This is a genomic window from Bradyrhizobium sp. 139, from assembly GCF_023074175.1.
Lineage (GTDB): Bacteria > Pseudomonadota > Alphaproteobacteria > Rhizobiales > Xanthobacteraceae > Bradyrhizobium.
Window position 1 is genome coordinate 57,672 of sequence record NZ_JADPKS010000074.1, and the last position, 55,675, is coordinate 113,346.

Annotated in this window: 44 protein-coding genes and 3 pseudogenes; 17 read left to right on the forward strand and 30 right to left on the reverse strand. The window is 64.2% G+C overall.

Annotation, left to right across the window (positions count from 1 at the left end; translation table 11 throughout):
• The first annotated feature begins 158 nt into the window (after positions 1–158).
• Positions 159–1,118 carry a lysylphosphatidylglycerol synthase transmembrane domain-containing protein gene (locus tag IVA80_RS18155; protein WP_247432998.1) on the forward strand — a complete coding sequence of 320 codons (960 nt, stop codon included), beginning with the start codon at positions 159–161 and terminating at the stop codon, positions 1,116–1,118.
• Positions 1,115–2,134 (forward strand): glycosyltransferase family 4 protein, encoded by a 1,020-nt coding sequence (locus IVA80_RS18160; RefSeq protein WP_247433001.1) that lies wholly within the window; start codon positions 1,115–1,117, stop codon positions 2,132–2,134. The genes IVA80_RS18155 and IVA80_RS18160 overlap by 4 nt, the downstream gene beginning before the upstream one ends.
• On the opposite strand, the gene IVA80_RS18165 is transcribed toward IVA80_RS18160, so the two are convergent.
• The 6 genes from IVA80_RS18165 to rfaD all read right to left on the reverse strand — a co-directional run bounded on the left by IVA80_RS18165 (position 2,122) and on the right by rfaD (position 10,132).
• Positions 2,122–3,069: an NAD-dependent epimerase/dehydratase family protein gene (locus IVA80_RS18165; RefSeq protein WP_247433004.1), complete on the reverse strand. Its 948-nt coding sequence runs from the start codon at positions 3,067–3,069 to the stop codon at positions 2,122–2,124. The two genes, IVA80_RS18160 and IVA80_RS18165, sit on opposite strands and share 13 nt — an antisense overlap.
• Positions 3,066–4,286 carry a glycosyltransferase family 4 protein gene (locus tag IVA80_RS18170; RefSeq protein ID WP_247433007.1) on the reverse strand — a complete coding sequence of 407 codons (1,221 nt, stop codon included), beginning with the start codon at positions 4,284–4,286 and terminating at the stop codon, positions 3,066–3,068. Before IVA80_RS18170 ends, IVA80_RS18165 begins: the two co-directional genes overlap by 4 nt.
• Before the next feature lie 2 nt (positions 4,287–4,288).
• Entirely contained in the window at positions 4,289–6,202 is a 1,914-nt protein-coding gene (locus IVA80_RS18175; protein WP_247433010.1) for a nucleoside-diphosphate sugar epimerase/dehydratase, read from the reverse strand.
• Between the two features lie 136 nt (positions 6,203–6,338).
• Entirely contained in the window at positions 6,339–7,622 is a 1,284-nt protein-coding gene (locus IVA80_RS18180) for an O-antigen ligase family protein (RefSeq protein ID WP_247433117.1), read from the reverse strand.
• Between the two features lie 32 nt (positions 7,623–7,654).
• Entirely contained in the window at positions 7,655–9,139 is a 1,485-nt protein-coding gene (rfaE1, locus tag IVA80_RS18185; RefSeq protein WP_247433013.1) for a D-glycero-beta-D-manno-heptose-7-phosphate kinase, read from the reverse strand.
• Positions 9,140–9,151: 12 nt separating this feature from the next.
• Positions 9,152–10,132, reverse strand: a complete 981-nt coding sequence (gene rfaD / locus IVA80_RS18190; RefSeq protein WP_247433016.1) for an ADP-glyceromanno-heptose 6-epimerase — start codon at positions 10,130–10,132, stop codon at positions 9,152–9,154.
• A 158-nt stretch (positions 10,133–10,290) separates the two neighbouring features.
• Between rfaD and waaF the strand changes: the two genes are divergently transcribed.
• On the forward strand, positions 10,291–11,349 hold the full coding sequence (gene waaF, locus IVA80_RS18195; RefSeq protein WP_247433019.1) for a lipopolysaccharide heptosyltransferase II: 1,059 nt from the start codon (positions 10,291–10,293) through the stop codon (positions 11,347–11,349).
• A gap of 62 nt (positions 11,350–11,411) precedes the next feature.
• Here waaF and IVA80_RS18200 read toward each other — a convergent pair whose 3' ends face one another.
• From IVA80_RS18200 to IVA80_RS18210, 3 genes are all read right to left on the reverse strand, one after another.
• A complete protein-coding gene (locus IVA80_RS18200; RefSeq protein ID WP_247433023.1) occupies positions 11,412–14,558 on the reverse strand; it encodes a multidrug efflux RND transporter permease subunit in 3,147 nt (1,048 codons plus the stop codon).
• The gene (locus IVA80_RS18205) at positions 14,555–15,763 is read right to left on the reverse strand and encodes an efflux RND transporter periplasmic adaptor subunit (RefSeq protein WP_247433120.1); all 1,209 of its coding nucleotides are present in this window, start codon (positions 15,761–15,763) and stop codon (positions 14,555–14,557) included. The genes IVA80_RS18200 and IVA80_RS18205 overlap by 4 nt, the downstream gene beginning before the upstream one ends.
• Positions 15,764–16,468: 705 nt before the next feature.
• On the reverse strand, positions 16,469–17,506 hold the full coding sequence (locus tag IVA80_RS18210) for a glycosyltransferase family 4 protein (protein ID WP_247433026.1): 1,038 nt from the start codon (positions 17,504–17,506) through the stop codon (positions 16,469–16,471).
• Between the two features lie 126 nt (positions 17,507–17,632).
• On the opposite strand from IVA80_RS18210, the gene galE reads away from it, so the two are divergent.
• The 3 genes from galE (at position 17,633) to IVA80_RS18225 (ending at position 21,304) form a co-directional block, all read left to right on the forward strand.
• Entirely contained in the window at positions 17,633–18,646 is a 1,014-nt protein-coding gene (gene galE, locus IVA80_RS18215; protein WP_247433030.1) for a UDP-glucose 4-epimerase GalE, read from the forward strand.
• Positions 18,647–18,764: 118 nt separating this feature from the next.
• The gene (locus IVA80_RS18220; protein ID WP_247433033.1) at positions 18,765–20,567 is read left to right on the forward strand and encodes an ABC transporter ATP-binding protein; all 1,803 of its coding nucleotides are present in this window, start codon (positions 18,765–18,767) and stop codon (positions 20,565–20,567) included.
• 35 nt (positions 20,568–20,602) lie between these two features.
• Positions 20,603–21,304: a fumarylacetoacetate hydrolase family protein gene (locus tag IVA80_RS18225; protein WP_247433035.1), complete on the forward strand. Its 702-nt coding sequence runs from the start codon at positions 20,603–20,605 to the stop codon at positions 21,302–21,304.
• 68 nt (positions 21,305–21,372) lie between these two features.
• Here the strand turns inward: IVA80_RS18225 and IVA80_RS18230 are convergent, their stop codons facing one another.
• From IVA80_RS18230 to IVA80_RS18265, 8 genes and pseudogenes are all read right to left on the reverse strand, one after another.
• Positions 21,373–21,831: a nuclear transport factor 2 family protein gene (locus IVA80_RS18230; RefSeq protein WP_247433038.1), complete on the reverse strand. Its 459-nt coding sequence runs from the start codon at positions 21,829–21,831 to the stop codon at positions 21,373–21,375.
• Between the two features lie 26 nt (positions 21,832–21,857).
• Positions 21,858–22,403: a hypothetical protein gene (locus tag IVA80_RS18235; RefSeq protein ID WP_247433041.1), complete on the reverse strand. Its 546-nt coding sequence runs from the start codon at positions 22,401–22,403 to the stop codon at positions 21,858–21,860.
• 226 nt (positions 22,404–22,629) lie between these two features.
• Positions 22,630–23,483 (reverse strand): annotated as a pseudogene (locus IVA80_RS18240) (aspartyl/asparaginyl beta-hydroxylase domain-containing protein); the annotation flags it as partial.
• A 135-nt stretch (positions 23,484–23,618) separates the two neighbouring features.
• Positions 23,619–23,774: a hypothetical protein gene (locus IVA80_RS18245; RefSeq protein ID WP_014493894.1), complete on the reverse strand. Its 156-nt coding sequence runs from the start codon at positions 23,772–23,774 to the stop codon at positions 23,619–23,621.
• A 142-nt stretch (positions 23,775–23,916) separates the two neighbouring features.
• Complete coding sequence (locus IVA80_RS18250; RefSeq protein WP_247433044.1) at positions 23,917–25,377, reverse strand: NAD(P)/FAD-dependent oxidoreductase; 1,461 nt, start codon at positions 25,375–25,377, stop codon at positions 23,917–23,919.
• Between the two features lie 163 nt (positions 25,378–25,540).
• Positions 25,541–26,962 carry an adenosylhomocysteinase gene (ahcY, locus tag IVA80_RS18255; RefSeq protein ID WP_027545108.1) on the reverse strand — a complete coding sequence of 474 codons (1,422 nt, stop codon included), beginning with the start codon at positions 26,960–26,962 and terminating at the stop codon, positions 25,541–25,543.
• Positions 26,963–27,080: 118 nt separating this feature from the next.
• On the reverse strand, positions 27,081–28,277 hold the full coding sequence (metK, locus tag IVA80_RS18260; protein ID WP_247433047.1) for a methionine adenosyltransferase: 1,197 nt from the start codon (positions 28,275–28,277) through the stop codon (positions 27,081–27,083).
• 62 nt (positions 28,278–28,339) lie between these two features.
• Positions 28,340–29,695 carry a hypothetical protein gene (locus IVA80_RS18265; protein ID WP_247433050.1) on the reverse strand — a complete coding sequence of 452 codons (1,356 nt, stop codon included), beginning with the start codon at positions 29,693–29,695 and terminating at the stop codon, positions 28,340–28,342.
• Between the two features lie 102 nt (positions 29,696–29,797).
• Between IVA80_RS18265 and IVA80_RS18270 the strand changes: the two are divergent.
• A pseudogene (locus IVA80_RS18270) lies at positions 29,798–29,988 on the forward strand (hypothetical protein); the annotation flags it as partial.
• Positions 29,989–30,140: 152 nt separating this feature from the next.
• Here IVA80_RS18270 and IVA80_RS18275 read toward each other — a convergent pair.
• From IVA80_RS18275 to IVA80_RS18300, 6 genes are all read right to left on the reverse strand, one after another.
• Complete coding sequence (locus tag IVA80_RS18275; RefSeq protein ID WP_247433053.1) at positions 30,141–31,259, reverse strand: cobalamin-independent methionine synthase II family protein; 1,119 nt, start codon at positions 31,257–31,259, stop codon at positions 30,141–30,143.
• A 19-nt stretch (positions 31,260–31,278) separates the two neighbouring features.
• Positions 31,279–31,995 (reverse strand): ABC transporter ATP-binding protein, encoded by a 717-nt coding sequence (locus IVA80_RS18280; protein WP_247433056.1) that lies wholly within the window; start codon positions 31,993–31,995, stop codon positions 31,279–31,281.
• Positions 31,988–32,743: an ABC transporter ATP-binding protein gene (locus tag IVA80_RS18285; protein WP_247433059.1), complete on the reverse strand. Its 756-nt coding sequence runs from the start codon at positions 32,741–32,743 to the stop codon at positions 31,988–31,990. Before IVA80_RS18285 ends, IVA80_RS18280 begins: the two co-directional genes overlap by 8 nt.
• Positions 32,740–33,768, reverse strand: coding sequence for a branched-chain amino acid ABC transporter permease (locus IVA80_RS18290; protein ID WP_247433062.1), 1,029 nt, complete (start codon positions 33,766–33,768; stop codon positions 32,740–32,742). Before IVA80_RS18290 ends, IVA80_RS18285 begins: the two co-directional genes overlap by 4 nt.
• An 8-nt stretch (positions 33,769–33,776) precedes the next feature.
• Entirely contained in the window at positions 33,777–34,646 is an 870-nt protein-coding gene (locus IVA80_RS18295; protein ID WP_212250637.1) for a branched-chain amino acid ABC transporter permease, read from the reverse strand.
• Positions 34,647–34,792: 146 nt separating this feature from the next.
• Complete coding sequence (locus IVA80_RS18300) at positions 34,793–35,971, reverse strand: ABC transporter substrate-binding protein (protein WP_247433065.1); 1,179 nt, start codon at positions 35,969–35,971, stop codon at positions 34,793–34,795.
• A 519-nt stretch (positions 35,972–36,490) separates the two neighbouring features.
• On the opposite strand from IVA80_RS18300, the gene IVA80_RS18305 reads away from it, so the two are divergent.
• Complete coding sequence (locus IVA80_RS18305; protein WP_247433068.1) at positions 36,491–36,772, forward strand: hypothetical protein; 282 nt, start codon at positions 36,491–36,493, stop codon at positions 36,770–36,772.
• A 72-nt stretch (positions 36,773–36,844) separates the two neighbouring features.
• Here the strand turns inward: IVA80_RS18305 and purU are convergent, their stop codons facing one another.
• Complete coding sequence (purU, locus tag IVA80_RS18310) at positions 36,845–37,708, reverse strand: formyltetrahydrofolate deformylase (protein ID WP_247433071.1); 864 nt, start codon at positions 37,706–37,708, stop codon at positions 36,845–36,847.
• 139 nt (positions 37,709–37,847) lie between these two features.
• Here purU and IVA80_RS18315 point away from each other — a divergent pair, with 139 nt between their 5' ends.
• Positions 37,848–38,687: a uroporphyrinogen-III synthase gene (locus IVA80_RS18315; protein WP_247433073.1), complete on the forward strand. Its 840-nt coding sequence runs from the start codon at positions 37,848–37,850 to the stop codon at positions 38,685–38,687.
• Between the two features lie 17 nt (positions 38,688–38,704).
• Here IVA80_RS18315 and IVA80_RS18320 read toward each other — a convergent pair whose 3' ends face one another.
• Entirely contained in the window at positions 38,705–39,385 is a 681-nt protein-coding gene (locus IVA80_RS18320; RefSeq protein WP_247433077.1) for a redoxin domain-containing protein, read from the reverse strand.
• 21 nt (positions 39,386–39,406) lie between these two features.
• Positions 39,407–42,730 carry an adenylate/guanylate cyclase domain-containing protein gene (locus tag IVA80_RS18325; RefSeq protein WP_247433080.1) on the reverse strand — a complete coding sequence of 1,108 codons (3,324 nt, stop codon included), beginning with the start codon at positions 42,728–42,730 and terminating at the stop codon, positions 39,407–39,409.
• A gap of 298 nt (positions 42,731–43,028) precedes the next feature.
• On the opposite strand from IVA80_RS18325, the gene IVA80_RS18330 reads away from it, so the two are divergent.
• Positions 43,029–44,291 carry an MFS transporter gene (locus IVA80_RS18330; protein ID WP_247433123.1) on the forward strand — a complete coding sequence of 421 codons (1,263 nt, stop codon included), beginning with the start codon at positions 43,029–43,031 and terminating at the stop codon, positions 44,289–44,291.
• Positions 44,292–44,304: 13 nt separating this feature from the next.
• On the opposite strand, the gene IVA80_RS18335 is transcribed toward IVA80_RS18330, so the two are convergent.
• A complete protein-coding gene (locus IVA80_RS18335) occupies positions 44,305–44,979 on the reverse strand; it encodes a Crp/Fnr family transcriptional regulator (protein ID WP_247433083.1) in 675 nt (224 codons plus the stop codon).
• A 337-nt stretch (positions 44,980–45,316) separates the two neighbouring features.
• On the opposite strand from IVA80_RS18335, the gene IVA80_RS18340 reads away from it, so the two are divergent.
• Both IVA80_RS18340 and IVA80_RS18345 read left to right on the forward strand, forming a co-directional pair.
• Positions 45,317–46,138 carry an ABC transporter ATP-binding protein gene (locus tag IVA80_RS18340; RefSeq protein WP_247433085.1) on the forward strand — a complete coding sequence of 274 codons (822 nt, stop codon included), beginning with the start codon at positions 45,317–45,319 and terminating at the stop codon, positions 46,136–46,138.
• Complete coding sequence (locus tag IVA80_RS18345; RefSeq protein ID WP_247433088.1) at positions 46,135–48,066, forward strand: long-chain fatty acid--CoA ligase; 1,932 nt, start codon at positions 46,135–46,137, stop codon at positions 48,064–48,066. Before IVA80_RS18340 ends, IVA80_RS18345 begins: the two co-directional genes overlap by 4 nt.
• A gap of 68 nt (positions 48,067–48,134) precedes the next feature.
• Here the strand turns inward: IVA80_RS18345 and IVA80_RS18350 are convergent, their stop codons facing one another.
• Entirely contained in the window at positions 48,135–48,500 is a 366-nt protein-coding gene (locus IVA80_RS18350) for an endonuclease domain-containing protein (RefSeq protein WP_247433092.1), read from the reverse strand.
• Positions 48,501–48,603: 103 nt separating this feature from the next.
• Here IVA80_RS18350 and IVA80_RS18355 point away from each other — a divergent pair, with 103 nt between their 5' ends.
• The 4 genes from IVA80_RS18355 to IVA80_RS18370 all read left to right on the forward strand — a co-directional run bounded on the left by IVA80_RS18355 (position 48,604) and on the right by IVA80_RS18370 (position 52,887).
• Positions 48,604–49,497: a branched-chain amino acid ABC transporter permease gene (locus IVA80_RS18355; RefSeq protein ID WP_247433095.1), complete on the forward strand. Its 894-nt coding sequence runs from the start codon at positions 48,604–48,606 to the stop codon at positions 49,495–49,497.
• Positions 49,498–49,500: 3 nt separating this feature from the next.
• Positions 49,501–50,574: a branched-chain amino acid ABC transporter permease gene (locus tag IVA80_RS18360; RefSeq protein WP_247433098.1), complete on the forward strand. Its 1,074-nt coding sequence runs from the start codon at positions 49,501–49,503 to the stop codon at positions 50,572–50,574.
• A 45-nt stretch (positions 50,575–50,619) separates the two neighbouring features.
• Positions 50,620–51,903, forward strand: coding sequence for an ABC transporter substrate-binding protein (locus IVA80_RS18365; protein WP_247433101.1), 1,284 nt, complete (start codon positions 50,620–50,622; stop codon positions 51,901–51,903).
• A gap of 144 nt (positions 51,904–52,047) precedes the next feature.
• Positions 52,048–52,887 carry an ABC transporter ATP-binding protein gene (locus IVA80_RS18370; protein ID WP_247433103.1) on the forward strand — a complete coding sequence of 280 codons (840 nt, stop codon included), beginning with the start codon at positions 52,048–52,050 and terminating at the stop codon, positions 52,885–52,887.
• 65 nt (positions 52,888–52,952) lie between these two features.
• On the opposite strand, the gene IVA80_RS18375 is transcribed toward IVA80_RS18370, so the two are convergent.
• On the reverse strand, positions 52,953–54,104 hold the full coding sequence (locus IVA80_RS18375; RefSeq protein ID WP_247433106.1) for an AGE family epimerase/isomerase: 1,152 nt from the start codon (positions 54,102–54,104) through the stop codon (positions 52,953–52,955).
• 86 nt (positions 54,105–54,190) lie between these two features.
• Between IVA80_RS18375 and IVA80_RS18380 the strand changes: the two genes are divergently transcribed.
• Positions 54,191–55,414, forward strand: a complete 1,224-nt coding sequence (locus IVA80_RS18380; protein ID WP_247433108.1) for an AMP-binding protein — start codon at positions 54,191–54,193, stop codon at positions 55,412–55,414.
• A 68-nt stretch (positions 55,415–55,482) separates the two neighbouring features.
• Here IVA80_RS18380 and IVA80_RS18385 read toward each other — a convergent pair.
• Positions 55,483–55,675, reverse strand: a pseudogene (locus IVA80_RS18385) (GDP-L-fucose synthase); the annotation flags it as partial.

Consider the following 55,675-nt stretch of genomic DNA (forward strand, 5'->3'; position numbering starts at 1 on the left):
CGGTATCGAGGGGGTCGCAATAGCCCGAGCGCCCTCTTCACGACAGCTTTCACGACAGCTATTGCAAGATCGGCGCCAAAACCATACCAAAGCGGCCGAATTCGGCGCCTCGCGTCGGGTTGCCTCAAATCTTCGCAAACCCTGTTCATGCGGGCGAGATGCGCCGAATCCTGCTTTCGACGGCCAAAATCCTGATTTCCGGAGCGCTGCTCTACCTGGCGCTGCGCAAGGTCGATCTGACCGAGCTGTTATCGCGCTTCACCGCGACCAGCCTGTTCTGGATCGGCGTGGCGATCGCGGTCACGTTCCTGCAAATCTTCGTCGGCGTGCTGCGCTGGCGCGAGATCAGCGCCGAATGCGGCGCGCCGCTCGAGCTTGCCCGCGCCATGCGCTACAACGTGATCGGCGCCTTCTTCAATCAGACGCTGCCGTCGTCGATCGGCGGCGATGCGGTCCGGCTGTGGCTGGTGGCGCGCGCCGGCGCCGGATGGCGTGCGGCCACCTACTCGATCTTCGTCGATCGCGCGATCGGCCTCGTCGCGCTCGCGATTCTCATCGTCGCGAGCCTGCCCTGGAGCTACGAGCTCATCACCGATCCGCACGGACGCTCGGCGCTGCTGCTCGTCGACCTCGCGGCGCTCGCAGGCGGGCTCGGTTTCCTGATTTTCGGCGCGCTGAAATGGTCGTGGCTGAAGACCTGGTGGGCCACCCATCACATCCACGCTTGCGCCGTGATTGCGAACCGCGTGATCTTCAACGCCAGGCGCGGACCTGTTATCGCGGTCCTGTCGCTCCTCGTGCACGTGCTTGCCGTCGTCATCGCCTGGTGCGTGGTGCAGGCGATCGCAGCGCCAGTCAGCTTCGGCCAGATCTTCCTGCTCATTCCGCCGGTGATGCTGATCACACTGATGCCGATCTCGATCGCCGGCTGGGGCGTGCGCGAGGCGACCATGGGCCTCGCCTTCGGCTTCGCCGGGCTGGCTCCCAATGAGGGCGTCAACATCTCGCTGCTGTTCGGCGCAGTCTCGTTCATCGTCGGCGCGGTCGGCGGCCTGGTCTGGATTCTCAGCGCGGAGAAAGCTGCGCAAGGCTCGGCGCCGCTCGGGGTGCCGGAGTGAACCCGGTCACCGATGCTCTCGCAGCCGCGCCGTCGCTGCTTGCCGTCGCGATCGCCGCGCTAGTTTCGGCGCTCGTCACCTGGATCAGCCGTCCCCTGCTCCAGCGCTACGCGCTGGCGCGGCCGAATGCGCGTTCCTCGCATCGCATCCCGACCCCGCAGGGCGGAGGCATCGCGGTGATCACCGCGACGCTGCTGGTTGCTTCGATCTGGGCGGCGTGGGCAAACGTCGCGATCCCTTCCGCGCTGTTGGGCGCGACGGTGCTGATCGCGCTGGTCGGATTTGCCGACGACATCATGTCGCTGCCGGTGCTGGTGCGGCTCGTGCTGCAGGCCGCCGCCGTCGGTGCGGTCGTGTTCACCACGCCCGAAACCGCGCGCATCGTGCCGGCGCTGCCGCTGGCGCTGGAGCGCGGCCTCATCCTGCTCGCCGGCGTCTGGTTCGTGAACCTCGTCAACTTCATGGACGGGCTCGACCTGATGACGGTGGCGGAAGTGGTGCCGGTCACCGCAGCGCTCCTGCTGCTCGGATGGCTCGGCGAGCTGTCCTGGCCACCCGTACTCATCGCCGCAGCGCTGTGCGGCGCCATGCTCGGCTTTGTGCCGTTCAACCGTCCGGTCGCAAAGGTTTTCCTGGGCGATGTCGGCAGCCTGCCGATCGGCCTCCTGCTCGGATGGTGCCTGCTCGAACTCGCCTGGCACGGGCAACCGGCCGCGGCGCTGTTGCTGGCGGCCTATTACCTCGCAGATTCCACCGTCACACTGTTTCGACGCGTCGCGCGGCGCGAACAATTCTGGTCGGCGCACCGCACGCATTTCTACCAGCGCGCCACCGACAACGGTTTCGAGGTCCCGCGGGTGATCGGCGAGGTCTTCGCGCTCAATCTCGTGCTCGCGGGGCTCGCTATCCTGACCATCCGCGCCGGTTCGACACCGATCACGGCGCTCGCGCTGCTCGCCGGCGCAATCGCGATCGCGTTCGTGCTGCGGCGGTTCTCCCGCCCTCAGGAATCCTGAGCCGACAGCGCGAGCCGCAAGCCCTCGTCGAGGGAAACCTGCGGCTGCCAGCCGGTCGCGATCGCCCTGGCGAGGTTGAGCTCGAGCGAGCCGATCAGGCTGTCATGCGTATCCTGCTGGCCGATCACGCCGAGAAGCGTGCTGAGCAGCTCCGGCGGCACGCGGAACAGCCGCGGGCTCTTGCCGGCCGCCATGGCCAGGCGCTCGATGAATTCGGGCGTCGAGACTTGTTCCCTGTCGGCCACCAGAAAGATTTCGAAATTGCTCGCGGGATCGGGATGGGCAAGCCGGTGCAGGATGAACGATGAGAGATTCTGCACCGCGAGGAAAGCGCGATGATTCCGGATCGCGGCAAAGGGCAACGGCAGTCCCAGATTCACCGCACGCGTCAGCAGCGCAAAATTGCCCTTGGCGCCCGCACCATAGACCAGCGGCGGCCTGATCACCGAGATCGTTATGGCGCTGTCGCGCGCCAGCGTTCTCAGCCCTGCTTCGGCGGCCGCCTTGGACATGCCATAGAGGCCGCGCGGCGTGAGGATGTCGTCCTCGCTGAACGGCGCCCGGCCCTCATTGCTGCGGCCGTGCACGAGGACCGTGCTGACGAAGATGAACTGGCGCACGCCGGCCGTCGCCGCGCTGCGCGCCAGGTGCAGCGTGCCGGCGATGTTGACGTTGCGGTAGAGCTGGACCGCATGCTCCTCGTGCTTGTGATGCACGCGGGCGGCGAGATGAACCACGGCGTCGACGCCTTCGAGCGCGGCCTGCCAGTCGGTTTCGGGACCGATCGTTTCAATGACGACCTCGTCGTCGATGCCTTCCGGACCGCGCACCGCGCGGCGGACCGACCATCCCTGGCGCGCCAGCGCGGGCACGACATGACGTCCGACGAAGCCGCTCGCTCCCGTCACCAGCACGACCGGTTTACCCTCGCTCATCGCTGTTCCGCCAATTTGGGGTTGCGCAACAATTCGTCGACCAGGGCGGCATAGGCGTTCATCGCGGCCGTCCGGTCGAATCTCGCTGCCGCCTTCACCGCGCGGTCGGCCATGGCGGCGGCGTCGGAACGGGATGCCGTACGGATTGCCTCAGCCAATTGATCGGCACGGCCCGGCGTCACGACCCAGCCGAGCCCGTTTTCCACCACTGTCAGCGCAGCTTCGGCTTCCGGCTCGGAGACCAGCACGACGGGACGCCCGACCGCCAGCAGATTGTAGAACCGGCTCGGCACCGACACCCCGGCAACATTCTTCCGGTACGGGATGATCCAGAGGTCGGCAGAGGTCAGGAACGCCTCGAGCTCCGCATCCTCGACGCGCGCCACGAAGCCGATATTGGGCAGGTTCGAGGCCGCCTGCAACTGCTTCAACCGCTCGAAGCCGATGCCCCAGCCGGAGAGCAGGAACTGAATCTCCGGCTCGTCCTTCAGCAGGCGCGCGGCCTCGAACACGATCTCCGGATCATGGGTGAAGCCGAGATTGCCAGAGAGGCCGACGACGAAGCGGGCCGACAGCGCCTTGCGAAACGGATTGTCCGGTGTCACCGGCCGTGGCGCGGGCACGAGCGTCGTCCAGTTCGGGATGAAGCGGATCTTGTTCCGCGTCATGCCCCGATAGCTCAGCAGCCGCCGTTCCGCATCGCGGCCGATCGTGATGACGGCATTGAGCGCCCGGAACATCAAGGCATTTGCGGCGCGCATCATCCTGGCCACGAGCGAACCGGGCTTCAGGAGGCCCGCCATCACCAGCACGTCGGGGAAGAGATCGTGCAGGATCAGAGCGGACCGCGCACGCCTGAGCTTCGCCGCCGCCGCAACCGCGTAGGGCAGCATGAACGGCGCGGTCACGGTCAGCACCACATCGCCCTGCCGCAGCTCCCGGATCAGCGCGACGAAGGTGCGCACCACGAACAGGATCTCGGCGGCGGCGCGCCGCACCAGCGCGGCCTTCCCCGTCATCCGGTTCTTGATGGCAACGACGCGCGGCTTGCCCGGTCCGGTTTGCAAGGCAGGCAGCACGCCGGTCGATCCCGACAACACGACCACCTCGTGATCCGCGGCGAGGCGGCAGGCAATTTCCGCCATGATCCCCGCTGTTGTGCTTGGATCCGGCGGATAATGCTGGCTCGCGACGACGATCTTGCCGGAAGGCTCCATGATCAGGCCGCGGTCGATCCGAATTCCGGAACCGCGTCCTTCAGGATGGTCCTGATCGTGGCCCGATCGTCCCGCGCGATCGCCTGCTCCAGCGCTGCGATCCATTTGCGCAGCGTCTGCATCGGCGGCTCGTTCGGCTGTGCCGCCATGATGCCGGCGACACCGATCTCGCGGGTGGGCTCCTCGGAGGCGAACAGGATTTCGTGCAGGCGCTCGCCCGGCCGCATGCCCGTGAACACGATCTCGATGTCGTAGCCGGGCTGGAGACCGGAGAGGCGGATCATGCGCTCGGCAAGATCGACGATCTTCACCGGCTGGCCCATGTTAAGCACGTAGACCGAGACATCGGGACGCGCGGTTCCGAGCGCATGCGTTGTCGCCGTGATGACGAGATCGCAGGCCTCACGGATGGTCATGAAGTAGCGGACCATGTCGGGATGGGTCACCGTCACGGGACCGCCGGCCTCGATCTGGGCCTTGAACTTCGGCACCACCGAGCCGTTCGACGCCAGCACGTTGCCGAACCGAACCGAGATCAACCGCATCGGCGGCCTGGCACCGCCGCTACCTGCGGCAAGATCGTGGTCGAGCGCCTGGCAGTACATCTCGGCGAAGCGCTTGGTGAGGCCAAGCATCGACACCGGCTCGATCGCCTTGTCGGTCGAGATCATCACCATGGCTTCGGCGCCGGCGCTGTGCGCCGCATCGGCAACGTTGATCGAGCCGAAGATGTTGGTCTTGACGCCCTCGCTCCAGTCGCGTTCCAGGATCGGCACGTGCTTGAGCGCAGCGGCATGGAACACGATGTCCGGGTTGAACTCCGCCATCAGGCGCATGATGCGCTCGCGGTCGCGGATGTCGGCGATCCGCCCTTCGATCTCGGCAGCCGTGCCATGCGCAGCGAGCGCTTCCGTGACCGCGTAGAGCGCCGGCTCGGAATGTTCCACGATCAGGAGGCGCGCGGCCCCGAAGGCGACGACGCGCTCGCAGATCTCGGAGCCGATCGAACCGCCGCCGCCGGTGACGATCACCGCCTTGCCCCTGATCAGGGCTTCGAGGCGCGCATAGTCGATTATCTCGCTCGGCCGCAGCAGAAGGTCCTCGACCGCGACGGCCGCGAGGCGCGGCGTATCGCCGCTCTCCAGCGAAGGCATCCGATTGACGATCACCCCGAGCTTGCGCGCCCGCATCAGGATCGATTCCGGATGCGCGTCCGGCTCGAACGCCGACGGCGTCATGATGAGGCGCGCGATCGGCTTGTTGCGCTTGGCGAAATCGGCGATGACGTCCTCGATGTCGTCAATGCCGCCCAGCACCGGCACGTTGCGGATGAACTGGCCGCGATCGGATCTCGACGGCGACAGCACGCCGACCGGCCAGATGCGTTTGATCGCCCCGCTCTCGATGCCGCGCAACAGCACCTCGGCATCTGCGGCGCGGCCGATCAGCAGTGTCGGCGCGGCGTCCTCGGTTCGGGCGTGACGCCGCACCCGCGTATAGCGGAAGTAGCGATAGGCCATGCGCGACGCGCTGAGGAAGGAGATCTCAAGGAACCAGTAGAGAACGATCGTCACCTTGCCGAGGAAGAAGGCGCCGCGGACATTGGGGGCGACGAAGATGTAGTCGAGCGCCAGCAGGGCAACCGTCAGCACGGTCGCGACGCGGATGATGTTCAGCGCGTCGGGCAGCGAGATGAAGCGCCATTTCGTCGTGGTCAGGTTGAAGAGGAAGAACACGACGACGCTGAAGGCGAGGAAGTAGGGCAGGATCTGGAACAGCAGCGGCAGCCGGTCGAAGAAGCCGTCGCCACCTTCGAAACGCAGGTAGAAAGCGGCGAACAGCGCCGCCGTGGTCGCCAAGAGGTCATGGAGCGCGATCAGGAAATTGCGCAAGGTGAGATGCGAAAGACGCGTCATCCGCCGACCGATGTTATCCCGTTGAGTACCACCTGATCGCGCTGATAGCCCATCCCGCCAAGAGTTGCCAGCACAAGACTTGCCAACACAAGACTTGTCAGACGTTCCAGCATAAGGCTTGCAGCCGCGCGGCCGCTCAGGAACGGGCTTCCCCGACCTTCGGCTCCGCGCGGCCCGCGCCGAGGATCATGCCGCCGGCAACGCCGACCCCGATGACGTACATCCAGCCCTCGTGGAAATCGAACAGGTGGGAGTTGAACAGCGAGGTGAAGACGTTCTGCACCACAACCAGGAGGCCAACCCAATGGGCCAGCCCGTCGCCGCGGAACAACAGCAGATGCAGGATCCACATCGCGTAGAGCACGACGACGCCGATGATGCCCCATTGCACGGCTACGGCCAGGGTCTGGTTGTGAGGATTCGGAAAGACCCTGACGCCCTGGACCCATTCGGCGCTCCTGGAGACCTTGTCGAACAGACCGAACATGGAGCCCGTCCCATTCCCCGCGAGTGGAGCCTGCCGGAAGAACTGAATTGATTTCTGCCAATATTCGAGGCGCTCGCCGATCGACGTCGGAACGTTTTCCTGCGTGTAGAGCCGATAGTCGCTGGAAAAGGTGTCTACGGTCTTGCGCAATTGCGGCGAGGCCTGCCAGGCGAGAGCGGCGCCGGCGAGCAGTGCAGCTGAGATGATCGCGGTGCTGCGCCATCTCAGATGCAGCAACCCGAACACGCCGAACATGACCGGAATGGTGACGAGCGCGGTGCGCGACACCACCACGAAGGCCATGTTGATGAAGAAGCTGAACGCCAGCACGGTGAGCAGCCCGGCGAGCCAGTAGCGCCTCTGGCGCAGCAGCATCACGATGGGATAAGCAAGCGCGACCGCGCACAGCGTGAATTCCTGGCTCTGGTCGATGTAGTTCTTGACGAAGATGCCGCGTTCGAGGTGGTCGGGCTTGAGCGTCAGGTCGGGATAGAAGGCGACCAGCCACGACATCAGCGACAGCAGCGCGCAGGACACCAGGAACGCGATGAAGATCCAGTGCCCGCGCGGCGAGCGCTCGAAATGATAGAGAAAGACCGGCAGCACGAGCAGCTTGACGGTCGGGTTGACCGCGTAGAGGCGCGCGCCCCAGGCCGCATCCGACCACAGCGTGCCCACCAGCGCGAGCAGGACCAGCGCGACCGGCGCGGCTGCGATCGGACGCTTCAGCGATTGCAGGAATGCGCGGACGTCGAGAAACGGCACCATGCAGACCAGGAACAATGCGTTGAAGATCGCAGCGAGCGAGGTCGACCAGGGCAGCGAGGCCACGGTGAGGATCGCGAACAGGTCGACCGTCTCACCCCAGGCCACCGGGCTGCGCAGGCGCCGCCACAGCATCTGGGCGGTCGTCTCCCGGGCAAGTGTCGTCACTTGTGTCGTCACTTGTGTCGTCACTTGTGTCGTCACTTGCCCCCTCTCCGCGCGCGATGCACCAGCGCGGTCGTGCTAAAGCCCTGGAGGATGTCGACCAGCACGACGGTTCCGCCGGCGGCCTCGACGACCTCGTGGCCGACCACCTGCTCGCGGGTGTAGTCGCCGCCCTTGACCAGCGCGCTCGGCTTGATCCGGGTGATCAGGTCGATCGGCGTGTCCTCCTCGAAGATGACGACGAGATCGACGGCTTCGAGCGCCGCGAGCACTTCCGCACGTGCACGTTCGTCCTGAACGGGGCGATCGGCGCCCTTCAGCCGCCGCACCGAGGCGTCGCTGTTGAGGCCTACGATCAGGCGGTCGCAGGCGGCCCGCGCCGCAGTCAGCACCTTGACGTGGCCGGGATGCAGGATGTCGAAGCAGCCATTGGTGAAGCCGACGCGCTGGCCCTGTCGCTTCCATTCGGCGAGCTGCGCGTCGAGCGTATCAGGCTCGAGCACGATCTTCTCCTCGGCGGCGAGATAAGCATGCGGCAGGATCTTTCGGCGCAGCTCGGCCGCGCTCACGCTGGCCGTGCCTTGCTTGGCGACGGTGACGGCAGCGGCGCCATTGGCCATGCGCAGGGCCGTGTCCCAGTCCGCGCCTGCGGCGAGCGAGACCGCGAGTGCCGCTGCGACCGTATCACCCGCGCCGGAGACGTCGCGCACCTTCACGGGGAAAGCCGGAACATGAACGGACTCGCCATTGCGCGGCACCAGCGTCATGCCGTGCTCGCCTTGCGTGACCAGGATGGCCTCGCAATCGGCGAGCCGCATCACGTCCTCGCTGGCGTCGACGATGCTCTGCGGCGTGTCGGCGCGGCTGCGCGTAGCCTCCGAAAATTCCTTGCGATTAGGCGTGAGCAGCGTGGCGCCGCGATAGATCGCCCAGTTCAGGCTCTTGGGATCGACGATCACGGGCTTGCCGAGTTTTCGCGCGGCGTCGATGGTGTGGCGGATCACGCGCGCGGTCAGCACGCCCTTGGCGTAATCGGAGAGCAGCACGATGTCGGCGCGTGCGATCTGCGGCAGGATCGCCTCGATCAGCCTGGTCTCGATGTCATCGGAAGCAGGCGCCGCCTGCTCCCAATCCGCGCGCAGCATGTGCGTCGAAAAATGCTCGGAGACGAAGCGGACTTTGCGCGTGGTCGGCCGCGACGGATCGCACACCAGAATGCTTTCGATGCCGTCCTGCTCATCGAGCGCGGCCTTGAGCCGTGCACCGGCATCGTCCTCGCCGACGAGGCCGACGAAGATGCAGCGCGCGCCGAGCGAGGCGACATTGCGCGCGACGTTGCCGGCGCCGCCGATATGGATCTCGCTGCGCTGGGCGGCCATGACGGGCGCCGGCGCTTCCGGCGAGATCCGCGACACCTCGCCATAGACGAACTCGTCCAGCATGATGTCGCCGATGCACAGCACCGTGCGGCCTGAGATGGCTTGCGCGAGGGCGTCGAAATCGAGAATGGGCGTCGGCATGTTCCTGGAGCCTCAGCGGAAGCGGTCGGGCCGGTCGAGATAATCCCCGACATAGGCCTTCACCGCATCCTCGAGCGTCGTGAAGCTGCCGTTATAGCCGGCGCGGTGCAGGCGATCGACCTCGCTCTGGGTGAAGTATTGATAGCTGCCGCGGATGCTCTCCGGCATGTCGACATACTGGATGTTCGGCTTGCTGCCGAGCGCGGCATAGGCCGCGAGCATCAGGTCCTTGAAGCTGCGCGCCTTGCCGGTTCCGACATTGAAGAGGCCGGACACCGACGGCGTCGCCAGCAGCCACATCACGACACGGACGACGTCGTCGACATAGATGAAATCGCGGCGCTGATCGCCGTCGGCGATGCCCTCGCGATGCGACTTGAACAGCTGCACGCCGCGGCCTGCCTTGACGTCGTCGAAGCGCCGCGCCAGCACGCTCATCATCGATCCCTTGTGGTACTCGTTCGGACCGAACACGTTGAAGAATTTCAAGCCAGCCCATTGCGGCGGCAGCTTGTCGCCGCGCGCGACGCGCTCGGCGACGGCAAGATCGAACAAATGCTTGCTCCAGCCATAGAGATTCATCGGCCGCAACTTCTTCAGCGCAAGGACCGAGGCATCGTCGTCAAAGCCCTCTGCGCCGTCGCCATAGGTCGCCGCCGACGACGCGTAGATCAACGGCACCGCATTGGCCGTGCACCAGTCCAGGAGGCGCATCGACAGGCGAAAATTGGTCTCGATCACGAGGTCGCCGTCGGTCGCGGTGGTCTCGGAAATCGCCCCGAGATGGATGATGGCATCGAGCTTGCGGCCCTTCAGCCAGTCGAGCAGCTCGGCCGGGAGGACGATATCCACAAGCTGGCGCTTGGCCAGGTTCCGCCACTTGCCGTCGTGGCCGAGCAGATCGCAAACCACGACGTCGCTGCGGCCGGCCTCGTTCAGCGCGGCGACGACATTTGATCCGATAAAACCGGCCCCGCCGGTCACCAGCAACATTCCAACTTCCCTGCCCGATTTCTTACGGCCCGGTCCTGCCCTAGCGCATGATCCCGCAAAGTGTAAGCGGTTTTGGGATCGGCGCCGTCCCGGCTTTACCTGCCGGCCCGGAGCGGGTAACCGAACCGCCACATCAGCGCCCGCGGTCCTATTGACGAATGAACCAAGATTCGCAACTTAGCCGAGATGCAGAGCGGAGCGACACCCGCCCGATCCTGATCATCCCCTATATGTGGATCGGCGATTTCGTCCGGAATCACACTGTTGTCCGGGTCCTGAACGAGCGCTGGCCCAACCGGCCGGTCGATCTCTTGACCACATCCCTGTGCGCGCCACTGGTCGATTACATGCCCGGCGTACGCCAGGGGATCGTCTGGGACCTGCCGCGCAGCCGGCTTGCCGTAGGTCGCCAGCTCGGTCTGGCCAAGCTCCTGCGCGAGCGGAACTACGGCACCGCCCTGGTGCTGCCCCGGACCTGGAAGGCAGCCATTGCGCCGGCGCTGGCCGGCATTCCCGAAAGGATCGGCTTCGTCGGCGAGTTCCGGTTCGGCCTGCTCAACCGCTGGCGCTGCGGCGAGAAGAAGCTGCCCCGCTTCATCGACAAGAACGCCGCCCTCGCCCGGCCCGACGGCGCGCCCCTGCCGGCGGAATGGCCGGTGCCGCAGTTGCGGGTCCCGGCCGAGGACATCGCCCGCTGGCGCAAGGCCAATGGCCTCAGCGCCGGTGCCACCGTGGCGCTCGCCCCCGGCTCGGTCGGCGTCTCCAAGCGCTGGACCTATTATCCGGAGGCTGCCCGCTTGCTGGCCGAGCGCGGGCTGGAGGTCTGGGTGGTCGGCGGCCCCGGGGAAAAGAGGCTGGCGCAGGAGATCGTCGCAGCCGGCGGCCCGGGCGTCCGGGACCTCACCGGCACCGATTTGCGCAACGGCGTGCTGGCCATGGCCGCGGCCGGCGTCGCGATCTCCAACGATTCCGGGCTGATGCACATCGCGGCCGCCCTGGGCACGCCCACCATGGGCATCTTCGGCCCGACCAGCCCCTATCTCTGGGCTCCCCTCAACGGCCTTGCCGCAACCGTGGTCCAGGACAAGAGCGTGCTCTCCTGCCAGCCCTGTCAGAGCACGATCTGCAAGATGAACGACCACCGCTGCATGCGGGATATTGCGGCCGCGGAGGTGGTGGGGATTGCGGCGCGGGTGCTGAGGGCGCGAGCTCAGTAGCGCCAACTGGGCCGCGAAACTTTCGCCCGCGACGGGGTGAAAGAGATGAGTTTCAGCGCTCATCAGAGCGCCGGAGGATGCGGTGTCCGTCGGGATTTGTCAAAGCGTTGCTTCGCCGTCTCCCGCCACCGCTGAAAGATCACGTACAGCAGCGGCACCAGGAAAATGCCGATCGAGCTTGCCGCAAGCATCCCGCCGAACACCGCGGTGCCGACCGCACGGCGGCTTGTTTCGGCTGCTCCCGTGGCGACAACCAGCGGCACCAGGCCGAGAATGAATGCGATCGAGGTCATCATCACGGCTCGGAACCGCATTTGTGATCCCAGCACAGCCGCATCTTCCACCGATCGACCGGCTTCGTGCTGCTCCTTTGCGAATTCCACGATCAGGATTCCGTTCTTGGCAGCGAGCGCGATCAGCACGACGAGCCCGATCTGGCCGTAGAGGTCGAGATTGAGCCCGGCGATCTTGATCGCCGCATAGGAGCCAAGAACACCCACCACGACGGCCAGCAAGACGGGGACAGGAATGGTCCAGCTCTCATAGAGCGCCACCAGGAAGAGATATGCGAACAGCACCGCCAGTCCGAGGATGATGCCAGTTTGGCCCGACGCCGCCTGCTCCTGATAAGCGGTGCCGGTCCATTCGAAGGAATAGCCCGCCGGCAGCGTGGATTTGGAGATTTCCGCCATCGCGGCAATCGCCGTGCCCGAGGACACGCCGGCCGCAGGTCCCCCATTGATGGTGACCGAGCGGTAGTTGTTGTAACGCGTGATCACCTGCGGCCCGGTCACGATCCTGATGTTCGCGATGGAGCGAATTGGCACCATTTCGCCAGTGCTGTTGCGAACGTAGATCTGCCAGATGTCTGGAATGTCACCGCGATTGGCCGCTTCGCCCTGCACATTGACTTGCCAGGTGCGGCCAAACAGGTTGAAATTGTTGACATAGAAGCCGCCGAGGGTCGCCTGCAACGCCGTGAACACGTCACTCATGTTGAGGCCGAGTGCCTGGGCTTTCGCACGGTCGATGTCGAGATAGATCGAGGGGTTGGTCGCGGTGAAGGTCGAGAACACGCGCGTCAGCCGCGGATCGCGGTTCGCCACGCTGATCAAGCCACTCACCACGCTGCCGACCGCCGCAGGATCCTGTCCCTCGAGCGCCTCGAGCTGATATTCGAACCCGCCTGAGGTCGACAGACCGATAATCGGCGGCAGATTGAATGGCAGAACGCTGGCCTGGCGGATTTGCGCGCCGGCGCTAAACGCCTGCCGGATCGTCGCCTGAACCGAATCCGAGGCTGCCGCGCGATCAGCAAATGGCTTCATTCGCGCGACGATGAACGCCGAATTCGGCTGGTTACCGCCATCGAGTAGCGAAAAGCCGACGATCGAGAGCACGTGTTCGATTGCGGGAATCTGCTTGAGCAGCGTCTCGACCTGCTTGGTCACTTCGCTGGTGCGCGCGACCGAGGCTGCGTCGGGCAGTTGTACCGAAACGAAGAACGCGCCCTGGTCCTCTTCGGGCAGGAACCCGGTCGGCGTGATGCGCGACACGCCAAAAATGCCGCCCGCGAACACCAGCACCGCGACAAGCGACAATACCGCCACGCGCAACAGGCGGCGCACGATGCCGGCATAGCCGTCGCGAACCCAGTCGATTCCGCCGAGCACGCGCGCCATGATGCCGCGCCGCGGCCCGCTATGGCGCAGGAACACCGCACAGAGCGCCGGCGACAACGTGAGCGCATTCAGCGCCGAGATCACCATCGCCGCGCTGATCGTAACCGCGAACTGGCGAAACAACGTTCCCGAGATCCCCGGGATGAACGCGATCGGCACGAACACCGACAACAGCACCAGCGAGATCGCAATGATCGGCGCGGTGATCTGCGCCATCGCTTTTTTCGTCGCCTCGGCGGGCGAAAGATCCGGCTCCTCCTCCATCACGCGTTCGACATTCTCGACAACGACGATCGCATCATCAACCACGATGCCGATAGCGAGCACCATCGCGAGCAGGGAGACCGTGTTGGCGGAGTAGCCGAGCGCCAGGAGGACCGCGAAGGCACCGATCAGGCTGACGGGAACCGCGACCGCCGGAATAACGGTCGCGCGCAAATTGCCGAGGAACAAGAAGACCACGAGCACGACGAGCAGGAAGGCCTCGCCTAGCGTCTTCAGCACTTCCTTGATGGTATCCGTGACAAAGGTCGTCGAATCGTATTGCACGAGATACGTCAACCCGGGCGGAAACCGCTCTGACAATCTGGCGAGCGTAGCCTGCACGGCTTTGGCCGTCGTCACCGCATTTGCGCCAGGGGCGAGATAGATGCCCATGGGTACGCCGGCCTGCCCGTCGATCCGAGACTCGCTGTCCATATTTTGCGCGCCGATCTCGACGCGGGCGACGTCCTTGATCCGCAATACCGAGCCGTCCGGATTGGCGCGCAGCAGGATATCGCCAAACTGCGTTGAGGTGGTCAGTCGACCTTGCGTCTGCACGTTGAACTGGAACTGCTGGTCGTCGCTGATCGGGCGGGCCCCGATGCGGCCGACCGGCGCCTGCACGCTCTGCGCGCGGATCGCCGCGATCACGTCCGACGGCGCCAGATTGAGGCTGGTGAGGCGCTGGGTATCGAACCAGATGCGCATCGAGTAGTTCAGCTTCGCGAACAGCGAAGCCTGGCCAACGCCGGGCGTGCGAGAAATCGCATCGAGGACGTTGATAATGGCGTAGTTGGTGATGAATAGCGGATCCTGCTCGCCGTTCTTGCTGTACAGCACGATGAACTGCAGCACCGCCGAGGATCGCTTCTGTACCGTCAGACCCTGCGCCTGTACTTCGGTCGGCAGTTGCGCGAGAGCGCTCTGCACGCGGTTATTGACATTCACCGTGTTGATGTCGGGATCGGTGCCAAGCGCAAACGAGACAGTCAGCGTATAGGTGCCGTCATTGCCGCTGGTCGACTTCATGTAGAGCATCTTGTCGACGCCGACGACCTGTGCCTCAAGCGGCTGGGCGACGCTTGATTCCACCACCTCGGCGGACGCGCCCGGAAAGTTGGCGCTGACCGTGACCTGCGGCGGCACGATGTCCGGGAACTGCGCCACCGGAATCTGCAAAAGCGCAAGCGCACCTGCGATTGTGATGACAATGGCGATCACAATGGCCAAACGTGGGCGATCCACGAAGACCGACGAAATCATGGAGCTGCGCCCGTCGGTTTCGGGCCGATCCCGCCGCCGCGTTTCTGGCTGCTGCCACTATCCGCGCTCGCGTTCATGCTCGACTGCAGCAGCGCGCTCGCAGTTCCCGGCGCCACCGATTGGCCGGGCCGGACCCGCTGCAGGCCCTCGACGATCACCTTTGCGCCTGGCGAAAGTCCGTTTGTCACAGATGCGACCGTCGGCGTTGATTGCCCAAGCTGAATTCGCTGCTGTTCGGCTTTGTTGTCAGCGCCGAGGACAAAAACATACTCACCTTGCTGATCCGAGAGCACGGCTGAGCGCGGGATCGCCACCACATCGACCGGCTCCACGCCTTCGAGCAGCACTGTGACGAATTCGCCGTCGGTCAGTTCGCGCACGGTCAGGCGGTCGCCCGACAGATGCGGCAAGGGCGGATTGGGAATCGTGCCCCGCAGCGTGATCGTGTCGGTGCTCTGCGCGATTGTGTTATTGACAAAGTTGAGCTTGCCTACCTGATCATACTGACGGCCGTCCGTTAGCCGAAGGCGGATAACGACTGCGTTGAAGCCGCCGCGTGGGGCGTAGCGTTCGCGCAGATCCAGCGCCTCGCGGACCGACACCGGAAAGGTGACATACATAGGGTCCTGACTCACGATGGTCGTGAGCACGCCAGAACTCGGGCTGACCACATTGCCCTCAGTGACTGCGGTGCGTCCAATCATACCGTCGATCGGCGAGCGAATTTCGGTGTAATCCAGATTGATCTGCGACAGGTCGACTTGCGCCTGCGCCGCCTGCACTTGTGCCTCCAGGCTCTGCTGGTTGGCGACTGCAGCATCATAGGTGGATTGTTGGCCGGCCGGTCCGCCCAGGAGCGTCCTTGCCCGCTCGGTTGTCAGCTTGGCGTTGACCAAAGTTGCCTGCAACTGCGCGACCTGCGCCTGCTTCGACTTGAGGTCGGCCTCAAAGGGACCGCGCTCGAGCTTGTAGAGCAGATCGCCGGTCTTGACCTCGGCACCTTCGACAAAATGGCGCTGCTCCAGAAAGGCGGTGACGCGCGCGACAACGCTGACGCGATTGGTTGCTTCGATGCGTCCCAGAAACTCGCTGGATTGAACGACGGGCCGCTTGACCGCTTCCATCACGCCGACGGCCGGAGGTCCTGCTGGCGCGACCTGGGCGTCAACGCTTGCGATCGTTCCAAAACCGATGGCCGCCAACATCACGGCGCCTATCAGCGTGCCGCTCGCTGCTTTTTCAGGCCGCATGTTCGTGTGCGCCTTCCACTTTTCGGGTCTCGATCTGCGGTCGTGGCGGTAGAATGCAATCATATCCATAGCAGGACCGTGGCAATACGTCGACGACGGGCTATTCGCTACACGCGGCGGTGATGCGCGAACGCCAGACGGTCTGCACTCGATGCAACCTCCTTAAGGGAACCAAGCCCCGGTCAGGTCCAGCCAACCGCCAACTCCACGTCTACCGTGCTACCCCGCGCCGGGGTGCGGCCCCTTTCAATTTGGGTCTTCTCATTTCTGAACAGTCGGGCGTCGCTGCCACGATGGAGCGGAACCGTTCCGGGCCCACGACAAAGAACATCCCCTGAGCTCAGTCGCCATTTTGAGCGGCGGGTCCGCTTCGGGATCACAAGCCGCCGATCAAAGGTCAAGCCCGGTGACTTCCGCTTGGCCGTGGAAAACCGACGTCTGTGGAGATGTGTCCTGATGAAGCCGGCGCGCGCCACGCCTGAGGCCGTCGAAGCTGCGCCGAGGGTGACATCATGCCGGTGTTTTGCCCGACGCGTCAAACGGATTTCGTAAAATCCGCAGATCATCGCACCGGCCGTCAAGCCATTGATTCCCTTAACGTCGGCTACTGTGCATGGGGTTGTTTTCGTGATTTTTGTTTGCTGCACTGAAAGCAGCACATCAGAGCAGCAGACGATAGACCTCACCGATCCGCGCCGCTTCAACATCAAGACTGAACTTCTCAAGCACCCGCACCCGTCCGCGCTCGCCCATTGTCGTTGCGGCGGCCACATCCCGCATCAGCGGCTCCAGCGCTGCCGCAAGCGCATCAGCATCACCCGTCGGGATCAGCACACCGCTCACCCCATCCTCGACCACGAGCTCGGCCGCACCGGCGCGCGCGGCGACGAGCGCGCTGCCGGCCGCCATTGCTTCGATCAGCGTGAGGCCAAAGCCTTCGTTGCGCGAGGTGAAGGCGTAGATCGTCAACCGCTGATACCAGCACTGCACCGCTTCGATCGGCAGCTCGCCGGTGATGACGATGCGCGATTGCAGGTTGGCTGCCTCGATCCGCTTCTTCAGGTCGTTGGCAAAGGGCATTTGCTCGGTTGTGATCTGGCCGACGATAATTGCGGTGAAATCCGGATAGCGTGGCAGCAATCGGCACATCGCATCGACGAACAGATCGGTCCCCTTCTGCGCGCGCACGCGGCCGAAGCAGCCGATGGCGTAGCGGCCCGGCAGCCCGGCTTCCGCAAAGGCCGCGGCGCGATCGAGCGGCGGTGCATAGACGTCGGTGTCGACGCCATGCGGGATCACCGTCGCCTTCACTTTCAGGAATGAGGCCGAGAGATATGATGTCGCGATGATCGCGTCCATCTGCCGGATCAGCCAGCGCGTGATCCAGCTATGGTGCCGCTGCGCTGCCGACGTGAACACGAGCTTGAGCGGCCAGCCGAGCGCGCGCAAGAGCACGCCCGCGATCATCTCGTTGTTGCGCCGCGCGTGCCAGATCAGCGGCGTCTTGCGGCGCCATAGCTTCAGGAGATCGGCACCGCTCAGCCGCGAAATCCCCTCCGGCGCGTCGGAGCCGAACCAGCCCGCGCGATATAGTTTGGCCAGCCGCGGCGCCACCATCCGGTTGGTCGCGGTGACCCCGGAATAGCGCCTGTGCAGATTTGGCACGATCACGTCGAGATCGCCCGGGGAATTCGCCACGTCATGCTCCGCTTCGTTGGCCCCCTATACGCAACATTAAGCATAGTGGCCAGTTCAGGGCCGCCGATACCCCCTCTTCACCACGCAGGCGTTAACTTGGAGCGTTGATCGAAGACGGATGAGATCATGACTGTGCTAGTCACCGGCGGCGCCGGTTATATCGGAAGTCACACGGTCCTGGCGCTGGCGGAAGCCGGCGAGGACGTCGTCGTGATCGACGATCTCTCGACCGGTTTCTCTGCCTACCTGCCGGAAGGCGTGCCGCTGTTCATTGGCGATGCCGGCGACGAGAACCTGCTCGAAGGCGTGATCGCCCAGCACAACATCGAGAGCATCATTCATTTCGCGGGCTCCGTCGTGGTGCCGGATTCGATGCGCGACCCGCTCGGCTACTACCGCAACAACTTCATGACCGCGCGCAATTTGCTCAACGTCGCAGTCAAGCGCGGCATTGGCCGCTTCATCTTCTCCTCGACCGCCGCCGTCTACGGCGATCCGGACCTGGTGCCGGTGCCCGAGCACGCGCCGACGCGGCCGCTGTCGCCCTACGGCTCGTCGAAGCTGATGACCGAGATCATGCTACACGACGTCGCCGCCGCCTACGGCATGCAATACGTGACCTTGCGCTATTTCAACGTTGCGGGTGCCGATCCGCAGGCCCGGATCGGCCTTGCCACCGTCGGCGCCACGCATCTGCTCAAGATCGCGGTCGAGGCCGCGACCGGCCAGCGCGCCAAGATCGACGTGTTCGGCACCGACTATCCAACCCAGGACGGCAGCTGCATCCGCGACTTCATCCACGTCACGGACCTGTCGCAGGCGCATCGCTCGGCGCTCGCCTATTTGCGCAATGGCGGCGCCTCGACAACACTCAATTGCGGCTATGGCCGCGGCTATTCGGTGCTGGAAACCATCGATGCCGTGCGCCGGGTCTCAGGGCGCAGCTTCGCCGTGCAATACGCGCCGCGCCGGCCCGGCGACATCATGACGATGGTCGCCGACACCAGCCGCATCCGCGGCCTGCTCGACTGGAAGCCGCAATACGACGATCTCGAGACCATTGCGGCCCACGCGCTGGCCTGGGAGGACAAGCTGTTCCGCGAGCGCCATGGCGAGCTCCGCCACGCCGTCTCGGCCTAGAATCCATCCCAGCGCAAGCCCTTAATTGGGCTTGAAAAGCGTAGCTTTAGCGGGCACAGAGGCCATTCGATCCCTGACGCGCGGGCAGGCTTTTTCCTGTGCCGTCAATGGACTGCGGATGGCCCAGTTTCCAAAGAAAATCACCGACGATCCCTATGCGGCAGCGGTCCTGATTCGCCGCCTCGTCACGGAACAGGGGGTCATCTACTGGCGGCGCTACCTCGTCGCCTTCGCGCTGATGGCGCTTGCCGCCGGATCGACCGCGGGCGCGACCTACGTGCTCGGTCAGGTCATCAATCAGGCCTATGTCGACAAGAACATCCCGGGCATCGCGATGTTCTCGGGCATCACGGTGATCCTGCTCTTCATCAAGGGCGTGGCGACTTACGGCCACATGGTGATCCTGACCAAGATCAGCAACGCGATCCTTGCCACCAACCAGCGGCAACTGTTCGCCAAGCTGATGCGCGAAAGCGTCGGCTTCTTCTCCCAGAGGCATTCGTCGGAATTTTTGGCGCGGCTGACGGCCGGCGCCAAATCGATCACCGACGTCCTCAACATGCTGGTCAACGCCGTCGGGCGCGACCTCATGATGCTGCTCGCCATGATTGGCGTGATGGTGTGGCAGGATCCGGTGATGTCGTTCATCGGCCTCGTCGTGGTGCCGCCGGCGATGCTGGTGCTGCGCAAGCTGGTCAAGCGCATCAAGGGTCTCGCCTTCAACCAGTTCACCGGCACCGCCGACATCATGGAAACGATGCAGGAATCGCTGCAAGGCATCCGCACGGTGAAGGCGTTCACGCTCGAAGAGACCATGCAGAAGCGCATCGACGAGAACATCGCGATCGTCGAGCGCAACGCCAACAAGATGGCCCGCGTCGCCAATCGATCCAATCCGCTGATGGAGATGCTCGGCGGCTTCGCGGTGGCCGGCTGCCTGCTCTATGGCGGCTACAGCGTGGTCGCGCTCAACGCCACGCCCGGCGCGTTCTTCTCCTTCATGACCGCCTTCCTGATGGCGACCGAACCGGCCAAGCGCCTGGCGCGGCTCAACATCGACCTGAACAGCCAGCTCGTCGGCGCACGCATGCTGCTCGAAGTCGTCGACAGCCCGGCGAGCGAGCATTCCGACGACGACAAGCCGGCGCTGAAACTGTCCGACGCCCGGATCGAGCTGCGTGACGTCAGCTTCTCTTACCGGACTGGCGAGACCGTGCTCAATCGCATGAGTTTTGTTGCCGAGCCCGGCAAGGTCACCGCGCTGGTCGGCCCCTCCGGCGGCGGCAAATCGACGGTGCTCTCACTGCTGTTGCGCTTCTACGAGGTGACGCAAGGCGCGATCGTGATCGACGGCCAGTCGATCGGTTCGATTTCGCGCAAATCGCTGCGCGCACAGACTGCCTATGTCGGCCAGGACGTCTACCTGTTTCGCGACACCATCCGCAGCAACATCGCCTTCGGCAGGCCCGGCGCGACCGAAGCGCAAATCATCGACGCCGCCAAAGCGGCCTGCGCGCATGATTTCATCATGAGCTTCCCGCTCGGCTACGACACGCCGGTCGGCGAGCACGGCACGCAGCTTTCGGGCGGCCAGCGCCAGCGCATCGCGGTCGCACGCGCGCTGATCAAGAACGCGCCGATCATCCTGCTGGATGAGGCCACCGCCGCGCTCGATTCAGAATCCGAGCGCCAGGTGCAGGAGGCGATCGAGCATCTCTGCCAGAACCGCACCACGATCGTGATCGCGCACCGCCTGCACACCATCATGCACGCCGATGCGATCCTGGTGGTCGAGGGCGGCGAGATCGTGGAGCAGGGCCGGCATGACGAGCTGCTCCGCCGCGGCGGGCGCTACGCCTCGTTCTTCCGCCTGCAGCATCACGACGCCGGCGCTCTGGCGCCGATCAGCGCAACCGCATAGAGTTTGTTTCACCTCAAGAGCAGCGAGACCGCTTCATGAACGCCGCCTCCTACGTCATCCCGCTTCCGCCCCAGGCTTCGCTTCCCGTCGTCAGCGAAAGCGGCCGTTATCCGGTGCGACGCATCTGGTGCGTCGGCCGCAACTATCTCGAGCACATCCGCGAGATGGGCAATGACGAGCGCGCGCCGCCGTTCTTCTTCGCCAAGCACGCCGACATGCTGGTGCCAGATGGCGCCGTCATTCCCTATCCGCCGCTGACCAAGGATCTGCATCACGAGGTCGAGCTGATCGTCGCGATGAAGAGCGGCGGGCTGAACATCCCCGCCGACAAGGCGCTCGACCATGTCTACGGCTACGCCGTCGGCATCGACCTGACCCGCCGCGACCTTCAGATCGCCTCGCGCAAGAAGGAGCGCCCGTGGGAGATCGGCAAGTCGTTCGATTATTCCGCGCCCTGCTCCGCAGTGCAGCCGGCTTCGAAGATCGGCCATCCCGCCAAGGGCAAGATCTGGCTCACGGTCAACGGCAAGGAAGCGCAGAAGGGCGACCTCACCGAGCTGATCTGGAACGTGCCGGAGATCATCTGGCAGCTCTCGCAGCAGGTGAAGCTCGCCGCCGGCGACATCATCATGACGGGCACGCCGGCCGGCGTGTCGCAGCTCCAGCCCGGCGACAAGCTCGAATGCGGCGTCGACGGCGTCGGCACGCTGAAGGTGAGCATCGGCCAGCCGGAGTAGGCTGCGCAGGCTCGCTTTGAAAATCTGGCCCCGAACACGTTCGGGGCCTTTTTCTATTCGAATCGCATCTACCAGGCCTTCACCGGCCGGTTGGCGTGGCTTGCCTGCGGCACACCGCGATTGAGCGACATGTGCGAATGCACGCATAGCCAGCCATCGGCACTCCTGGAAAACACCATTGTCGCGCGGCCGGGACGCGCAAATGCGCTGCCATCGGGATGATAGCCCGTGCTCGTCCACGGCGCGATCACCGTTGCCATCGTGCCATCGGAAGATGCCAGGATCGAGGTCTGCTCGAGCACGAAACGGAAGTCGGCCGTCTTCGGCCAGACGTTGTCCCATTGTGTCGAAACCCATTGATCGAGGCCGGGGATGACATCGTTATGCGTGCCGAAGGCAAGCACCTCGGGATGAAAGAGCGGCCGCGCCGAGGCGTAGTCAACCTCGCGGACATACCCCGCGAAGGTGTCCAGCCAGTCGTGGAAGAACTGTGCGATCCCGGTGTTCGCAACTGGCAACGGGGCCATTGCCTGCTCCATGCTTGGCTGATCGATCAAGGCAATCTTGTTGCCATGGGGCGAACCGTCCAGCAAGATATCTGCTTTGGGAGTACCGGTGGATATCGATCAACGAACCGGACTGATTTCATGGAGCCAGACTCATGAGACACCTTCTTCTGCTCGCGGCCGCACTTGTCGTCACGTCCAACACTGCCATCGCGCAGTCCGGCCAGCCCTATGCGGGCCTCGAGCAGCGCCCCATCAAGGCACTGTCTCACCAACAGGTCGACGATCTCCAGACCGGGCGCGGTATGGGCCTCGCGCTTGCCGCCGAACTCAACGGATATCCCGGCCCGAGCCACGTTCTCGAGCTCGGTGATCGCCTTGACTTGACCCGGGATCAACGCATCCAGATTCAGCGCCTTTTCGATGCCATGAAGCAAGAGACGGTCCCGCTGGGTAACAAGCTCGTCGAACAAGAGAGAGAATTGGACCATCTTTTCTCTGCCCGCGTCGTGACATCGGAGTCGCTCAAGACGACCATCGTTGCCATTTCCGAAACTCAGGCACAGCTCCGGGAAAGCCACCTCAAATATCATCTGTCGACTGCCGCCCTGCTCGATCAGACCCAAATGCAGCGATACGCGGAGCTGCGAGGTTACCAGCGCCCGGATAGTTCCGAAGGACACAAGCACCATCACTAATCGATGCTGACGGCTTGCGATGGCTCGGCTTCGGCCCGTTGCGACGTTCGAAGCCCAATCCGCAATGCCGATGCGCCGCCGCGGCGGATTGATCCACCTGACACGGCACACGCCAGACGCACCGCAACGCCGACATCATGATGAGGCCAAGCACCACCGCCTTCAGCGAGTATTTCAACGTGTAGTAGACGTTGCGATTCCACTCCTTGACCTTGCGGCTCGCAAGATGGATTTCGTAGAGCTTGCCGAACAGCTTGTTGAGCACACCGACATTCTCGCCGTCGACGTTCTGGGTCGCCGAGGCCTTGACGATGTGATGGCTGACCCAGCGGTTGATCGCGGACATGAAGCCGTATTTCATCGGGCGCCCGACGTCGCAGAACAGGATGGTACGGTTGACGTCGGTCGCATTCTCGGCGCTGTGGATAAAGGTCTCGTCGAACATGAAGGCCTCGCCGTCCAGACGCACTCAACGCCGTCGACCAGGATGCGGCACTTGTTCGAGTTCGGCGTGACGAGGCCGAGGTTGTAGCGTAGCGAGCCGGCGAAGGGATCGCGGTGGGCGCCGAGTTTGCCGCCCGGTGGCAGCATCGCGAACTTCGCGCCGTGCACGCTCGGAATCGAGTTGAGCAGTTCCACCGTCTTCGGGCACAGCGCGCGCGCCGAGGGCAGGAAATCGTCGTACCATTTCAGGTAAAAGCGCTTCCAGCCGCCCTTGAAGAACGAGTAGAAACCCCAGTCATTGTTCTTTGCTGCTGCGCGAATGAAGCCTTCGTTGAACAGGCGAACGGCCTCGTCGCGGATGGTCTCCCAGTTCTCGCTGAGCGGCTTGAGCTCGGGAAACTGCTCGACCGAATGATCGCCGAGCTGGCGCGCGAGACGCAGCCGCTGCTTGCCCCGGAAGTGAATGTAAATCGTCGAGGCGGCAAGGATATAAAGAATGACCAGTTGCGGTGCAAAAAGCTGTTTCAGCATCTCCCCGGTCCCCAGTGATCCAACCGGGGACGTGATCTAGACGCGGCCCAAGCGACAAGATATTCGCCGGTGGGTTGCAATCACTCTGGGGAGAGCGCAGCGGCAGAACCGGCGCGGGAAACTGGCCGAGCCGAGTCACGCCCGCGACAGCGCCTGGAGGCCCTTGAAGGTGAGGCGCTTGGGGTCGGTCACACCGGCGAGATAGAGCCGGCGGATGAAGGCGATGACGGCGTCGCGGTCGCAGTCGGTCAGCGCGACGACGGCGTCGACAGCGATCTTCTGGGCTTCCATTGGGCTCACCTCGACCTTGCGAGTAACCCCGGCCGAGACAGGCTAGGACTGATCCGTTAAATCGGCGTTAACCGTTCGGGCAGCATGGCCCGATTCAGCCGGGCGGCCGAATACGCAAAACAACGCATTGGCGACGGTGCGATCAGGAATACTGCATCACGCCGTCGTCGATCCGGCCGAAGCGCAAGGCGACGATGTCGAGGGCGTAGTTCTGGTACAGCCGCCAGGGCTGCTTCGAGCCCTGCTTCGGCATCTTGGCGACCGAACGCTGTACATAGCCCGAGCTGAAGTCGAGCGACGGCTGCGCGGTGATGGCGGGATCGTCATTGTGCGGCACGCACTGGCGGAAATTGTGCCGGTCCATGTAGTTGATGAGCCGGCAGACATATTCGCAGGTGAGGTCGCATTTCAGTGTCCACGACGCGTTGGTGTAGCCGAAGGCCGAAGCCATGTTCGGAACGTCCGCATACATCATGCCCTTGTAGGTCAGGGTGCTCGCAAAATCGACGGCGCGGCCGTCGACGCTGATCTCGAGACCGCCGACGACCTGGAGCACCAGCCCTGTCGCCGTGACGATGATGTCGGCCGCAAGCTCGCTGCCGTCCTTCAGGCGGATGCCGCCTGGGGTAAACGTGTCGATCTCGCTGGTGACCACGGAGGCGCGCTGCTCGCGGATCGCCTTGAACAGGTCGCCGTCCGGCACGAGGCAGAGCCGCTGGTCCCAGGGATTGTAGCGCGGCGTGAAATGGGTCGCGACATCGTAGTCCGGGCCGAGCGCCATCCGCACGCCCTTGAGGACGAGCTCTTTCACTTTCGCAGGGCGGCGGCGGCTGAGCTGGAAAAAGAACATTCCCCACATCACGTTGCGCCAGCGGATGACATGATAGGCAAGTCGCGTCGGCAGGTTGCGGCGCAGTTTGTTGGCGACGGGATCCTGCGCCGGACGCGATACCACGTAAGTCGGTGAGCGCTGGAGCATGGTGACCTGCGCCGCCTTCTTGGCGAGCTCAGGCACCAGCGTCACTGCGGTAGCGCCCGAGCCGATCACCACGACGCGCTTGCCTGAATAGTCGATGTCCTCGGTCCATTTCTGCGGATGTACGATGCGGCCGGCGAAATCAGCCGCGCCCTTGAACTCTGGCGTGTAGCCCGCCTCGTATTTGTAGTAGCCCGAGCACATGAACAGGAAATTGCAGGTGAATCGCACAAGCTCGGTTGCGCCCTCACCTGTCGTGCGCTCGCCTTCTACAGTCCAGCGTGCGTCAGACGTCGACCACGCCGCGCGCTTGACGCGATGTCGGAAGCGGATGTGCTTCTCGATGCCGTTCTCGGCCGCGGTCTCGCGCACATAGTTCAGGATCTGCGGCCCGTCGGCGATCGCCCTCGGATCGGTCCACGGCTTGAACGAATAGCCAAGCGTGAACATGTCACTGTCGGAGCGGACGCCGGGATAGCGAAACAGGTCCCAGGTACCGCCGATGCAGTCACGGCCCTCAAGGACGACGTAGCTCTTGCCCGGACACCTGGTCTGAAGATGATAGCCCGCGCCGATGCCGGACAGGCCGGCGCCGACGATCAGCACATCGAAATGGTCTTGGGCCATGGTTTCCTCCGCCGGGCGCGGATTGTCTGACCGGCGATGCCGTTCGTCAACTGGCAATCACCCGCTGACACAACCGCAAGGAGACGCGCGATGCGACCTTAAAAAACAACGAAGCCCCGGATCGCTCCGGGGCTTCGCATCGATGGTAGGTCGAATTCGCGGCTCAGTACCGATAGTGATCGCTCTTGTACGGACCTTCCTGCTTGACGCCGATGTAGTCGGCCTGATCCTTGCGCAGCTCGGTGAGCTTGACGCCGATCTTGGCGAGGTGCAGGCGCGCGACCTTCTCGTCGAGAGTCTTCGGCAGCACGTAGACTTCCTTCTTGTACTTGCCGTCCTTGTTGTTCGCGAACAGCTCGATCTGCGCCAGCGTCTGGTTGGTGAAGGACGCCGACATCACGAAGGACGGATGGCCCATCGCGTTGCCGAGGTTCACGAGACGGCCCTCCGACAGCATGATGATGCGGTGCTTGTCGGGGAATTCGATCTCGTCGACCTGCGGCTTGATGTTGGTCCACTTCAGGTTACGCAGACCGGCGATCTGGATCTCGTTGTCGAAGTGGCCGATGTTGCAGACGATGGCGCGATCCTTCATTGCGCGCATGTGTTCGATCGTGATGATGTCCTTGTTGCCGGTCGCGGTGACGAAGATGTCGGCGCGCGGGGCGGCGTCTTCCATCGTCACGACCTCGTAGCCTTCCATCGCGGCCTGGAGCGCGCAGATCGGATCGACTTCGGAGACCATCACGCGGCAGCCGGCCTGGCGCAGCGACGCGGCCGAACCCTTGCCGACGTCGCCGAAGCCCGCGACCATCGCGACCTTGCCCGACATCATCACGTCGGTGCCGCGGCGAATGCCGTCGACCAGCGATTCACGGCAGCCATAGAGATTGTCGAACTTCGACTTGGTGACGCTGTCGTTGACGTTGATCGCGGGCCACAGCAGCGTGCCGGCCTTCTGCATGTCATAGAGACGATGCACGCCCGTGGTGGTCTCTTCGGAGACGCCCTTGATGCTCTTGGCGATCTCGGCGAAGTAGCCCTTCGGCTTTTCCTTGAGCTGCTTCTTCAGAAGCGCGAAGAAGACTTCCTCTTCCTCGGAGCCGGGCTTGTCGAGGAACGCGGTGTCGCCGTTCTCGGCGCGCAGACCGAGATGGACGTACATGGTGGCGTCGCCGCCGTCATCGAGGATCATGTTCGGGTGACCGCCGCCGTGCCAGTCGAACAGCTTGGCGGTGTAGTCCCAGTACTCGGCCAGCGTCTCGCCCTTGACGGCAAAGACGGGAATGCCGGCTGCCGCGATCGCGGCGGCGGCGTGATCCTGCGTCGAATAGATGTTGCAGGAGACCCAGCGGATGTCTGCGCCGAGTGCTGCCAGCGTCTCGATCAGCACACCGGTCTGGATCGTCATGTGCAGCGAGCCGGCGATGCGCGCGCCCTTCAAGGGTTGTTTGGGGCCGTATTCCTCGCGCGTCGCCATCAGGCCGGGCATCTCGGTCTCGGCGAGCGAGAGTTCCTTGCGGCCAAAATCGGCGAGCGAAATGTCCTTGACGATGTAATCGGTGAAGCCGGGCTTCGCGTTCATTGCGAGTGTCCTGTTGTTGAACGGGCGTTCCGGGACACCTCGAAGAGGCACCCCGGAATCCCGACGTGAGGATTTAAGGATCCGGGTTCGCGCGCGAACCCGGACTGACGCGCAGAAATCAGAGCGCGCGCTTGAGCGGCTCGACGAGGTCGGTCTTCTCCCAGGAGAAGCCGCCCTCGTTGTCGGGCGTGCGGCCGAAATGACCATAGGCCGAGGTGCGCGCGTAGATCGGGCGGTTGAGGTCGAGATGGCTGCGGATGCCGCGCGGGGTAAGGTCCATCGCCTTCGCGGCGGCTTTCTCGAGTTGGTCCTCCGACACCTTACCGGTGCCGTGGGTGTCGATGTAGATCGACAGCGGACGCGCGACGCCGATAGCGTAGGCGAGTTGGAGCGTGCAGCGGTCGGCGAGTCCGGCCGCGACGATGTTCTTGGCGACGTAGCGCGCGGCATAGGCCGCCGAACGATCGACCTTGGTCGGATCCTTGCCGGAGAACGCGCCGCCGCCATGCGGGGCCGCGCCGCCATAGGTGTCGACGATGATCTTGCGGCCGGTCAGACCGGTGTCACCATCAGGACCGCCGATGTAGAACTTGCCGGTCGGGTTGATGTGCCAGATCGTCTTCGGGGTGATCCAATCCTTCGGCAGCGCCTCGCGCACATAGGGCTCGACGATGTCGCGAATCTGCTTCGACGAAATGTCCTCGACCAGGTGCTGGTGCGACACGACGATCTCGCGCACGCCGACCGGCTTGCCGTTCTCATACTGCACGGTGACCTGGCTCTTGGAGTCGGGACCCAGGACCTTCTCGCGGCCGGAGTGGCGCGCTTCGGAGATGAGGCGGAGGATCTTGTGGGCGTAGAAGATCGGCGCCGGCATCAGATCGGGCGTCTCGTTGGTGGCATAGCCGAACATGATACCCTGGTCGCCCGCGCCCTCTTCCTTGACCTCGCCCGGCTGCAGCGCATCGACGCCCTGCGCGATGTCGGCCGACTGCGGATGCAGGAGGATCTCGACGTCGCAGGTTTTCCAGTGAAAGCCGTCCTGCTCGTAGCCGATGTCCTTGATCGCGCCCCGAACGACGCCCTCGATCTGCTCGTTGGTGACGGACGCCGGACCGCGGGTTTCGCCGGCGATCACGACCTTGTTGGTGGTCGCGAGCGTCTCGCAGGCCGCACGGATAGCCCAAGGATCGATGCCGGCTTTGGGCCCTTCGCGGTAGAACAGATCGACGATTTCATCGGAGATCCGGTCGCAGACCTTGTCGGGATGTCCTTCGGACACGGATTCGCTGGTGAAGAGATAGGACGCGCGCATCAGTAACCCCTTGTTCCGCCGCTAAGCTGGCGGGCGTTTGCGATGTTTACTTTCGGATTATGTCAGTCACGCCGGCGCGAGATGACGTAGGATTCATCGAGAAACCAGAGCCCGTTGTACTTTCGCAGCACATCCCTGGCCGCATCCAGAGTACGGCCGTTCTGAGTCATTTCTGTCAAACGATCGTCCTCGATCTGAGCGACATACACCGCCGCATTCCACGCTGCAAAGGCCGTCGAGGTTCCAATGGTACCTGTTACCTCGTTGGGCAGCGCTTCCATATCATACCTGAAGATCGAACGGTTATCCGCGTACGCATTAAAATTTAGGTCCCGGCCCAACGATCCGAGCTCGTACTTAACGGCGCGCAATAGCTCATGACGGCTGACCGCGAAAGGATTTTCTCCCGGCCAGATCGCCTGGATCATTTCCATGCCCGGATCCTGGCCATGGGAGTGGATTCCAATCAGCCGCCCCCCGGGCCGAAGCGCCCGCGCTAGCGGCGCAATGATCCGCTTTGCCCGGAAATTGACCGAGGACAGGGCGCGATAGGGCTGGGATGCAATGACCAGATCAAAATTGGCCTCGGTCTGGCCTGGCCGCGGGATGGTCGAATCCAGCAGGAACCTGTGATCCTCGCGATAGAGCACGAGAACGACGGGCCGCTCATAGAGTGGCATGGCCGTGCGTGGGCTGATCGCGGCACGCCAGTTCTGTTCCAGGAACGGCCTCAGTTCGGCGATCTGCTGCTCGAACTCTCCCGACGAGGCGCCCCGTAGCGGAACCTCGTGCCAGACGGTGGCAGCCGCCGCTGCAGGCGATGCCGGCGTGAGCCAGGGCGCCTCCGAGTAGAACATGTTGGTAAAGACGAACACTGACGCAGGGTGCTCGAAAATGCGATCGGGCACCTTGTCCAGCGTCAGCCTGAGGTCCTCGAGACTGAGTTCCTTGCCAGCCACATAGAACGGCATGTGCGGAAAGCGCTGATGCGTTGCGCGAAGCACCCGTGCCAGCACCGTGCCGTCGCCGACGCCCGCGTCGAATATGCGCAGTGCCGGTGGACGCGGATGGATGGCGGCAAGCTCCAGCGCCACCCTGTCTGCGACGACCCGCTTCTCGCTGCAGGTATGGACGAACAGCAGGTATTTCTGCCGGTTTTCGAAAAAGCGAAAGTTGCCGCGCGGATCGCGCTTTTCCGGGGGTACCTGAAGCCCCCGCGGCGGCGGCAGCCCGCCGGTCGTGGACGCCGCGATATAGGCCTGGATCCGGTCCAACGTGTCGATGGTGATGCGCTTTCCCTCGCGCAGGCGATGCACCAGTTTCCCATCGTTCACCGCACGCCGGCCAAACGTCGATTCCGCCATGTCCGCCTTGCGGCAGAACTCGGTGATTTCGCTCAGGATTTCGTCGTTTTTCATCGGTGGGTATGCGGTGGGCAGAAATGTTGGGCTCCGCCTCCTAGCAAAATCTGCCCACTGAGGGAATAGGGATCGAAGGCGGCTGGGTTCACCATGTGTGCGGACACGATCATGTCCGGCCTCGACGATCAGGTCCGCATCAACATTTTGATGTTCGATGCCTGCCGCAACGATGCGATGCCGCCAGGTACCAACCGCGGCATCGAGAGCGCTTCGGCCTCGCAGCGCCAACGAGCCTGGTGCCGTGGTCGAACTCGTCGCTCCCGGATGAGGTCTATCTGGCGGAGAAGTAGGGAGCGCCGCCTCAAGGCTCGCCACACGCTCAGCTGTCATCGCCCGGCTCGACCGGGCGATCCAGGATTCCAGAGACAGCGAGAGGTATGGAGGAGCCGCAGCGTACTTGGATTCCCGCTTTCGCGGGGAATGACACCGAACTAGCGGAGACTTACTGGCCCCACACTTCCTTCGCGATCTCCACCGCGAGACTCAGCTTGGCCCACTGCTCTTCTTCGGAGAGGATGTTGCCCTCTTCCGTCGAAGCAAAGCCGCATTGCGGGGACAGCGCGAGCTGCTCCAGGGGTACGAACTTGGCGGCTTCTTCCAGGCGGCGCTTGATGTCTTCCTTCTTCTCGAGCTCACCGAACTTCGACGTGATGACGCCGACTACGACGACTTTGTTGCCCTTGGGCAGGAAGCGCAGCGGCTCGAAGCCGCCGGCGCGGTCGCTGTCGTATTCGAGGAAGTAGCCGTCGTAGTTGGTGCCCGCGAGCATGGTCTCGGCGACCGGCTCGTAACCGCCCGAGGAGATCCAGGTCGAGCGGAAATTGCCGCGGCAGACATGCGTCGTCACCACCATGTCGGCGGGCTTCTCCGCCAGCGCGTAGTTGATAACGCGCGCATAGATCTGCTGGAGGCCGTCCGGATTGTCGCCACGCTCGCGCGCTTTCTGAAGCTCTTCCTGCGAGCAGAGGTAGGCCCAGACGGTGTCGTCGAACTGGAGATAGCGACAGCCGGCGTCATAGAACGCCTTCACCGCCTTGCGGTAGGTCTTGCCGAGATCCTCATAGAAGGCGTCGAGATCGGGATAGACGTCCTTGGAGATCGCCTTGCGGCCGCCGCGGAAGTGCAGCACCGCCGGCGACGGGATCGTCATCTTGGCGGTGACGTGGGCCTGGTCGGTATACTTTTTCAGGAAGCGGAAGTGGTCCAGCATCGGATGGTCGTCGGGGAAGTCGAGCTTGCCGATCACGCGCACCGCATCGTGACGGGTCTGCACACCCGCGAATTGGATGCCGGTGTCGGGGTGAAACAGCTCGCAGCCGGTGAGCTTGGCCAGGAAATCGAAATGCCACCAGGAGCGGCGGAATTCGCCGTCGGTCGCAAGCTTCAGGCCGACCGAGGCCTGCTTGTGCACGACCTTCTCGATCTCCATGTCCTCGATCTTGCGCAGATCGTCGGCCGAGATCTCGTTCTTCTCGAGCTTTGCGCGGGCTTCCTTGATCTTGGCGGGGCGCAGGAGGCTGCCGACCTCGTCGGCGCGGAAGGGGGCTCTGGTTCGCTGCATTTCTGACTCCCAAGGATTCTTAGTGGGCCGCCGCCCCTGCGACGCCGAGATGGCGCTCGAGGACCGACGGGTCGGCCTTCAGCGCGGCGCTCGGGGCGTCGTGGACGATCGTTCCGCGCTCCAATATCACAACGCGGTCGGCCAGCCCCAGAATCTTTTGGGCATTCTGCTCGACGATGATCGAGCAGATGCCGCCCGCCCGGGTGATGGCGCCGACCGCCTTCAAGAGCTCCTCGACGATGATGGGGGCGAGGCCCTCGGTCGGCTCGTCCAGCAGCAGGACTTTCGGGTTGAGGGTGAGCGCGCGCCCGATCGCCAGCATCTGCTGCTCGCCGCCGGAGAGCTGGTTGCCAAAATTGCTCCGCCGCTCCTTCAGCCGCGGGAACATCTCGTAGACCCTCTCGACCGTCCAGGGACCAGCTTGCGCCACTGCGGTCATGTTCTCTTCCACCGTGAGGGAACGGAAGATATTGCGCTCCTGCGGCACCCAGCCGATTCCGGCGCGCGCCCGCTGGTCGGGCCGCAAGGACGTAACATCGGTGCCGGCGAGCCCGACGGTGCCGGAGAAGCGGCGGGTAACACCGACGATGGAATTGATCAGCGTGGTCTTGCCGGTGCCGTTACGCCCCAACAGCGCCAGCACCTGCCCTTCGGCGAGGCGCAGGCTCATGTTCGGCAGCACCACCGCCTCGCCATAGCCGGCGCGTAAGGCTTCGATCGCGAGCAGGTCAGACATTGACCGCCTCCTCGCCGAGATAGACCGCCTTGACCTGCGGGTCGCGCGCGACCTGCTCGGGCGGACCTTCGGTGAGCAGCGCGCCCGAGACCAGCACCGAGATGCGGTCGGCAAAGGAGAACACGAGGTCCATGTCATGCTCGATCAGCAGCACGGTGACGTCGCGCGGCAACGCGCCGACGACGGCGAGAATGTCGTGGCGCTCGCTTTCGGGCACGCCGGCGGCAGGCTCGTCGAGCAGCAGCACGCGCGGCTTGGCGGCGATCGCGACCGCGATCTCGAGCAGGCGCTGCTTACCATAGGGAAGCGTCACGGTCTGTTCGTTCATGACGTCGAGCAGATGGAAGCGCCGCAGGAGATCGGCGATCTCGCCATTGACGTCACTGCGTGTTCCCATCCGCCGCCACCAGTCGCCGCCATGGCCGAGGCGCTCCGAAACGGCGAGGCCGATGGTTTCGAGCGGAGTCAGATCGGGATAGAGCTGGTTGATCTGGAAGGTGCGGGAGAGACCACGCAGCACACGCTTGTGCACGGCAAGGTCGGTAATGTCCTGGCCTTCGAGCAGGATACGGCCCGAGTTCGGCTTCAGCACGCCGGTGAGCTGATTGATGACCGTGGTCTTGCCGGCGCCGTTCGGGCCGATCAGCGCATGGCGAGCGCCCTGTTCGATCTTCAGCGACAAATCGCGGGTGACGCGCAGGCCGCCGAACTGCTTTTCGAGATTCCGGGTTTCGAGCGCGATGGTCATGCGTCGCTCTCCGGCACGGCGACGACGGCTTTGCGGCCGGCCACCTGCTTGATGACCACGTTCGGCACGTAGAGCGCCCAGCGATGCAGGCGCTGGCGGCCGATCAGCACGATCACGACCAGCACGAGGCCGATCCAGAACTGCCAGTATTGCGGGGTGATAGTGGAGAACAATTCCTGGAGCATCCGGAACAGCACCGCGCCGATCAGGCCGCCGTAGAGATAGCCAGTGCCGCCGATGACGAGCACCAGCATCAAATCGGCCGAACGCTCGAAGGCGAACACGTCGAGGGAGGCGATTGCCGTGGTCTGAGTGAACAGCGCCCCGGCGGTGCCGGCATAGAACGCCGCGAGCGTGTAGATCGCGATCAGGCGACGGTTGACGGGGATGCCGACGGCGGCAGCGCGCAGCGGATTGTTCTTGATCGCGCGCAGCGACAAGCCAAACGGCGAGTGCACGACGCGGCGGGCAAACAGGAACAACAGGAACAGCACGGCCAGCGAGTAGAAGAAGCCGGTCTTGCCGAACATGTCGAACGGGATCTCGCCGAAGATCGGCTGCATCTCGATGCCCTGAAGGCCGTCGGTGCCGCCGGTGATGTTGGAAAACCGTTCGGCAAGCGCCTCCAGCAGCAGCGCGATGCCGAGCGTGACCATCAGCCGGGTGAGATCGACGCCGCGGATCACCAGGAAGCTGGTGGCAAAACCCAGCACCATCGCGGCGAGCCCGGCAACGATCAGCGCGAGCACCGGTTCTTTGACAATGCCGTGAAGCGCAAGAAGCCCCGCGGCATAGGCGCCAACGCCGAAGAAGGCGGCATGGCCGAGCGAGACGATGCCGGCATAGCCGAGGATGAGATCGAGCGACATCGCAAACAGCGCGAGCCGCAGGATGTCGGTCATAATCAGGTAGCGCGTGGGAAATGCAAAGCCGCAGGCCAGCACGATGAGCCAGAAGGCGACTTCGCCGTAGTGCCAGCGCGCCTTTCGCTGGGCATGATAACCGACGTCGAAAGAGGCATTCATCGGCGAACTCAACGCGCGGCCGTGCGGCCGAACAGGCCGTTCGGGCGCCAGATCAGGATCACGATCATCATGGTGTAGATCACGAAGGGGCCCATTTTCGGCACGTAATATTTGCCGGCGACGTCACCAATGCCGAGCAGGAGCGAGGCCAGGAACGGCCCGGTGATCGAGGACGAACCGCCGACGGTGACCACGATCAGGAAGTAGATCATGAACTTCAGCGGGAAGTACGGATCGAGGCCGAGGATCTCGGCGCTCAGCGCGCCGCCGAGACCAGCGAGCCCGCATCCAAATGCAAATGTGAAGGCGAACACTTGTGGCACGTTGATGCCGAGGCCGCTCGCGGCACGGGGATCATCGACCGCGGCGCGCAGGCGGCTGCCGAAACGGGTCTTGGCCAGCACCATCTGGAGAGCGATGGTGAGCAGGCCGCAGATCACGATGATCATCAGCCGGTAGCGGCCGATGCCGACGCCGAACAGGTCGAACTGGCCCTGGAGCGCCGCCGGCAGGTTGATGAACACCCGCGACGAGCCCTGGATGTAATCGACGGCCGCGACCGACATGAACGTCAATCCGATCGTGAACAGCACCTGGTCGAGATGGCTGCGCGCATAGAGGTGACGGTAGAGCGTGCGCTCGAGCGCAATGCCGATTGCGGCCGACGAGACAAAGGCGAGCGGCAGCGCGGCGAAGAACGGCCAGCCCATCCGGTTGACCAGGACCATGCAGACATAGCCGCCGGCCATGGCGAAGGCGCCGTGGGCCAGGTTGACGAAGTTCATCAGGCCGAGCGTAACCGCGAGCCCGCAGGCGAGCACGAACAGCAGCATGCCGTAAGCAACGCCATCGAACAGGTTGGTGAGGATCGAGGTCATCGTCTCAGCTTGGGGTTATCAGGTATGACCGGGCTTGTCCCGGCCATCCACGTTCTTGTTCGGCGCTCCCACGTGGATGCCCGGGTCAAGCCCGGGCATGACGCGGAAAGCGGGATGCGCGCTCGGGGATGACGCGCTTTCGCGCGTCACTTCTTGGTCTTGCCGAGATCCTTGACGGCTTCGAAGGTCGCGAACTCGACGTTGTAGAGCTCGCCGTCGACCTTCTCGACCTTGCGGATGTAGATGTTCTGCACGATGTCGCGGGTCTCGGGGTCGATCGCGATCGGGCCGCGCGGGCTCTCCCACTTCTGGCCCTTCATGGCCTCGACCAGCTTGGTGCCGTCGGTGTCGCCATTGGTCTTCTTCAGGGCTTCGTAGATGAGGTGGATGCCGTCATAGCCGCTCACGGCCATGAACCCCGGACGGTTACCGTAGGCCTTCTTGTAGGCCGCGACGAAATCCTTGTTCAGCTGCGAGGGGTGGGCCGCAGAGTAGAGGTGCGCGGTGACGGTGCCGAGCACGGCATCGCCCATGTTGTTGAGGAGGTCGTCGTCGGTAACGTCACCCGGTCCGATCACCTTGATGCCGGCCTTGTCGAGGCCGCGCTCGGCATATTGCTTCATGAAGTTGCCGCCCTGGCCCGCCGGCACGAACACGAAGATCGCGTCGGGCTTGGCGTCCTTCATCCGCTGCAGAAACGGCGCGAAGTCGGGGTTGGCCAGCGGGGTCTTGACCTCTTCGACCACCTCGCCGCCGCCGGCGACAAAATGCTCCTTGAAGAAGTTCAGCGCGTCATTGCCCGGCGCGTAGTCCGAAGTCAGCGTCGCGACCTTTTTGATGCCGTTCTTCACCGCCCAGTCGCCGATGATGGTCGAGGACTGCGCCAGCGTGAAGCTGGTGCGCACGATATAGGGCGAGCGCTCGGTGATGATCGAGGTGCCGGCCGCCATCACGACTTCCGGGATCTTGGCCTGCGTCGCGAGCGGCGCGGCCGCGAGAGCGGCCGGCGTGACGCCGAAGCCGGCGATGAAATTGACCTTGTCGTTGACGATCAGCTCCTGCGCGGCCGTCTTGGTCTTGTCCGGCACCGCCCCGTCGTCCTTGAGGATGATCTCGACCTTCTTGCCGGCGACAGTGTCGCCCTTCTGCTGCATATAGAGCTTGATCGCATTCTCGATCTGTTTGCCGGTCGAGGCCTGTCCGCCGGTCATCGGCAGGATCAGACCGATCTTGACGGTGTCCTCAGCCTTCGCCGGCGCGACGGCCGCGAGGCCGGCGATGGCGGCCAACGCGGCGGCCCGCGAAAACGTCTTGCGTTCGAACATCAGATGTCCCTCCCCTTCAATTCCTGACCCATTGTGCGCCGGACCGAGTGCCCGGTCCTTGGCTCAACCCTAGCTCACGCACGCGCGATGTCGCTCAACATGGCGTCTTTCGCGCCCTCATTGTCAATCGGACGTTTGGCGACCATTCCGCAAGCCGCGCGTTCCGATCGCCGACGACAGGGGAGCGATCTCGTGGTTACGTTGGGGTAACCCGAGCACTCAGATCCCGGGTCGCTCCATTTGTACGATTGTACAAACAAAATGGACCTGTCAACAAAAAAGCCCCCGCTGACCAAGTCAGTTTGTCGCGCGACGTTGCCGCAGTCTAGAAATGCGACTGGCCGCGTGGATGGAGAATTTCGTCCTTTTTTGCAGAATTCGGACACCGACGAGGCTTCGGTCCACCGCAAGTTGGTAGCTAACTACCTACCTCGAATAAGTCTATTTTACCTTGTTCAAGGCTACTCTCCCCGCGCCAGCCTGACTGGCGTCCAATCTGACTGAATTTGCGCGCGCACAATGCTCAAGCCTTTCCGCTCCGTCCTCACCCTCGTAGTGCTCGCCGCGGGGCTGTCCGGCTGCGGCACCGTCAACGAGAAGCTCTCGGCCGGAATGGGCGACTACGTTCCGCGATGGGCCGGCGGCCTGCCGTCCGATGCCCCGCCGCGGGCCGGCACGCCGCAATACGAGGCCTACATGAAGGAGCGCGAGCGCAAGCGCCTGCTGCCGGCGGCGGACCGCGAGAAGGAAGAGCAGGCGAAGGGCGCGGCGGGCTCGGCGTCCGAGAACGCGGCGCGATGAGGAGGCGAATGGCGAACAGGGAGTAGCGAATAAGGAGGCTACTTTTTTCTATTCGCTACTCGCCACCATTCGCTAATCCATGAACACCACGGTCTTGCGGCCGTTGAGGATGACGCGGTCGTCGAGATGGTAGCGGATTGCGCGCGCGAGCACGCGGCGCTCGATATCGCGGCCCTTGCGGACGAGATCTTCGGGCGTGTCGCGGTGGCTGATGCGCTCGACGTCCTGGTCGACGATCGGGCCTTCGTCGAGGTCGCGCGTGACGTAATGGGCGGTGGCGCCGATCAGCTTGACGCCGCGCTCATGGGCCTGGTGATAGGGCTTTGCGCCCTTGAAACCCGGCAGGAATGAGTGGTGGATGTTGATGCAGCGCCCCGAAAGTTTCCCCGAGAGATCGTCAGACAGTATCTGCATGTAACGGGCGAGCACGACGAGTTCAGTCCCGGTCTTGGCGACGAGATCCAGGATCTGCGCCTCCTGTTCGCGCTTGGTCTCCTTGGTGACAGGTAGATAATGGAACGGGATGCTGCCGAAATCGAGCCCGTCATAGACCTCGCGCGGGTGATTGGAGACGATCGCGGCAAGCATCATCGGCAGTTCGCCGGTGCGCCAGCGATAGAGGATGTCGACCAGGCAGTGGTCGGACTTCGACACCAGCAGCATCACCTTGCGATGCGCGGCGCGGTCGCGCATCTGCCACGCCATGCCGAAACGCTCGGCGATCGCGGCAAAGCCGGTCTGGAGCGCCGACAGTTCGACGGCGAGATCAGCGGCGGTGAACACCACCCGCATGAAGAACTTCTTGGTCTCGATGTCGTCGAACTGCTGGGCGTCGAGAATGTTCTGCCCGTTATGGGCCAGGAAGGTCGACACCGCCGAAACGATGCCGGGGCGATCCGGACAGGACAGGGTCAGGACATATTGATGATCGGGCATGGCTCTTGATGAAGGTTGTGCGAAGGCCGCGGAACTGCCCGCGATTTGCGCCCTGCTCTATCACCGACCCACCCTTGCGCCAATCCCGACCGCGGAGTCAGGATGAACGGACGATTGAAATGCTGACCGGAGCACGCCCATGGCCGACCGCTTGAACGGCTACCGCATCCTGATCCTGGAGACGCGCGAGGAGGCACAGTTTTCCAAGCTTCTGGCCGAGCAAGGTGCCGAGGTCGTGCAATGCCCGATGTTCACCATTCACGATGCACCGGACCCCGCCCCGGTCGAGGCCTGGATTCGCCGTGCTATCGACAGGCCCCTCGACGACCTCGTGCTGATGACCGGCGAAGGCCTGCGGCGGATCATGAAGCTCGCGCGCGAACGCGGGCTCGACCCGGCTTTTGTCGCGGCGCTCGCCAGATCGCGAAAATTCACCCGCGGCCCGAAGCCCGGCAAGGCGCTGCGCGAGATCGGTCTCGAGGCGCAGCAGACCACGGAGAAGCCGACCACCGAGGGCGTGATCGAGATGATGGGCAAGCTCGACCTGAAGGGGCGACGCATCGGCCTTCAGCTTTATCCGGACAAGGACCACAGCGCACTGACCGGCGCGCTTGCCGCGCAAGGTGCGGACGTCGATACCGTGCTGCCTTATGCCTACGATTCCAAGGCAGCGGATGCCAACATCGTCGCCGCCATCGACGACATGGCCGAGGGGCGGATCGATTCCATCGCGCTGACCAATCTCGGCCAGGTCCGCCGCCTGATCGAGGCCGCGAAGTCGCATGGCAGCGAGGCGAAGCTGCGTGCAGGGCTCGAACGGACGTTGATCGCATCGGTAGGGCCGGCGGTCTCGGGCGAGCTCGCCGCGCATGGCTTGCGCACGGACATCTCGCCGGCCGATGAAGCCTATTTCATGCGCCCGCTGATCTCGGCCATGGCCACGGCGCTCGCGGAGAAACGACCGAAGGTGGCGGGCTGATCGCCGGGCGCAGGTACCTAGCCTGCCACCTGCGAGGCGGCCGACATCAACTCCTGCGGGTCCGGCATGCCGAACATGCGCTGGCCACCTTCAGGAACCTCGGTAAAGGTCCAGCGCACGATCCCTTCCCGATCGAGCAGGAACTGGCCAAACAGCTGGCCCTGGCCGGTTGCCGCCATGCGCTGATCGGCTTCCATCATCTGGTAGCCATCCTTGCTGTTGAGCTGCTCGGCAGCCGCCAAACGATTCATCGGCCCGGACAATTCTCCGGGAATGTCGACTTGCATGCTCATGACCACATCCATACCCACTTTGCGCGGCCATTCGTTTTCCTTCTCCGTGAACTCGAGATTGGGCAGGCCGAATGCGCGGTGCGAGACCCGCTCGGGATCGGACGCGGCGAGCAGATTGGGCAATGGATGATAGCGGAAGTAGAGCCGCGCGCGCTCGATCGGCGTATTGACGACCGTGAGACTTTCAATGCCCTTGTCGCGCAGAGCCGTATCAAGCTGCGCCTGTGCCGCAATATGGCGGCGGCAGAACGGGCAGTGCAGGCCCCGAAACAAGCCGACCAATATCGGGCTCTGCCCGCGAAAATCCTCGAGCGCGATTGTCCCTTCGCGCGTGATGGCGTCCAGCACGATGTTCGGTGCGCGATCACCGGATTGGAGCGGTCCATCGACATGACGTTCTGACATGGTTGAACTCCTTCACATGGCTTAGTCAAGAAATGGCAGTACGATCAATCCGGCGGGATCAAGCCCGTGCCTGGTGCAGACGTCATCCGCCAGTGCGAAATACCGCTCGGCCTCGGGCATGTTGCCGCGATCAAGGTTCAGCGTCGCGAGACCATCATAGCATGGAAAGAGCTGCTGCGGCTCGCCGCTTTCGCTTGCGACCTCGATGGCCTCATTGTAGCAGCGGGCGGCCTGATCGGGCCGGAAATGGCATTGATGGATTTGCCCGAGCACGATCAGCGGCACCGGGAGATGCTCGCGCTGATCGAGCGCACGATCGATCTCGATCGCCTTTTCGGCAGCCGGCACACCTTCATCGGTGCATTTATCCGTGAAGGTGCAACAGGCAACGGCAAAATTGGCAAGAAGGCGCGCCTGGAACCCGAGATCGCCGATACGACGCGCGACGTCCAGTCCACGCCAACAAACCTCCATGGCCTGCGCCGGGTCGACAATCGTATAGAGCACGCTGAGATTGGTGTAGCCGCGGCAGGCCACGTTGAGTAGGCCGGCGGCTTCGGCTGCTGCGACACTTTGCTCCACTTCGCGCACCGCTTCCTGGTGTCGTCCAAGCCGCGCCAGTGCGACCGCCTTGGTGTTGAGGGCCTCGGCAATGGCGCGCGCCGCCTCGAGTCCGGCTTGTTCATCCGCGTCCGCTGGCACGGATCGGGCATAGCCAAGCGCCTCGTCCGCCCATTTTGCGGCGGCCACGTGATCGCCCATGCGAAAGGCAAGACGGCCGCGCTCCTGCAGGAGATGCGCCCAGTCGATGGGCGCATCGGTCCCTCCAAGCAGTTCTGCCGCCTCGGCGTAATGCGTCTCTGCCTTGATCCGCTTGCCGGCGTCCCATAACAACCGGCCAAGCTTGCGAAGAATTCGCGCTTCGCCGATGCGGTCCGCTGCGGCGCGGTGCCCCTCCAGCGCACTCTGGTAGTGCTCCTCAGCCGTGTTGCGGCGGCCGGCCGCGCCACAGAGGTCCGCGATCCGCTCATACAGAACCAGGCGCTCCGGCTCGCATTCGCCGCTCGACAACAACACGGCGAGGGCCTGCTGGTAGAGACGGATGGCATCATCATTGGCATAGGTCGCGCGTGCGCGATCGCCGGCCGCGCGCAGATAGCGCGCACCTTTCGGCTTGCGTGCGCTGAGGCTGAAGTGATGTCCGAGCAGGATCAGGTCTTCGAGCCGTTCGGGCTCGCTGCCATAGAGCCGCTCCAGCGCGGCACCAATGCGCCCATGGAGCTCGATCCGCCGCTGCAAGAGCAGATTTTGATAGATCACGTCCTGAAGCATGGTTTGCGTGAAACGGTAGGATCGCAGCGAAATGGAATTTGCGCCGGCGACCTCTTCGACGATCTCGGCATCGCAGAGAAGTTCGAGCCCCGCTTCGACCTCGGCCCCGCCGGTTGCCGTCGCACTGAGCAGAGCCACGTCGAGGCGCGGGCCGATCACCGCGGCCTCCTGGGCCAGCCGGCGCACCTCATGCGGCAGCCGGTCCAGGCGCGCCAGCAACAGCGCCTGAATGCTCGCCGGGATCTCGGCGGCGGCTTCATCCGACTTTATCCGCCACTGCGAGCCGTCACGCGTCAAGGCGCCAGCTTCGATGAGACCGCGGATGATTTCCTCAAGGAAAAGTGGATTGCCGCTCGCGCGCTCCAGGATTCGACTGAACAGATTTCCCGGCGGCTCGCGCCAACCGTGACTGAAATAGGCCGCGAGCAGCTTCTGTCCGTCAGCATCATTAAGCGGAGGCAATCGAAGGGTTGTGTGGCTGATCCGACCCGAACCGAACTGATCCAGTTCCAGCATTGGCCGATGCGTAAACAACAGCATCAGCCGCGTGCGCTCCAGTCGATCCATCAGGAACCGCAGCGCTTCGAGAGACACGGCATCGGCCCAGTGCAGATCCTCGACAATGATCAGAAGCGGCGATAAGGTCAGACGCCGTTCGAAGACGGTCCGGATCGCAAAAAATATCTGCCGCCGGAGCTGTTCGGGCTCGACATGCTGCAGCACGGCGACCGGGCCGCCGAGGCCGAGAACGTGGACATAGAGCGGCATCAGCCGCTCTGCCTCTTCGGCCGCGAGGCCAAGATCTGACAGTGCTTCGGCCAGCCTGGCCTCGGCCTCCGCGGTGCTGGCCTTTTGCGCGATACCATAGGCGCTGCGCAGCACCGCAGCGAGCGTGCCGTAGGATTGTTCGCCGAGCGGCGAGCAGACGGCCTGCCGGATCGCCATGCCGGCGAAGCGCTCTTCATCGCGGATGCGGGCCACGAATTCGTTCACCAGGCGCGTTTTGCCGATGCCTGCTTCGCCGACCAGTCGCACCAGTTGCGCCGCGCCGCCGCATGCGCGATCGAGGCTGCCGATCACGCGCGCAAGCTCGGCGTCGCGCCCGATCAGGGGCGCACTGAGGCCCAGCGTGTCGAGGCCCCGTGCCGCACGGGGCGTGTCGAGCGGCTCCTTCAGACGGTGGACCAGCACGCTGCCCATCTTCCCCTTGAGCGAGACCTCGCCAAGCGAGTCATAGGAGAACGCATGCCGCGTCAGACGGTGGGTCAACGGCCCGACCAGCACCTCGCCCGGAGCCGCCATCGACTGCAATCGCTGGGCAGTATTCACCGTATCGCCGGTCACCGAATAGGATTTGGCAACGCCCACACCGAGCCCGCCCGCGACGACGTGCCCAGTGTTGATGCCCACATGAAGCAGCAGCGGCGAACCGGCATACACCTTCGCGCGTTCGCTGAGGCGCACCGTCCGGCCGATCATGTCGAGGGCAGCGCGGACCGCCCGCTCCGGGTCGTCCTCGTGCGCCGCCGGCGCACCAAACAGAGCAAGCAGCGCATCGCCGATGAATTTGTCCACGAAGCCGCCAAAGCTTTGCACAGCGGCCGTCAACTCCTCGAACAATTCGTTCTGAAGCGTCTGCATGACCTCGGGGTCGAGCCGCTCGCTCATCGCAGTGAAGCCGCTGAGGTCGGCAAACAGCACGGTGATGGTGCGGCGATTCGCCTCGCTGTCGATCTTGTCTGAATGGGATCGAAATGCGGCTTGAGCCTCGGCTGTCGGCACGAGCGGCGAAGAGGAGGACCGGATCGGGATCGCCGTCGGGCTCGTCCGCGCCGATGTCTGCCCGCCGCGTATGGGGACCTCACAGACGAGGGCGCCGCATTTCGGGCAATAGGCGAAATCCGGTGCGCATGGAAAGCCGCAGCCAGGGCACGCGTTCGGCTGCTTCGTGCCGCATTTCGGGCAGAAGGCAAAACCGCTCTGGACCTCGAAACCGCAACCCGAGCACTTCATGGCTGAAGACCTCGCGGAAGCCGCGATGGTGCGATCTGCTGGGCCATATCGAATGGGCCCACGATGTGGACCAGAATGGGCTCAGCGAGGCGGAAGAGCAAGCGGCGGCTGGTCTACCCCCTCCCCGCAACAGGTTGAACAGCGCTGCGATGCCGCGGGTGCACTGGCGCATGGCACGCCGTCGGCAAGCATGGCGGCACGCGGTGGCGCCAATTGACACGGGCATCTCCGGCGCTACGTTCGCGCAGAAGAAGAAACAACAATGGCAGGGAATCGCCGTGACACGCGTCATCGCGTCTTGAGCGCAGCCGCGCGGCCTTCCGCGCTCGCCCCATTCCGCATCCGCAATTATCGCTTCCAGTGGCCGTCCGATCTGCTCACCTCGTGGGCGTTCGAGGTGGAGACGTTGGTGCTCGGCTGGTACATTCTGGTCGAGACAGGCTCGGTGCTGCTGCTCACCGTGCTTGCGTCGCTCCAGTTCGTCGGGACCCTGGTCGCGCCGGTGTTCGGTATGATCGGCGACCGCATGGGTCATCGCGATCTCCTGGTCGCGATGCGGCTTGCCTATACGGTGCTCTCGTCAACCATCATGGTTCTGGCGCTGAGCGGTCACCTGTCGCCGCTCAGGGTCATGATCATCGTCGCGATCATGGGCCTGATTCGTCCCTCCGATCTCGGCGTCCGGGGTGCGCTGCTTGCCGACATCATGCCGGCCGAGCAACTGGTGGGCGCCATCAGCGTTGCACGCACGACCCAGGACAGCGCCCGCATCGCCGGCGCATTGACCGGCGCCGGGCTGTTCGCCGTTCTCGGCATTGGCCTCGTCTATGTGACGATCGCCTGCCTCTACCTCGTGGCCGCGCTTCTCATGCTCTGCCTGACCCGGTCGGAAAAGCTCGTCGCCACAACTCATCTCCCGGCGAACAGCCGCGCTGTTTCGAGATTGCTGGACGACCTGAAGGAAGGGATCGTCTGCGCCTGGAACGGCCCGGGCATGCGCGCGGCGCTGTGCGTCGCCTTCCTGGCCAATCTCACCGCATTTCCTTTCACCGGCGGATTGCTGCCCTACATCGCGCGAGACATCTTTCAAACCGACCAGACCGGTCTCGGTTATCTGTCGGCAAGCTTCGCCGTCGGCTCGCTGATCGGCTCCATCACGCTCAGCCTCGTCAGCGGACTGCGCATTGCCCGGCTTCTGATCGGCGCGACACTGGCCTGGTACGCCATGCTGCTGGTGTTCGTCGAGATCAGGACCATGCCAGTGGCGATGGCCTGCCTCGTACTCGCCGGTATCGCCCAGAGCATGTCGATGATATCAGCGGCCGTGATCCTGATGCGGACGGCCAGCGCACACCTTCGCGGCCGCGTCATGGGCGTGCGCATGATGGTGATTTACGGTCTGCCGCTCGGATTGCTCGCGGCCGGCAGCCTGATCGACATCATCGGCTATTCCGCGACGGGTTCGCTCTATGCCGCATCAGGATTCATCGCAATGATGGCGATCGCGGTGCGCTGGCGCGCCGACCTCTGGCCGGTGCACGCCCCGGCCAATGCGCGATGACCGCAGAGCTGCCTTAGTCGCCATACCCGCGGAGCTTTTCAACATCGAGGATGGTGACGCCGCCATATTCGAGCCGCAGCAGCCCCTCTTTTTCCAGGCGGTTCAGCGCGCGGTTAGCATTCTGGCGGGACATGCCGGAGAGCGCCCCGATCTCCTCCTGGGTGATCTCCAGATGTGCGGTGGATTCCGGATAGAGGATCGGGTTGAACAGCGAGGCGATACTGCGGGCGAGGCGCGCGGTGGCATCCAGCGTGCGGTTGACCTCGAGCATGCCGATGAACTGGCCGAGCCGCTCGTTGAGCTGGCGCACCAGGAAGCGGTTGAAGCCGACGCTGTTCTCGAACAGCCACATGAAGGCGCTGCGCTCCATCAGCGCGACGCGGCTGTCGCGCAGTGCGACCACATCGTAGCGGCGCGGCTCGTTCTTGAGCACGCTGCCCTCGCCGAACCAGGCGCCGGCCGTCAGCCCTGCAAGGCTCGTCTCCTTGCCGTCACGCGAGACCCCGCCCATCCGGGCAAGGCCGAAGACCATGCCGGCCCAATAGCCGAACGTATCGCCGCGCATGAACACGGTCTCGCCGGTGCCGTAGGACCGCTCGGTGATCCCGGCGCGCGCGACCTCGATCTCCGCTTGCGTGAGCTCGCGTGACCAGGCGGCGACGCGCTTCAGTTGATCCTCTGAAATCATGATCCCGAAGCCAGCCGCACCGTTCCGTCACCCAATCTCTCTGCTGCATTGCAGCACGATTGCTTCACCTGCCATCCGACGAAAGATGAAGGCCGCTCCCGCCTGAAAAAACTTTGTCGCAGAATTGTCAGGCGGGAGACATTTCAAAATAGCGCTTTCCCCTATTGAGGACCACCTTGGACGATGCGGCTTTTGACCCGATCGGGAACGAAAGTGGCGCGGCTCCGGTCGAGACCATCTGCTGCATGGCCTCACCGGCACGGCCGTACTAGGATCGCCCGACAGGAACGGACGAAGAGCGCCGCTGAATGCGCCATCACCGGGAGGGATTTGTTTGGTGGCTACCAGTCTCGAAGTGCGCGGCGTGTCCTTGCGATTCGGCGGCGTCCGTGCGCTGACCGACGTCAGCTTCGCCATCAATGAGGGCGAGCTGTTCTCGATCATCGGCCCCAACGGCGCCGGCAAGACCTCGATCGTGAACTGTATTTCCGGCCGCTACAAGCCGACCGAAGGCCAGCTGATCTATCAGGGCCGCGATATCACCGGCCTGACGCCCAACGCGCGCGCCTCGCTCGGCATCGGCCGCACCTTCCAGAATCTGGCCCTGTTCCACCACATGAGCGTGCTCGACAACATCATGGTCGGGCGCCATCACCTCTTGAATAACAATTTCCTCACGGGATCGCTGTACTGGCTCACCGGCGCACGCAAGGAAGAGCTCGACCATCGCCGCAAGGTCGAGGAGATCATCGACTTCCTCGATCTCCAGTCGGTGCGAAAGGCGCAAGCCGGCACGCTCTCCTACGGCCTGCGCAAGCGCGTGGAGCTCGCCCGTGCCATGGCGCTGGAGCCGCGCCTCATTCTGCTCGACGAGCCGATGGCCGGCATGAATTTCGAGGAGAAGGAGGACATGGCCCGCTATATCGTCGATCTCAACGAGGAGTTCGGGATGACGGTGGTGATGATCGAGCACGACATGGGCGTGGTGATGGACATCTCCCACCGTGTCACGGTGCTGGATTTCGGCCGCAAGATCGCCGAGGGCGATCCGGCCGCGGTCCTCGCCGATCCCCATGTCAGGCGCGCCTATCTCGGCGAGGAGGATGAGGTGCTGGTCGATCCCGACGATGCCCCGCCGGCGCAGGAGAGCGCGGCATGATGGACTACGCAGGCCGCGTCGCGCAGGCCGACACCTATCCGAAGATGCTGCGGCTGAACGCCAGGGAGCACGGCAGCGAGATCGCGCTGCGCGAGAAGGATCTTGGGCTGTGGCGCCCGTTCACCTGGAACGAGTATCAGACGCGCGTGCGCGATTTCGCGCTCGGCCTCGTCGAGCTCGGCCTCGGCCGCAGCGACGTCATCGGTATCATCGGCGACAACCGGCCGGACTGGGTCGCGGCGGAAGTGGCGACCCACGCCATCGGCGGGTTGAGCCTCGGGCTCTATCGCGACGTTCTGGACGAGGAAGCCTCCTATCTCCTCAACTATGGCGAGGCACAGCTCGTTTTCGCCGAGGACGAAGAGCAGGTCGACAAAATGCTTGTGCTTGCCGAACGCGTGCCGAGGCTGAAGCACATTATCTATTCCGATCCGCGCGGGATGCGGAAATATGACGATCCGCGACTGATGTCGGCGGAAGAGTTCGCCGAACTCGGCCGCCTCCGCGCCAGGCGTGAGCCGGAGCTCTACGATCGCCTCGTCGATGCCACCAAAGGCGAGGATGTCGCGATTCTCTGCACCACGTCGGGCACCACCTCGCACCCGAAACTCGCCATGCTCGCCGCCGGCCGCGTGCTCGGCCATTGCGCAACCTATCTCGCCTTCGATCCGAAGGGGCCGGACGACGAATACGTCTCTGTGCTGCCGCTACCGTGGATCATGGAGCAGGTCTATGTGCTCGGCAAAGGCTTGCTCTGCCGGATGAAGATCAACTTCGTCGAAGAGCCCGAGACGATGATGAACGATCTGCGCGAAATCGCGCCGACCTTCGTGCTGTTTGCGCCGCGCGTCTGGGAATCCATCGCCGCCGACGTCCGGGCAAAGGTGATGGACGCAACGCCGTTCAAGCAGCGCCTGTTCGACATCGGCATGACAAGCGGCCTCACCGCGCTCGCAGACGGCAAGCGCTCGGGCTTTGCCGATGCGATCCTTTTCCGCGCGCTGCGCGACCGCCTCGGCTTCACCCGGCTGCGCTCGGCGGCGACCGGGGGCGCGGCGCTCGGGCCCGAGACGTTCAAGTTCTTCCAGGCCATGGGCGTGCCGCTGCGCACGCTCTACGGCCAGACGGAACTGTTAGGGGCCTACACGCTGCATCCCGAGGGCAAGGTCGACCCCGATACTACCGGCGTGCCGATGGCCGACAGCGTCGAGATCCGGATCGACAATGCCGACGTTCACGGCGTTGGCGAGATCGTGGTACGGCACCCCAACATGTTCCTCGGCTATTATAAGAACCCGGAGGCGAGCGTTGCCGACATCAGGGACGGCTGGATGCTGTCGGGGGACGCCGGCTATTTCAACGACAACAAGCAGCTCGTCGTCATCGACCGCATCAAGGATCTCGCCGAGACCTCGCGCGGCGAGCGCTTCTCGCCGCAGTTTATCGAGAACAAGCTGAAGTTCTCGCCCTACATCGCGGAGGCCGTGGTGCTAGGCGACGGCCGCGACGCGCTCGCGGCGATGATCTGCATCCGCTACTCCATCATCTCGAAATGGGCCGAGAAGAACCGGCTCTCGTTCACGACCTACAGCGATCTCGCCTCGCGGCCGGAGGTCTATGCCTTGCTCCGCAACGAGGTCGAGACCGTCAACGCCACGCTGCCGCCGGCCCAGCGCATCTCGCGCTTCCTGCTGCTCTACAAGGAACTCGACGCCGACGACGGCGAGCTCACCCGCACCCGAAAAGTGCGCCGCAGCGTCATCAATGAGAAATACGCCGGCATCATCGACGCGATCTACCGCGGCGAAGCCGACATCCCCGTCGACACCGTGATCCGCTTCCAGGACGGCACAACGCAACGCGTGCGAACCACGCTGCGCGTGGTGGATCTGGGCGGGCACAGGCACATTGCGGAGGCGGCGGAGTGACACAGTCTGCCGTTGCACCCGCTGCTGCTCTTCGCCTCTCCCCGCTTGCGGGGAGAGGCCGGAGCGCGTCAGCGATCCGGGTGAGGGGGAGCCTCCGCAAGGGCGGTGACAATGGTTTCGAGGACGCCAGCCAAGTTGCGGGACACGTCGTTGTTCCAGAAGCGCAAGACCCGGTAGTTGCGGTCGGCGAGCCATTTGTCGCGAACGAGATCGCGTTGGTTGCCCGCATGCTGCCCGCCATCCACTTCGATGATAAGGCGAGCCTCACGACAGATGAAGTCTACAGTGTACGGTCCGATCGGTTCTTGTCGAACAAACTTATAACCATTCAGCCTGCGCGCGCGCAGACGATACCAGAGCGTTCCTTCCGCATCCGTCAAAGTGGCTCGCAAGTTTCTTGCGCGCTCAGTTTTGGACTCATTGGCACCTCGCATGCGGAAGCTCCCCCTCACCCGCCGCGCTCCAGACGATGCTTCGCATCGCTCGGCGCGCGTCGGCCTCTCCCCGCAAGCGGGGAGAGGCGAAGGATAGCATAGCATGAACACCGCCTTCCTCATCCAGCTCCTGGTCAACGGCCTCGTGGTCGGCACGCTTTACGGCGTCGTCGCGATGTCGTTTGTGCTGATCTACAAGGCCAGCCAGGTCGTCAATTTCGCGCAGGGCGAGCTGTTGCTGGTCGGCGCCTGGGTGTGCTGGACTTTGCTCGCCAAATACCAGGTGCCGTTCTGGATCGGCATGCCGATGACGCTGGTGTTCATGTTCGTATTCGGCATTGCGATCCAGGTCCTGATCCTCAGACCGATGATCGGCGAACCGATCATCTCGGTGATCATGGTGACGATCGGCCTCTCGACCGTGCTCCAGGCCACACTGAAATGGATGTTCGGCGTCAACCCGCAGCCGTTCCCGCGCGTGTTCGAGAGTCAGTCGGTCAGCCTGTTCGGCCTTCAGATCCAGACCGTCTATGTCATGAGTCTTGTGGTGTCGGTCGCGATGATGATCGGCATGGCCTGGTTCTTCCGCGCCTCCAAATACGGCCTTGCGATGCGCGCCACCGCGTTCAACCAGCAGGTCGCGCAATCGCTCGGAATCTCGGTCAAAAGCGTGTTCGCGATGGCCTGGGCGATCTCTGCGACCGTGTCAGCGGTCGCGGGCGTGGTGGTCGCGGTCGTCAATGGCGTGTCCTCGGGTCTTGCGGGCTACGGCATCAAGGTGTTCCCGGCGGCGATCCTCGGCGGGCTCGATTCCGTTGGCGGCGCCGTTCTCGGCGGCATTATCATCGGCTTGCTCGAGAACATCGCGCAATATGTCGACAGCGAGTATCTGCACTGGGGCAATCTCTACGAGATCGCACCGTTCTACGTCCTCATCATCGTGCTAATGATCAAGCCCTATGGCCTGTTCGGCACCCACGACATCGAGCGGATCTGATCCATGGCCGGTCCTGCCCTCATCCCTGCTGGTGATTTCCGCACCTCTTACGCGGCGGACACCACGATCTTCCCGACCACGACCAGCCGCAATTTTGCGATCATCGGCGTGCTGTTGCTCTGCCTCGTGCCGCAATTCCTTGGCGGGTACTGGCTCAGCATCCTGATCCAGATCGGCATCTTCTCGATCGCGGCGCTCGGCCTCAACATCCTGGTCGGCTTCACGGGGCAGATCTCGATCGGCCACGCCGCCTTCTTCCTGCTGGGTGCCTTCACCTCAGCCTACATCTCCAACAACGCGCCGATCCCGGTGTTCTTCGCGATCCCGCTCGCGGGCATCGTCACCGCGCTGGTCGGGCTGATCTTCGGCATCCCGGCGGCGCGACTGAAGGGGCTCTACCTCGTCATCGCAACGCTGGCGGCGCAATACATCCTGCTCGACTTCTTCTCCCGCGCGGAGTGGTTCACCGGCGGCTCGGTGCCGGCCAGCGCCAATCCGTTTTCGATCTTCGGCTTCACCCTGCGCGGCGACCGGCAATATTTCTATGTCGTGCTGGCGTACGTGATCGCAAGCTACGTCCTCGTCACCAATTTGATGCGCACGCGCGACGGCCGTGCGCTGGTGGCGATCCGCGACCATTATCTCTCTGCGGAAATCATGGGCATCAACCTCACCAAGTACCGCACGCTGTCGTTCGGCCTCGCCGCCTTCTTCGCCGGCATCGCCGGCGCGCTCTATGCGCACTACCAGCTCGTGGTCTCGCAGGAAGGTTTCGGCATCGAGCGCTCGATCCTGTTCCTGGCCATGATCATCATCGGCGGCACCGGCTCGATCATGGGCACGCTGATGGGCACCGCCTTCGTGGTGCTGCTGCCTGAGACGATGGAATTCCTCAGCATCCATCTGAAGGGCGGCGCGATCGACAAGGCGCTGTCGCTCAACAACAACATCACCTTCCTGCGCGAGATCGCAATCGGGGTGATCATCATCGCGTTCCTGATGTTCGAGCCGGACGGGCTCGCCCATCGCTGGCGACAGATCAAGGCGTATTGGAAACTCTACCCGTTCTCGCATTGAGCACGGGCAACTCTCTACCAACGAAAAAACAGGAGGAGGCAACCAATGAAGACAAAATCCCTTTTGAGCACCGCATCGCTCGCGCTGGCGATCGCCGCATTCTCGGCGAGCGCGCAGGCCCAGATCGCGATCGGCCATCTCGCCGATTATTCCGGCGGCACCTCCGACGTCGGCACGCCCTACGGACAGGCCGTCGCCGACACCTTCGCCTGGGTCAACAAGAACGGCGGCGTCGGCGGCAAGCAGCTCAACGTCGATACCAACGATTACGGTTATCAGGTGCCGCGCGCGATCGCGCTCTACAAGAAATGGTCGGCGCCGGACAGCAAGGTCGCGGCGATCATGGGCTGGGGCACCGCGGACACCGAAGCGCTGACCGGCTTCCTCGCACAGGACAAGATCCCGGACATGTCGGGCTCCTACGCCGCCGCGCTTACCGACCCCGAAGGCGCGAGTGGCAAGGCAAAACCCGCGCCCTACAATTTCTTCTACGGCCCGAGCTATTCGGACTCGCTGCGCGCGATGCTGATGTGGGCGGCCGAGGACTGGAAGGCCAAGGGCAAGCCCGGCAAGCCGAAATTCGTGCACATGGGCGCCAACCACCCCTATCCGAACGCACCGAAGGCCGCCGGCGAAGCCATGGCGCAGGAGCTCGGCTTCGAGGTGCTACCGCCGCTGGTATTCGCGCTGGCACCTGGCGACTACAGCGCGCAGTGCCTCAGCCTGAAATCGTCGGGCGCCAACTACGCCTATCTCGGCAACACCGCGGCCTCGAACATCTCGGTGATGAAGGCGTGCAAGACCGCAGGCGTCGACATCCAGTTCCTGGGCAATGTCTGGGGTATGGACGAGAACGCCGCCAAGACGGCCGGAGACGCCGCCAACGGCGTGATCTTCCCGCTGCGCACCGCGGTGAGTTGGGGCGGCGATGCACCCGGCATGAAGACGGTGATGGAGATCTCCAAGATGTCCGATCCCACCGGCAAGGTTTATCGCCCGGTGCACTACATCGCCGCCGTCTGCTCGGCGCTCTACATGAAGGAAGCGCTCGACTGGGCCGTCAGGAACGGCGGCGCCAGCGGCGATAACGTCGCCAAGGGCTTCTACCAGAAGAAGGACTGGGTTCCGGCCGGGATGGAAGGCGTATGCAATCCCTCGACCTGGACCGACAAGGACCACCGCGGCACGCTGAAGGTCGATCTCTATCGCACCAAGATCGCAGGCGCGACCGACGGCGACCTCAACGACCTCATGGCCAAGGGCGCGATCAAGCTCGAGAAGGTCAAGACCGTCGAGCTGCCGCGCAAACCGGAACTGCTGGGGTGGTGAGCCCTGCGTTCACCTCACACACAACTGTCATCCCCCGCGAAAGCGGGGGATCCAGTACGCCGCAGCCTCTCGGGGAACGTCAGGCGCCTCTGGAATACTGGGTCACCCGCCGACGCGGGTGACGACAGCGGAGAATGAAGACGCATGTCCCAAACCATTGAAGCGACCCGCTCCCCTCCCACCGTCGTGCCCGCCCCTCCCCTTCTCAGCGTGCGCAACATCGAGGTCGTCTATGACGACGTCATCCTGGTGCTGCGCGGCCTCAGCCTCGACGTACCCAAGGGCGCGATCGTGGCGCTGCTTGGCGCCAACGGCGCCGGCAAGTCGACCACGCTGAAGGCGATCTCGGGGCTGCTCAAGACCGAGGACGGCGAGGTCACGCGCGGCGAGATCCTGTTCGAGGGCTCCGCCATCGCCGGCATCGATCCCGACAAGATCGTACGCCGCGGCATCTTCCAGGTGATGGAGGGCCGGCGCATCGTCGCCGACATGACGTCGCTCGAAAACCTCAGGCTCGGCGCCTTCACCCGCAGGGATCGCGAGGTCGATGCCGATCTCGACATGGTCTTCAACTATTTCCCGCGCCTGAAGGAGCGCACCGGCCTTGCCGGCTATCTCTCCGGCGGCGAGCAGCAGATGCTTGCGATCGGCCGCGCGCTGATGGCGCGCCCGAAGATGATTTTAATGGACGAGCCCTCGATGGGCCTGTCGCCGCTGCTGGTGAAAGAGGTGTTCTCGATCATCCAGAAGATCAACCGCGACCTCGGCGTCACCATCCTGCTGGTCGAGCAGAACGCCCGCGCCGCGCTGTCGGTGGCGAGCCACGGCTACATCATGGAGCAGGGCAAGGTCGTGCTCGACGGCACCGCGGACGAATTGCGCGACAACGAGGACGTCAAGGAGTTCTACCTCGGCGGTGCCGGCGATCAGCGCAAGAGCTTCAAGAACCTCAAAAGCTTCAAGCGGCGCAAGCGCTGGCTTTGACACAGCGTTTTCGAGCGAAGTGGGAACCGGTTCGCGTGAAGAAAACGCGTCAAAACAAGAGACTCTTACTCCAGCACCTGCTCCGCTTCGGTGACTGCGCAGAGAACATGATAGAACGACGACGCAGGAATGGTGTCGACCAGCGATTTGCCGTCGCGATCGAACTGGTCGTACCAGCCGCCCTTCACGGGATGGCTGAGATAATGCCGTTCGAGCCGCATCAGCGCCGCGCGCGCCTCATCCGCCGCACCGGACTCGCCGGACTCGGCCTGCGCGATCCACGCCTTCGCCATCTCGGTCTGCGGCCACAGCCGCCGCGTGCTGCGGCGGATGTTGCCGGCGTCGTCCCCCTCGTCGATGAGGCAGCCGGTCGCCGCTTCGCGATAGCGCAGCGCGGTCGACAGCAGTTCGGCACGCCTCTGCCCGGTCGGGCAACCCGTGATGCGTTCAAACCCTTTCAGCAGCCAGACCCACTCCGCCTGATGGCCGGGCTCGACGCTGACCGGCTCGATCTTGGACCAGTCCTCCTCGAAATACTCCGTCAGGATCCGCTTCTGCTTGTCGTAGAGATTGGCGAGGAACAGCGCGAAGAATTCGCCGGCGCGGTTCTGAAACGACAGATCGTGGGTCGCGTCGAAGCAGGCGATCATCGCCTCGAACAGATGCATGTGCGGGTTCTGCCGGCGCGGCAGCGAGACCGGCAGGCCTTCATGCACGCCGCCATGCGGCGAGCGCAGATGGCCGTCGAGGAACGCGAGCAGCGCGTCGATCTCGACGCGAATTTGCGCGTCCTGGTCGAGCGCGTAGACGGCCGCCAGCGCAAACAGGACGAAGGCGTGGTCGTAGGCGTCGCGCCGCGCATCCAGCACCGCCCCCTGCGGCGTCAGCCGGTGTACGTAGCCGGGCCGGCCGTCGGGCGCCTTCGCTTTGGCCAGCAGATGCTCCAATCCCTTCAGCGCGATGGCGCGCCCCTCAGGATACCAGCCCATCTGCGCCGCCTTGGCGAAGCACCAGATCTGGCGCGCCTGCACGAACACCCGCCGCGGAGCGGCCCTATCAGCCGTGCCGTCAAGGTGCAGCCGATCGATGAAACCGCCTGCGGCGTGGTCCCAGCCGACGGTCGACCACAGCGGCAGCGCCGCATCAATCATGCGGCACTTCAGGCGTGCGACGACGCCGGCCGCCTCGTCCGCCGCAATGAGTCCCTCGTCCGCCATCGCGTCCCCTTCATGCCTCGCCAATGGCCGTCTGATACCCATGCCGGCGGCGGCGTGCAACGGATGCCAACCCGGAAAGACCAGCCATGACCGCCCATTACGACGCCCTCGAGACGCGCGAACAGGCCGTGCGCGAGGCGGAGCTGTTCTCCCGCCTGCCGGACGTGCTGCGCGGCGCGATGGCCGCGCCCGCCTATGCCGAGCGGCTGAAAGGCGTCGATCCGGCCGCGGTGACCTCCAGGGCGGCGCTGGCGGGCCTGCCGGTGCTACGCAAGTCGGAACTGCCGGCCCTGCACAATGCCTCCACGCCCTTCGGCGGCTTCGTGGCGACGCCCCCGGGCACGTTCGCCCGCCTCTTCACCTCCCCCGGCCCGATCTTCGAGCCGGAGGGACGCCAGGCCGATCCCTGGCGCGGCGCGCGGGCGCTGTTCGCGGCCGGGTTCCGCCCCGATGACATCGTGCTCAACACCTTCAGCTATCACCTCACCCCCGGCGGCTTCATCTTCGATTCCTCGGCGCGCGCGCTCGGCTGCGCCGTGATCCCGGCCGGCCCCGGCAATGCCGAGCAGCAGTTCGAGCTGATCGAGGCCTACCGTCCCGTCGGCTACAGCGGCACACCGGACTTCCTAAAGATCCTGCTCGACGCCGCGGCGCGCGCGAATCGCGACATCTCCTCAATCAAGCGCGCGCTGGTCTCGGGTGCGGCCTTCCCGCCCTCGCTCCAGGCCGAGATCAAGGCGCGCGGCATCGACGCCTACCAGGCCTTCGGCACCGCCGACCTCGGCCTCATCGCTTTCGAGACCGACGCGCGCGACGGCATGGTCGTGAATGAGGATTTGATCATGGAGATCGTCAAGCCCGGCACCGGCGATCCCGTCGCGCCGGGCGACGTCGGCGAGATCGTGGTGACCTCGCTCGACCCGCACCATCCCTGGATCCGCCTCGCGCTCGGCGACCTCACCGCGGCGTTGCCGGGGCCGAGCAAATGCGGGCGCACCAACATGCGCATCAAGGGCTGGATGGGCCGCGCCGACCAGACCACCAAGGTCAAGGGCATGTTCGTCCGACCCGAGCAGGTCGCCGAGATCGGCAAGCGCCATCCCGCGCTCGGCCGGCTGCGCCTCGTCGTCACGCGCCAGGGCGAGACCGACGCGATGACGCTAAGGGCTGAGACGCCCTCACCAAGCGATTCCCTTCACGAGGAGATCGTCGCCAGCCTGCGCACGCTGACGAAACTCGGCGGCGCGGTCGAGTTGGTCAGCCCGGGTACGCTGCCGAACGACGGCAAGGTGATCGCGGACGAACGGTGAGCCGCTCCGCAAGCCAGGCTCCGTGACAATGCGACAAGGCCGCCTCGAGCCCGTCGCGAATTTCCGCCTCAGGAATGTTCGATCGAGCGGCGATACGCTTCATAACCGCGTCGCTGGCCGTCCTCTAGCGAGGTCGTCGCGCGCCAGCCGAGCCTTGCCAGGCGGCTGACATCGAGCAGCTTGCGCGGCGTTCCATCGGGACGCGAGGTGTCGAAGGTGATTTCGCCGCCGTAACCGACGACGTCAGCCACGACCCGCGCG

Bases quoted from the DNA above. Each gene is read 5' to 3' on its own strand.
- IVA80_RS18155 (WP_247432998.1), top strand. From the start codon at position 159: ATGCGCCGAATCCTGCTTTCGACGGCCAAAATCCTGATTTCCGGAGCG.
- IVA80_RS18165 (WP_247433004.1), bottom strand. From the start codon at position 3,069: ATGAGCGAGGGTAAACCGGTCGTGCTGGTGACGGGAGCGAGCGGCTTC.
- IVA80_RS18170 (WP_247433007.1), bottom strand. From the start codon at position 4,286: ATGGAGCCTTCCGGCAAGATCGTCGTCGCGAGCCAGCATTATCCGCCG.
- IVA80_RS18175 (WP_247433010.1), bottom strand. From the start codon at position 6,202: ATGACGCGTCTTTCGCATCTCACCTTGCGCAATTTCCTGATCGCGCTC.
- rfaE1 (WP_247433013.1), bottom strand. From the start codon at position 9,139: ATGCCGACGCCCATTCTCGATTTCGACGCCCTCGCGCAAGCCATCTCA.
- rfaD (WP_247433016.1), bottom strand. From the start codon at position 10,132: ATGTTGCTGGTGACCGGCGGGGCCGGTTTTATCGGATCAAATGTCGTC.
- waaF (WP_247433019.1), top strand. From the start codon at position 10,291: ATGAACCAAGATTCGCAACTTAGCCGAGATGCAGAGCGGAGCGACACC.
- IVA80_RS18200 (WP_247433023.1), bottom strand. From the start codon at position 14,558: ATGATTTCGTCGGTCTTCGTGGATCGCCCACGTTTGGCCATTGTGATC.
- IVA80_RS18205 (WP_247433120.1), bottom strand. From the start codon at position 15,763: ATGTTGGCGGCCATCGGTTTTGGAACGATCGCAAGCGTTGACGCCCAG.
- galE (WP_247433030.1), top strand. From the start codon at position 17,633: ATGACTGTGCTAGTCACCGGCGGCGCCGGTTATATCGGAAGTCACACG.
- IVA80_RS18220 (WP_247433033.1), top strand. From the start codon at position 18,765: ATGGCCCAGTTTCCAAAGAAAATCACCGACGATCCCTATGCGGCAGCG.
- IVA80_RS18225 (WP_247433035.1), top strand. From the start codon at position 20,603: ATGAACGCCGCCTCCTACGTCATCCCGCTTCCGCCCCAGGCTTCGCTT.
- IVA80_RS18230 (WP_247433038.1), bottom strand. From the start codon at position 21,831: ATGGCCCCGTTGCCAGTTGCGAACACCGGGATCGCACAGTTCTTCCAC.
- IVA80_RS18235 (WP_247433041.1), bottom strand. From the start codon at position 22,403: ATGATATTTGAGGTGGCTTTCCCGGAGCTGTGCCTGAGTTTCGGAAAT.
- IVA80_RS18245 (WP_014493894.1), bottom strand. From the start codon at position 23,774: ATGGAAGCCCAGAAGATCGCTGTCGACGCCGTCGTCGCGCTGACCGAC.
- IVA80_RS18250 (WP_247433044.1), bottom strand. From the start codon at position 25,377: ATGGCCCAAGACCATTTCGATGTGCTGATCGTCGGCGCCGGCCTGTCC.
- ahcY (WP_027545108.1), bottom strand. From the start codon at position 26,962: ATGAACGCGAAGCCCGGCTTCACCGATTACATCGTCAAGGACATTTCG.
- metK (WP_247433047.1), bottom strand. From the start codon at position 28,277: ATGCGCGCGTCCTATCTCTTCACCAGCGAATCCGTGTCCGAAGGACAT.
- IVA80_RS18265 (WP_247433050.1), bottom strand. From the start codon at position 29,695: ATGAAAAACGACGAAATCCTGAGCGAAATCACCGAGTTCTGCCGCAAG.
- IVA80_RS18275 (WP_247433053.1), bottom strand. From the start codon at position 31,259: ATGCAGCGAACCAGAGCCCCCTTCCGCGCCGACGAGGTCGGCAGCCTC.
- IVA80_RS18280 (WP_247433056.1), bottom strand. From the start codon at position 31,995: ATGTCTGACCTGCTCGCGATCGAAGCCTTACGCGCCGGCTATGGCGAG.
- IVA80_RS18285 (WP_247433059.1), bottom strand. From the start codon at position 32,743: ATGACCATCGCGCTCGAAACCCGGAATCTCGAAAAGCAGTTCGGCGGC.
- IVA80_RS18290 (WP_247433062.1), bottom strand. From the start codon at position 33,768: ATGAATGCCTCTTTCGACGTCGGTTATCATGCCCAGCGAAAGGCGCGC.
- IVA80_RS18295 (WP_212250637.1), bottom strand. From the start codon at position 34,646: ATGACCTCGATCCTCACCAACCTGTTCGATGGCGTTGCTTACGGCATG.
- IVA80_RS18300 (WP_247433065.1), bottom strand. From the start codon at position 35,971: ATGTTCGAACGCAAGACGTTTTCGCGGGCCGCCGCGTTGGCCGCCATC.
- IVA80_RS18305 (WP_247433068.1), top strand. From the start codon at position 36,491: ATGCTCAAGCCTTTCCGCTCCGTCCTCACCCTCGTAGTGCTCGCCGCG.
- purU (WP_247433071.1), bottom strand. From the start codon at position 37,708: ATGCCCGATCATCAATATGTCCTGACCCTGTCCTGTCCGGATCGCCCC.
- IVA80_RS18315 (WP_247433073.1), top strand. From the start codon at position 37,848: ATGGCCGACCGCTTGAACGGCTACCGCATCCTGATCCTGGAGACGCGC.
- IVA80_RS18320 (WP_247433077.1), bottom strand. From the start codon at position 39,385: ATGTCAGAACGTCATGTCGATGGACCGCTCCAATCCGGTGATCGCGCA.
- IVA80_RS18325 (WP_247433080.1), bottom strand. From the start codon at position 42,730: ATGAAGTGCTCGGGTTGCGGTTTCGAGGTCCAGAGCGGTTTTGCCTTC.
- IVA80_RS18335 (WP_247433083.1), bottom strand. From the start codon at position 44,979: ATGATTTCAGAGGATCAACTGAAGCGCGTCGCCGCCTGGTCACGCGAG.
- IVA80_RS18345 (WP_247433088.1), top strand. From the start codon at position 46,135: ATGATGGACTACGCAGGCCGCGTCGCGCAGGCCGACACCTATCCGAAG.
- IVA80_RS18350 (WP_247433092.1), bottom strand. From the start codon at position 48,500: ATGCGAGGTGCCAATGAGTCCAAAACTGAGCGCGCAAGAAACTTGCGA.
- IVA80_RS18355 (WP_247433095.1), top strand. From the start codon at position 48,604: ATGAACACCGCCTTCCTCATCCAGCTCCTGGTCAACGGCCTCGTGGTC.
- IVA80_RS18360 (WP_247433098.1), top strand. From the start codon at position 49,501: ATGGCCGGTCCTGCCCTCATCCCTGCTGGTGATTTCCGCACCTCTTAC.
- IVA80_RS18365 (WP_247433101.1), top strand. From the start codon at position 50,620: ATGAAGACAAAATCCCTTTTGAGCACCGCATCGCTCGCGCTGGCGATC.
- IVA80_RS18370 (WP_247433103.1), top strand. From the start codon at position 52,048: ATGTCCCAAACCATTGAAGCGACCCGCTCCCCTCCCACCGTCGTGCCC.
- IVA80_RS18375 (WP_247433106.1), bottom strand. From the start codon at position 54,104: ATGGCGGACGAGGGACTCATTGCGGCGGACGAGGCGGCCGGCGTCGTC.
- IVA80_RS18380 (WP_247433108.1), top strand. From the start codon at position 54,191: ATGACCGCCCATTACGACGCCCTCGAGACGCGCGAACAGGCCGTGCGC.